Genomic DNA, 49,354 nt, shown 5'->3' with positions numbered 1-49,354 from the left:
AGAGCTACACTCTTTTTTTACACTATTATTGTATGAAATACTTTACCATAAAAACGAACAAAGTACACAGCCTAGGCAGAGCCTCCGCACCTGCATTACCAGGCACAGCCTGGTAACGAGCAATATCGGTAAAAAACCCGGTTTCTTTAATCTCATTAGTAGGGTGCGTCATCAGAGAAAACCAGAGCTTTTTGTACTAAACCCAAAAAATACGCACCCTACAATAACAACTAACAACTGACAACTAACAACTGACTACTGACTAATGACAACTAACAACTGACTACTGACTAATGACTAAAAACTATCGCCAATAAGGCCGGCCTTTCCAAAAAACTCCTACCGTAATTCCGATGAGTGCGGCTTCCGATAAACTTGCTAACAAAGGAGGTATGGGCAGAAATGACTTTAACACCAAACCGAAGAGCACGCACAAAACTAAAACCCACAAATTAATTTTATTGAGCAAATATTGCTGGTGCCAATGCTCTAAAAAGTACACTGCTAAGGCTCCCATTCCCACTGCGGCAACGAAAGGTATCAATATTCCGAGGGAGGAGCCGTAGAGAAGCGTCACGACGTTGCGGATTGCGCGCGATTGCGTGAAACCCCAGGCTAAAAATAGCTCAACTCCAATCACGATTGAGTTGACGAGGGCGGCAATTTGCAGCATTTCTCGCCAAGGTAACAGTTTTAAGCGGCGCAGAAAATTACTCACGATCGGCAGATTCGGTAGGTTGCTTTGATTTTATCAGAAATTTGGGGCTAAAACCCCACGATCAGCTTGACGACTTTTAAGGTGCTATGATTATAATAATTGTCAAGGTTGAACTCCTTCGCCATCGTGAAACGGTTGAGAGACACACTTTTAGGCGTCAAATTTTGGGCAAAGAGCGGCGAAAACTCTTAAAACAGCTAGGGATTAAAAAATAACATCCCACCATCAGAGAACTAATACTTTTGACAGGAAGTGTAGGGCGGGGCACGCCCAAACAGTAGGTTCGTATCCTACTACGCTTGGGGAGATAGACTCTCTGAGATTCACTAAGTTAGGCTCGTTAATTGGTGCTACTGCACGGTTAATTGGTTTAAGCATTGCCGCTGTGGATAGTGGGTTTTAAAGTCGTTCGTAGAGCCAAGAATCAGGAGTGCATTCACGCGCCCTGAGTGTCAAAACAGTTTTGCCCGGGCGATCGACATTAACGACTATTTGTAAAGTAAAATGAAGACAAAGGGCAGTCTCTTGACAAATTCACCAAGAGCATCTGCCTGCTTGTTGTTGGAACTGTGAAAGGAAAAAAGTTATGGTGGAGAACACTGTCGATTGTGCTGTAGCTTGCGTCAATGGCTGCGTTTTGGGCGACAAATGCCCGAAGCGAGAATACGCGGCGGCAACGTCAAACTTTATTGAAAATACCTCTCTTGACAAAATGCTGGAAATGGCAGAGGAAGCGATCAGAAGGAAACGGACGGAACCTCCCAAATGGGTAATTCCTGATTTTCCCGAATAGAGTTAGCGCTACTTAGAAAAAGCATCGCCCTTTCAAATGGGCGATGTTTTTTGTATTCCCAATGAAATATAACATTTCTCAGAAAGATAAGGTGCCATCGGGCCTGGGGCGGAGCGAAGTGGAGGGATGGGGCATAGGGCATGGGGCATAGGGCATAGGGCATATCTCACAACGCGATCGAACCGCTGTAGCAGATCCAAATCAAGATATTTCTTGGGATAGAAGCTAAAAAAAATAAAAGCAGTTATACTGACAATTAATTAAAGCATTTGGCAATTAATGAATATTTAGATAAAGCCAATAGCTAAATTCCGAACGATTGAATAAAATCCAAAGAAATTAGGAGAAAATATCGTGGTACAGCCAAAGAAACGAGCTGAAGAAATAACAGAAGAGCGCGAGAATTCCAGCGATTTGCCTCAAGAAATTACCGAATCTTACGGCACCGGCGTTATCGTTGAACCGGGATTGAACCAATATGAAATCACAACCTTGAACGACAGCGGTTCGGAATACGGTTCGAGCAGTTCCCAACTCAGCGGCGACGATGGCGAGGTTGCGGCGGCGGAACAAGAACGTGCTACTGGCGAGGAATTGGTGGGGGGAAGCGCTCCAACTCCCGACCAAGATATGGTTGACGAACTCGGAGCTGCGGCGGGCATTGAAATGGCCGACGGAGCTATTTTGCACACAACAGATATGCTCGATCACCGAGATGAAGATCGGTGGGAATTAGACCCGAGTTCTGCGGAAGATCATCAGGAACAGCCGGATTTATAGGTTTATTTGTTGTTACTCTAGGTGAGCAATTGCATAAATATTTGATTAATACGTAAAACGCAGATTGAAGGCCGATGCAATGCTCTTTTAATGCCGATATTGTCAAGGTTCGTAATGTGGATGACTGTCCGCACTACGAACGGCTTTTGTTATGGTAATTGACCGGATATGGTATGAATGCAAGATGTCTAATCTGCGATTGGTTAACGGCCTCCAATTTGGACACCGGAGGCCGCCATTTGTCGCGCTTTTTGTCGGATTGGAAGTTCGATCGCAAATTCGGTTTCTTGGCCTGGTATCGAACAACACTGCAAACTGCCGCCGTGCTTTTCTGTGACAATGTGCCAGCTAATTGACAAGCCGATTCCGGTACCTTTGCCGATCGGCTTTGTGGTAAAAAATGGGTCAAAAATACGATCGCACAACTCCTTGCTCATTCCCGGCCCGCTGTCATAAATTTTAATGATTGCCGTGTTGGAGTTGCTGACTTTCGTACAAATCCGAATCACGTAGGGATTTGCTTTAATTTCCTCGAATTTTTTTTCACTGCAGGATTCTTCTATCGCATCGATCGCATTAGCTAAAATATTCATAAATACCTGATTGATTTCCCCACCGCAGCACTCTACATTTTTTAAATTGGGGTCATACTCTTTAATAACTTCAATCGCGGGACGGTTCGCCTTAAATTTCAGCCGATTGTGCAAAATCATCAGCGTGCTGTCGATACCTTCATGAATATCAATCAACTCCATTTCTCGCCCTTCTTGCCGCGAAAAATACCGCAGAGACAGAATTATCTCGCGAATGCGATCGCCGCCTATCTGCATCGAGCTGAGTATTTTCATCAAATCTTGCTGGATGAATTCTAGCTCCACGGCTTCTGCTGTTGATGTTATTTCCGGTACCGGATCGGGATAGTGCTGTTGGTAAAGTTCGAGAACCTTGAGAAGATCTTCAGCATAATCGCGAACGTAATTGAGATTGCCGCAGATAAAATTCACCGGATTGTTAATTTCGTGAGCAATTCCTGCTACCATTTGCCCCAAAGCCGACATTTTTTCGCTTTGAATTAGTAGCGATTGAGCGTGCTTGAGATCGTGCAGGGACTTCTGCAAATTTTCCTGTATTTGTTGCCTGTGGTTAACCTCTGCTTGTAGCTGCAGGTTGGCTTGAGAAAGTTGCACAGTGCGATCGTCCACCCGTTGTTCCAACTCAGCAGCCAGTTGTTCCAGGTTAATTTGAGCTTGTTTGCGATCGACAATTTCCTGCTCCATCTGCACATTTTGCTGCTGAAGTTTTTGAGTCAGCTTGCAGACGCTCAAATGCGCTTTAGCGCGAGCTAAAACTTCTTCATTTTGAATCGGCTTGGTAACGTAATCAACGGCCCCTAAACTCAATCCTTTTACCTTATCTTCCGTCTCATTCAGCGCGGTCATAAAAATCACCGGAATCTCTTTTGTCAAATCGCCAGCTTTCAAACGCCGGCAAGTTTCAAAGCCATCAATTCCAGGCATTAGCACGTCCAACAAAATCAAATCCGGCAGCGAGTATTCAGCTTTTTTGATAGCGCTCTCTCCCGTCCGCGCCACCAACACTTTAAACCCCGATTTCGTCAAAAAATCAAACAGCACTGCCAAATTATTCGGGTTATCATCAACGATCAAAATTGCGCTTTCTTCCCAAGATAAAATACTCATATTTTCACTAATTCCTGTATTGCTCTACAAATTCTAAGATTTTTTCTTCTTCAAAACTTTTTACTAATTGATTGAGATGGTTGGCGAAAGAGACATATTTAATATCAAGTTGTGCCAATTTTTCTGCTTGTTTTTGAATACCTCCTAAGTCACCCATCATGGCTAATTCAAAGAGTAAATTGATTTGCTCTGCCGGAGGAGCAATGATTTCTTCACGCTGAATTTGAGATTGGTTGTGAAAAACTTCAGATTCTGCGTTCGGGTATTGCAGCTCCTCACAAATCCATTCTAAGCCCAAATGAACTTGCAAGCAATTTAAAAGTTCCTCAGCCCTGATCGGCTTGGGAATAAAAGCATTGCATCCTACTGCTAGACTTTCCTGCTTTTCCGCTTCCATAATACTAGCAGAAGTGCCGATTGCTACCACATTTTGCAGTTGGGGCAACTTGCGAATTTGCCGCATCGCTTCAAATCCGTCCATCACCGGCATCACCAAATCAATCAAAATACAATCCGGTTGAAATTCTAGAGCTTTATTCACACAATCTTGACCGTTGGTCGCCTCAATTATTTCAAAACCCAACGGTTCCAGTAGATGAATTAAAACCGAGCGATTTTCCCACCGATCGTCCGCCACTAAAATTTTCTTATGAGCACCCTTGAAACCCTTAATATTTTTGGGATAATACTTATTATTTTGAGCTGGGTTGTCAACTGCCAGCAACTCCAACTCAAAGGAGAAAATGCTACCTCTGCCTAAAGTGCTTTCTACTTTCAATTCACCGCTCATAATCTCCACTAATTGGCTGCTAATCGCCAATCCTAAGCCTGTTCCCTCAGTATGGCGCGGACTATTACCTACCTGTTCAAAAGGTGCAAATATTTTTAGCAATTCATCGGCAGGGATGCCAATTCCCGTGTCTTCTACTTGAAACCGAATCTTCACGTTCGCAGTCAGGACTTCAGTCTGGGTTCCATCCTTTACACAATCGACTGCGGAAACCTTAAAAGTAACTCCACCCCTTTCAGTAAATTTAACTGCATTGCCAATTAAATTAATTAAAATTTGCCGTAACTTCTTTTCATCAGCCAAGATTGTAGCGGGAAGAGATGAAAGATATTCGCAATTAAAAGCTATATTTTTTTGACCTGCTCGGATGCTAAAAATGGCAGTTATGCTTTGAATAAAATCGGGAAAATTAAATTCTGTTGGCACGAGTTCCATTCTTCTAGCTTCGATTTTAGAAAGGTCTAAAATATCCTCTATCAAAGCGAGCAAGTGTTCGCCACAGCGGTGAATAACGCCAATTCCCTCCTGTTGTTGGGCTGAGAAATGTTTGTCGCGCTTAAATATTTGAGCGTAACCTAAAATGCCGTTGAGGGGCGTTCGCAATTCGTGGCTCATGTTAGCTAAAAATTCGCTTTTGGCGCGGCTGGCATCTCGCGCGTTGGCTTCTGCTTTTTGGCGTTCTTGAATTTCTTCGCAAAGCAGGGCATTTTTTTCGTTTAATTCTTGGGTGCGTTCTTTGACTTTTGCTTCTAGGGTAAGGTTGTATTCTGCTAGTTGTTGGTTCGCCGTTGCTAAGTTTGTGTAAAGGCGGGCATTTTCCAGGGCGATCGCAGCTTGGGAAGAAAGCAGCTTTAATACTTCCAAGCGATCGGGAGTAAAAGCGCCGGCGATTAAATTATTTTCTAAATAAAGGATGGCTGTTAATTTGCCTTGATAGACGATCGCCACGCATAACACCGATTTCGGCTGGTGTTCGATAATGTAGGGGTCGCTGTTGAAAATTGCTTCGCTGCAGGCATCGTGGAGGACAATATCTTCGTGAGTGCGATCGACCAAATTGATTACCGATCGCGGATACGCACAATCCAAGCCCGCGCCTGAGAGCACCCGCACATCTGCGCCCGCTTCTCCCGCAGCCTCAATCACAAAATCACCGTTTTTCGGCGCGATCAGACACCCACTTTGGGCACCCGCATTTTCCAGCAAAATCTGCATCATTTTTGCCAGCAAAGCATCAAGGACAATTTCGCCGGAGATGGCAAGAGATGCTTTCATAACTGTCGCGAAATCTAAAGCTTTGTGACTGCCAATAACCGTTGCAGAAGTTGCAGTCACAGTCTGGTTACTCATGGTTAAACTTTCACTTTCCGGCATCCGTACAATTAACTGCGGATATCGTTCCTCCAAATCAGCAACCTTAGCATTCGCACCCCAGCGGATATAACCGTAGTAAGCATCCGTCATGTAAACCTTAGCAACTTTCTCCCTACCAAGAGAGAGATAATACTCGGCGGCTAATTCATTAGCCAAAGCTTCTTCCTGAATGTATCCCTGTTCGCCGGAATGTTTAATTGCGCGATCGTAATAATCTATCGCCCGGTCTTTTTCTCCCAACACCCGCGCTTTCTCTGCCTCGACTAACTCATATTTGTGCTGATAATTCATCGGTGCGTGGTGCGCCCATTTCTGCATTTTTTCCTGATTCGCTGCTACTTGTAGCAAGTGTTTTTCTTGTGCTGCACTGTCAGCAGTTGGATACACAGCCAGGAGTGCGAGGGAATAGTAAAAATTGTGCGTACCGATTATCATGAAGCCAATTGCTGCTGGTGCATATTTGGCTGCTAAAGATGCGTTAGCAACTGCTTGTTCTGGTTTTTTGAACAAGTAAAAAAGCAGCAATTTCGCCAAATAAATATGAAAAAGTGACATATGATTGTTAGCTTGTCGCAGCCTAGGCAACATTTCCGCTTCATTAAATTTATCACCGATTAATTCATATTTATTCGCAGAAATTCCTAACAAATTTAAAACAATTTGCCCCCAGACTCCCTGCAATATTAGCGAATGTTTTTGTTTGATATTTTGTGTGATAGTGAAGTATTTTAGTTGTTTTTTTTCTACAGTTTCTAGCGGTTCTCCAATCACAAACAGTGCAAAAGAAATGCCCACAGCAGCATAACTTGTATAGGCTAAATCTCCCGTTTTTAAACCCATTTGAACACTCTCTATTAAGGGTGAAATTATCTCCCGGACGTGTTCTTTCCAGTGTCGGACAAAATTGTTAAACGCCTCGTAAACTTTACATTTAAGTTCTTGAGCATTGAATTCCTCTAATAACTTCAAAGCTAGCTGTCCAGAATGATATCCAGCCTCTATCTCTCCTAATGCACCAGCCAGCAACAAGCCATACCAACTATATGCGATCGCCCCAAGTGCTGAATGACCGCGTTCCATAGACAAATTGACCATTGTGAAGATAATCTGCGGCAAGAGTTCTGGTTTTGCTACAAAAACAGGAGAAAGAAGAACCGAGAGTATCCGCATTGCGGCCAACTGATAGCTATCAGTCATTACCGGAATATTTTCTAGTCCTTCAAGTGGAGGCAACTTAATTCCAACCAGACCTTCTGGGGTAATTTTTGACAGAGTAAATCCCAATATTTCCAAAGCTTTTAAACCAGTATCGATGGCTTTTAGCATCTGGTTTTGAGACATATAAGACTGGATTTGCAGTTCGTAAACCTTAATTTTGTCGAGCAGGTTTGTCGCTTGGTGCAGAACCAGATCGGCTAATTCTTGCGATCGCCCAAAGTTAGTATTGAGATATTCAGCCTCCGCTGCTTCTACGTGCAGGTTAAGCGTCAACTCATAATCCGTCTGCCAACTCGATCCTATACTTACGGGGGAATGAGGGGAATTAATCAGTGCCAAACCGACATTGAGATATCTGACAGCAGCTTCGTAAGCATTGGATGCTTTAGCTTTTTTACCAGCAATCAGATTCAGTTTTGCCAGTTCATCTTTTTCGGATTTTTCTGTGAGTAATTCAACACCAAAATTAAGTTGATTGACAATATCAAAGACATTTTCTTCAATCTCGGAGACGGGAGTATTCTCCAGCAGCAGTTGACCGATTTTTAGGTGCGTTGCTTGCTTGGCCTCATCGGGAATCAAAGAATAAGCTGCTTGCTGCACTCTGTCGTGCAAAAACTTGTAGCCAACCTTAACATCTTGCAGCCCGGACAGCCCGGTTTCCGAACCTTCAAAAACCAGCGGAATTTTGTAATCGTTGCTCAGCGGCAAAATTAGCCCTGCCTGAAGAGCATCCCAGAGACTTAATGCTGTTTCTTTTTGAGATTTTTGGCTGACAATTGCCAGGACTTCTAAATTAAATCGATTGCCAATACAGGCCGCTAATTTTAAGGCTGACTGCGCTGCAGCCGACAACTTCCGAATATTTCGAGCGATTAACTCTACGACATTGCAGTCAGTAATCCCGATTGCTTGGATGTGGCCGATATCCCACTGCCACGTACTGGATTGAAGATCGTAAACTAACAGTGTTTCTTGATAAAGAGTTCTGATTAACTGATTTAAAAAGAAGGGATTTCCTTGGGTTTTGTTAAAAAGTAGCTCTGCTAAAATTTTAATATCTTCGGAAATTTGGCTTTCTAAAGTTTCGGACATCAATTGCTGTACATGATTAAAATCTAAGGGATTAAGAACAATATTGCTGACTATTTCGGGCATTTCCGCCCTAGTCTTTTGGATGTTTTCGATGGTTTGAGTCAGCGGATGGGTGGCGCTGACTTCGTTATCTCGATAGGCTCCAATTAGCAGCAAATATTTGCTTTCTGAATCGGTCACTAGCAGTTCAATGAATTTCAGCGATGCGGAATCTGCCCACTGCAAATCGTCGAGAAAAACAACTAGCGGGTGTTGTTTGGCAGTAAAAACGCTAATGAATTGTTTAAACACCAGATTAAATCGGTTTTGCGATTCTGTCGGCCCCAATTGCGGGACTTCCGGCTGTTTCCCGATAATTAGTTCGACTTCGGGAATCACGTCTGTGACAACTTTGCCGTTGGTTCCCAAAGAGGCTAGCAATTTTTGTTTCCAAGTCTGGATAGATGCTGCACTTTCTGTTAGCAACTGCCGAATCAATGACTGGAATGCTTGAATCAGAGAAGCGTAGGGAATATTGCGCTTGAATTGGTCAAATTTACCAGAAATGAAATAGCCGCGCTGCCGAACAATGGGTTTTTGAACTTCATTTACTAAGCAAGATTTGCCGATACCGGAATAACCGGAAACGAGGATTATTTCTACGCCAGCATGGGAATTTATATTGTTTTCTACACCGCTAACTCGGTTAAAGGCGGCTAGTAAAGCGGCGACTTCAGCTTCTCTACCGTAGAGTTTTTGGGGGATGAGGAGTTGACCGGCGCGATCGGCATTTCCGGCAGTAAAATCAGATATATTGCCAGTAGCTTGTAGTTGCGCCAGACAAGTTTCGAGGTCAAATCTCAGCCCGTCAGCGCTTTGATACCTATCTTCCGCCATCTTCGCCAACAGCTTCATCACGATGGCAGAGATTGCTTCGGGAATTTCCGGCTTCAAACTGCGGGGAGTGGGGGGGATTTTAGCGATGTGACAGTGAACTAATTCTAAAGGATCGATCGCGCTAAACGGTAATTCACCAGTCAGCATCTCGTAAAAAGTAACACCCAACGAATAGAAATCGCTGCGGTAATCAATTGCCCGATTCATTCTACCAGTTTGTTCCGGCGAAATATAAGCTAACGTACCTTCGAGCAAATTGGGATAGCTAGCCGTTGCGTTTTCTCGAACCAAGCCCGATGAGATGCTGAAGTCAGTAATTTTGACCTGATAGGTTTCGGGATGGATAATAATATTGTGCGGTTTAATATCTTTGTGAATTATTTGGTTTTGATGAATTTTACCTAAACTTTTGGCTAGTCGAACGGCAATTTCCAGAAATTGTTTTAAGTCAAGTTTGGTCGTAATTAAAAAATTAGATAAAGCCAATCCTCCAAAATCTTCTAAGGTCAGCGCTACACCATTCTGATTAGTTTCTAGACGGTAGCAATTGACAATTTCTTCGATATTTTTCAGATGAGTTCGGATTTTATATTCATGTCTCAAGCGAGTAATTTCTTCCAGAGTCGGATATTCGCTGTTCAAGGTTTTAACGATGACTGGCAAATCCAGTTCTTGCCAGATTCCCCGATAAATCACAGTATTGACACCAGAGTAAATCTTTTCGGTGATTTTATAGCCTGTGAGTAAAATCATAGTTTAATAAATTTGAAGTTAAAGGGTTTGCAGCCAATTTGCACGAGTTGTACTATTGACGAAAGTTAATTAGTTGTGTGAGAGGGGTGGTCGGCGCGGGCGATCGCAAAACTTCCGAGATATACTTAAGCTTAGTACAAGTCTCAGAGCTTTGTCATTAGTTATTTAACTTAATCTTTAAGCAGGCTTGGGACTTGCCTATGATTGGGAACAAGTAATGGGCTAAATTTTACTTAAATGAGATTTGGCGGTTGAAACCGCGTCAACACAAATACTCACGCGCCGACGCGGTTGAATGACGGGCGCTTAAAACCGCCGTCTCATCTTCTTCCTAATGACAAATTACCAATGACTAATGACAAATGACCAATGACTAATGACAAATGACTAATGACTAATGACTCCTCAATCATTGCGAGTCAAACCCTGAAGGCTAACTTGCAAAACCGACAAACCTAAAATCAGCAAAAATAACACTAGGGCGATGGTACAAGCATAACCAATTTCCAAATCCTTAAAAGCCCGTTCGTAAAGATAATAAACAACAGTCTTAGAACTATTGCGAGGGCCGCCCTGAGTCATAATATAAACTTCTTCAAAAACCTTAGTAGCAGAAATCGCCGAAATCACCGCCACCAAAACTAAATAAGGCTTCATCAGCGGCACAGTAATATCCCAGTGTTTCCGCAAACCTTCCGAACCATCAATCGCAGCAGCTTCGTAAAGTTCTGCCGGAATAGATTGCAGCCCCGCCAAATAAATCACCATGTAATAACCCAAGCCTTTCCAGATAGTAACTGCCATCACGCTAAAGAGTACCACCTTGGGGTTTGCCAGCCAAGAAACTGGAGGTAAACCCAACATTTCCCCGAACTGATTCAGCAATCCAGTTTCAGCAAACAGCCACTTCCAAGCAATCCCGGCGACAACCATCGAAATCACCGCAGGCGTGTAGTATGCTGCCCGGAACCAGTTCATCCCCCGCAGCTTTTGATTGCACAAAATGGCCATTCCCAGCGGTAGAACAACCAAGACAGGCACTACACAGATCAGATACAGCAGCGTATTGGTCAAAGTTTGCCAAAAAGTGCGATCGCGCCACAACCGATCGAAATTCTTCAAACCCACCCACTGAGGCATTTGAGTTAAATCGTATTCGTAATTAGTAAAACTCAAATAAAAAGCTTGCACCGCCGGCCACAAAACCGTTAAAGTCAAAATAAATAAAGCCGGAAACAAAAACAAATAAGGCGTCAGATTTCGTCGGAAAAAATTCAAATGCATAAATTAGTTGTTATTGGTTATTAGTTATTAGTTATTATTTTACTCATCATACCAAATCTAGTTTCATCGGAATGATTAAACCGCGAAGACGCGAAAAGCGCGAAGGAAGAACTGCATCTTCTTCTTCCTCTTCCTTCGTGTTCTTTGCGTCTTCGCGGTTCGTTTAATCTTATTCCATGATTGTTATTTCACTCCAGAAAACAAACCCTCCCAATCTCCCGGAGAACGAGAATTTTCCCCCTCTTTCACCTCAAAAGTAACCTTACAAGCCTGCGGTTCTGACAAAGCTTGCACGCACAATTCTGCAATATCTTCCCGACTAACTTTACCTCGAATATTGTCTCCTTGCTCGAATATCAAAGCTTTGCCGCCCGCTTCTTCAGTCAAAGCACAAGGTCTGACAACAGTATAAGGTATGCCGCTCGATCGCACGCAATCCTCACCTTTCAACTTCCAAGTCAAAATTCCCCCCAACATATCATTCATCCTGACAGCCGGCGGTTCCTCTTCCAAATTAAGTCCAGGGCGGCCCGGGCGCGTCACTCCAGCCGAACTCACCATCACAAATCGCGGCAAATTCTGCCCGCCATCAGCTTTAATAGATTCTAATTCCAGTTGAAAAACGCCCGGTGTAAATTTGGGATTCAGCCCGCCGTCGTATTCAAATTTGCTCAGCATTAACTGAAAAGAATAAATATTGCTCGGATCTAATTTCGAGCCATCTTTCACAGTTTTCGCCCGGAATACTGGAATTAACTGATCGAAGGCAACGGTGACAGTAATCCAAGTATTGTAAACAGTATCAAACGAATAGCTATAGCCAATACCATCCCATTTAGCCTCGCTGCGGACAATCAACTTGTAGCGCTTACCATCCCCTTTTACCCGCAGTTGGAGGCCGCTAAATCCTGTGAGATTAAGGGGAGAATCGAAGTTTCGCGTGCGGACGGAAGCAAAGCCGCCGGAGTTTGCGGTGGAAACATTGCCGGTGAAGATAGCTGTACAGTCTGTAAGGACGATCGAACTTTCGCTAGTGCCGCCCATCACAACATCGTCGAGAGCGCCCCAAGTTTCTTTTAAATCTTGGGTAGGTTTTGTGAAGTCAAAAATTATTTTTTCGCCTGCTTTAACGAGCTGGCTGCGAACAGCTTGCACTAAATTCTTGATGCCTTTGTATTCAACTATTTCGGGAACATCCACAACTTCCGGCATATAAAACTTGATGCCTTGATAGTATTTTTCCCTGGTTGGGGTGTCTCCTTCTACCGGTTGAACTTTGGTGCCGGTGCAGCAGATAACTGCATCTACGCCCTCGGTTACTAAGGGCGTTAGCGTCTCGGCGAGAGTGATATCTGCTTCGACTAATTCGACATTTTTGCCGAGAATTTCTGTTGCTCTTTTGGTATCTCTGACGAGACAGCGGACTTTATATCCCCGCTGTTGCAGCCGCTTGACAACTCGCTTTCCCACCCCGCCAGTCGCACCGGCTACGAGTACGAGTTTGGGTTCGTCTTTTTTCTGGTTGCTGCTGCTTCCGAACAGTTGTTGCAGCCAGCTAATGCTGCCAATGAAGGGAATAACGCCGAAATAAGCCAAGGTTTTGACAAATCTGCCGGCATCCCATTGGGCGGTATTTTTTTCTGTCACAGTCGCTTCCTCAAATTTGGCTCAAATCTACTTAGCTGCTTTTGTATTTTAGTCGAATTTTCGATTTGTGGATTTGGGAGGCGATCGCACTTTTTTTCATTTGACAATCGGTTTCGGATGAATTTGTCTCAGTGGAATCTCAATAATCAACTCGGTTCCCTCTCCGGGGGCAGAAATGCAGCTCAATTTGCCGCCGTGTTGTTTCACCACAATTTCCCAGGAAATTGCCAAACCTATTCCTGCACCTTTACCCACTGGTTTGGTGGAAAAAAACGGCTCAAATATTTTCTGGCGGACTGTTTCTTCCATACCCCAACCGTTGTCCTCGATCCGAACTTTTACGGCTTTTTCTTCCAGACAAACTTCTGTCACGATCCGAATTTGTCCGCTCTTGGCTGGCTCTTCTTTGCCGCTGCGCTGCGACGATAAGTGCTTGTTGACAAAGGCATCTTCTAGGGCATCAATTGCATTTGTCAGCACATTCATAAACACTTGGTTAATCTCAACTGCGTAACACTCAACCAAAGGCAGAGAGCCATATTCTTTGATGAGATGAATTGCAGGGCGATTCCCTACGGGATAGCTTTGCTTCACGGGCTTCGGCTTAAGTCGGTTGCTCAAAATCAACAAAGCGCTGTCCAATCCATCGTGAATGTCAACTGGTTTAATCTCTGCTTCGTCAATTCTAGAGAAATTTCGCAGCGACTGAACTATCTCGCGGATGCGGTTAGCTCCTACTTTCATTGAACCCAGCAACTTCGGTAAGTCTTCAACTATAAACTCTACTTCTGCTGCTTCTATTTCTACTTTAATTTCTGGCGAAGGTGAGGGATAGTGCTGTTCGTAAAGTTGCAATAAATTGATGAGTTTTTCGCTGTATTCGTTGGCATAGGTAAGATTTCCGTAAATGAAATTAATCGGGTTAGTGACTTCATAGGCTACCGCCGCCACCAACTGTCCCAAACTTGACATTCTTTCGCTTTGCACCAATTGAGTTTGAGCGCGCTTAAGCTCGGACATCGCTGTTTTTAAATGAGCGGTTTTTTCGCGTTCTCTGGCGACTGATGCTTCTAATGCTGTATTTAATTTGTTGAGTTTGTCGGCTTGGCGCAGCACTATATTAATCATTGCTTTTTTTAATTCCAATGCTGCCTCTATTTCGCATTGTTTCCAAGGCAATGATTGGCAACTCACATTTTCTTTCCACAGCTCGAAGGATTTGCGAGGAGACAGTCTGGGGCTGCCATCTTCATCTATTTCAAGTTTTTTGTTGGGGTTCCCCGCCCAATTGACTGTCTGAATTACTTCTGGGCGAAACCACAAAACGTATATTTTTTGAATTGGCGATATTGCTACGGCTAAACACCCGCTGACTGTATCTTTAAAAGCCTCAGCTTCTGGATATAATTTAGTCAACGAGTCTGTATAAAATATTTCTTTTTTGAGGTTTTTTTGCACCCACTTAGTTAAGTATTTAAGAGATTCTCCTTGAGGTGTTTCTCCGATTCGATAGCAATTGTCTCCAAATATTATTGCTGCTCCCTGGGCGTTGACTGCTTCCAGCAAATTGTGCTGGCATTTACCGAACACTTCTGACAAGTTTTCGGCGGTTGATATGTCTTCAAAAATCTTGCTTTGAATGGATCTTAAATAAAGTTTGTAGTCGTAGTCTTCGTTTCCTTCTTTTGATTGCAGTTCTAAGGACATTACTTGTCCGATAAATTCGCAGGCTGCGCGCACTTCATAGTTGAGATATTTTGGTGTATAGTTGTGGCAAGCAATCAATCCCCACAGTTTTTGATCTTTGATTAATGAAATTGACATCGAAGCTGTCACACCCATATTTTGCAGGTATTCTATGTGAATGGGAGAAACGCTTCTCAATACGCAAAAACTGAGGTCTGCAGGTTCGTTGGGAATAGAATTGTTGCCGGAGATGAGGGGAACTGGTTGATAATTAATATCGGGAATCAACCTCAACCAATTTAACGAATACAGTTTTCTGGCTTGTTTGGGAATATCTGTATTGGGGTAGTTTAATCCTAAGAAAGGAGTCAGATTTTCTGCTTTGTCTTCGGCGATGACAGCGCCGTTCCCGTCGGGGTCAAATTGATAGACCATTACTCTATCAAATTTGGAAATTCTTCTGATTTCTTTTACAGTTTGCTGACATAAATTTTGGAGATTTGTGGCGTTTTGAATTTGGGTGACAGTGGATCTCACTGAATGATAAAAGCTAAAGACCGAAAGACTTTCTGTGGTAGTGGCTAATTCTAATTCGACCATCAAAACTCCTTCTATTCGGTGGAGTATGCAGTCAAAATCTAATGATTTGCCTGCTTTTTCGACGGAAACTTTAATGGGATTGACAGTTTTTAAGTTTTCCTTTTCCAAACAGGCGTTTAATTTTTCTAGCTGAGCGCGATCGAATAATAAGCTCAAATTTTGACCGATCGCACTTTTGGCATCGAATCCCAACAACTCTTGTGCATTTTCGCTAACTTGCAGTATTTCTAGTTCAGGTTCTCGCACAACAATTAGCACGCCGTGTGGCTGAATGTGTCCCGATAGGTGAATGGGCTCTTTGTCGCAGTTTGTCAAGTCAACTTCTTCGAGTGCTGGGATTGTGATTTTTCGATTCATTTTCTCTATTTGGTTCTGTAAAATTTTGAGAGGGTTCTATAGATTTGAGATTTGAGTCGTGGGGGCGGGTTGATATCTCTAAACTGGTAGATTGATTTGTTGGTGAGGGGAGCCCCTACTACAATTTGTCCGGCGTTACCTTGGTAGTTGCTATCAAATAGGTTTTGCAATCATCTCCAGAAGTGTTCGATCGCATAACGGCTCGATTCCTTGACTGACCCTAGCAATGAATCATCCGAGCGTCCGCTAGTCGAAAACGATCTAGTCAAAAATCAACCAGCAGTTGTGTTGCTGCTCTACCGGCCCCGGCATTCTAGATATTCTTGCAGACTTGGCTCTTCAATTGCGATCGATCCCCCATATTAATTATGCCAGCACTTCTTGCTATTCTTCAAGAACTTTTAATAATTTTCCACAAAGTTAATTTTGTGGTAAAATATGGCGCGCTGGAAGGGGGAGAGAGATGTGTCTTCCGACCGGCCCGGGGAGGAAAATATTAAGTTAAGCTAATGATGACAGGATCTTAAAGTCAAGTTACGTTAAGCTCTTTAAGTATATCCAACAGGCCCGACAATTAGACTAATGCTCGACTTCAATACAGTTACTGAGTTTTCCCATACCTACTGCATAGGTATCTGTGCTTTTTTAGTTCCGGCAAACTTGCTGACTACTTTGCAAACAGGGATTTTGATCGGACTAAACCGACCTAGAATGCAGGTTTTGGCGTCTGCATCTGTGGCCGGAGTTTGGGCTGCAGCAATGTTATTTCACGTTTTTACCTGGTTCGCGATCGGGGTTGTAATGCCTCCGACATACATCTTGCTAGCTATGGCGATCGCTTGTCTGGCTATCAATATCTGGGCAGTGGCGCATCCTTCCAGCATGATGCAATTAATTAAAGTTGCAATATCAGCTTTGAGGGGGATTTTAGAAGAAGGAAGAAGAAAGAACTTGGCATTGGATAGCGTTAACAAGGAAGAAAGCAGAATTTGATAGCGAGCTATGTCAAAAGTTTGATGGAGAATATTGGTTTTTTCTCAAATATTCCTTGGTGGCTAATCCTGGTTCGCAATCTGATGTTTATAACCCTTATTCTGGTTCGCGATCGCGACAATCTTCATCTTCCGGGCCGCGGGGATGGATCGTGCAGTTGAGAACATGGCCGCCGTCGCTTCTGCCGTAATAGTAGCGACATCCGTTGCAAATTGCGGGAGGCTCGATCGCACTTTGGTAAAGCGGATAATCCGTCACCAGTAACGAAAAGTCTCGCTGAGTCTGAAAAGTCCCGATAATAGCGCCCGAGAGTTCCACAGCTTGGCGGATGTTTTCGATCCTGGTGTAAGGAGGCAGGTAAATATCAATATAAAGGCGAATACCATCGCCTTCTTGCTCGTGGCGAGTAATAGTACCTCGGAGCAAACCGACGCGCGACGCAATGGCGGAGGAAAATTCATCCAATGACGTGCAGTAACCGGAGAAAATGTGAATGTGTTCGTCGGTAGTAACTCTCACAGTCAGGCGAGTGGGAATTAGCACTCTCAAATAAACGTCGAGTTCGTCAAAAACCGGTTCAGCGAGGGAGAGCATTTGGTTTGCATCTTCGTGGTTGAGGCCAAAAACTTTAGAAACCTTGTGCACGAGGGCTGCTAAAATATCAGATACTTCAGTTAACAGCGATTGCAGTCTGTCATCAACGGCGATCGGACATTCTCTAAGCACTTTTAAATAATTCTCCAAGCGATGGGCAATTCGCTGAATGCTGCTAAATCCGAGCATAGCAGCTCCCCCTTTGAGCGAGTGCGAGGCTCGGATGAGCTGGTGTATTCTTTGGGGAGCTTGCACAGTGTTTTGCAGGTCAAGCAAGCCTTGTTCGATGATTTGGATGTGTTCTGTGGCTTCTTCGAGAAAGTAGCCGATGACGCGCTGTAATTGTTCTGGCAGCATAATTTTATTCTCCGAAATGCACCGAAATATTATTAGTCATTAATTATTAGTCATTAGTCATTAGTCATTAGTCATTTTAGCTGCTCGCGAAGTCGAAGGCTAGTCATTCGTCATTGGTCATATCATGTTCGGTCTACGATCGTAACAAAAAAGGTTCCTAGTGCGGACTAAATTCCGCTCCCGGATTGCGGATTTTAGTCCGCACTACCAACCAATTCTGCCAGGGAATTTATTCCCTGAGAGCAGGCGTGTAAGTCGGTTAAAACCAACCCATTTTATGGGTTTTTTAGTTTTTTTTAACCCAATGCGAGCTAGTCGGTAAACGAAAAATCCAAAATGTGATTAATCACAAGCCCTTGTAGGAGGGAAAGGAAAAATTAATTGCCCTCGCTGGCAATCTCCTGGCGCGTAAGTCCGAGGTAACTATCAACCTGTATGCTGTAAACTGTGGAAACTCATTGATATGCTCCCCACTTATTTGTATTTTGTAGCTCTAATCTTTTTTATTCTGACTCGCGCCAACTGTAGTGGCAAGGCTGAGAATTCTTAACTGTTGACTGTGCTTTTTTTTGCTCCGACTGTAGCGGTTGCTACGCCAAATAGCAGTATCGCAGCACCTGCGAGTACCGCCGGCGCGGGCACTTCCCGAAACACCAAATAACCCAAAAAACTCGCCGCCACCGGTTCAAACAATACGGCAAGAGTTACTATAGTTGGGGAAATTTGCACTACGGCCCAGTTTAAAATGGTGTGACCGATTAATTGAGGCAAGACAGCCGTCAACAAAATATAAAAATATACAATGTGCGAATAATCGGTATAACGGGTGCCGAAGGCGAGGGGGAGAGGCAGCAGGACGATCGCAGCAACAGTATAGGCGATCGCAATATAACCGCCAATTCCCAGTCCCCGCCGCTGAGCTTCCCGCCCCAACAGCAGGTACAAGCTGACAAGCCAGGAACCAGCCAGAGCCAGGAAATCGCCTAGGAGTTTGCTGCTACCGGCACTTTCTGCGCCCGCACTCCCCAGAGCGATCGCCATTCCCCCTGCAAGGGCTATAGTAATGCCAGCGATCGACATTTTGGTGAGTTTTTCGCCAAACCAGAAGCGCGACAACAGCGCTATCCAAACCGGAGTTGTGGTGACGAGGGCTGTCGAAGCCGCAATCGAAGTATAAGAAAGTGAGGTAATCCAGAGAGCAAAGTGCAGGGCGAGACACAAACCAGCCGCCGCAGCATAGCGCCGAGCTCCCGGTTGCAAAGAGTTCCACTGAATTTTCTGCCAAGCCGGAAGCAGAATTAAGGAAGACAAACTCAAGCGAGAAGCGGCGAGTATCAGACTGAAACCGAGGCCGCCCGCGCCTGCTTCCATGTTCGCCAGCCGAATTAAAATCGAAGAAGTTGAGACTGCCAAAACGCCGATAATTAACAATAGGGCGATCGACCAATTCTGCGGTTGTTTCGGAAAATTCATTTTTTTTAGATTAGTTATTAGTTATTAGTTACAGCACTTTGCTTGACGATTAGGTACAATGGTAGAGGTGGTAAAAAAGAAAAAAATCAAACCCTACTTCCTGGATATGCGTCAAAAGATCGTTGACACTTACGAAGCAGGTAACACCTCTATTCGGAAAGTAGCAGAAAGATTTCAAGTCAGCAAAAGTACCGTACAAGCAATACTAAAGCAAAAAAAAGAGACAGGAAAATTACTCCCTAGTCAGGCAAAGGGTGGTAAACCGAGCCTACTGTTTGGTCACGAACAACAGATTGAAGAGATGGTAGCTCAGTATCCAGATTACACACGCTTCAGAATACTGTGAGTATTGCCACGAAAAAACAGGAGTATGGTTGAGCGAGAGTGCCATGTGCCGACTCCTCAAAAAGCAGGAACGCACTTTGAAAAAAAACACTACGGAGCAGTCAAGCCCATAAAGAAATTAATCAAAAGAAGCGCATAGAATAGTGGAAAAAAATCCGAGATGTCGAACCATAAAATCTGATATTTTTGGACGAAATGGGCGTATTGCTTGGGATAATGAGGCCCAGAGCTAGAAGTAAAAAGGGAGAAAGAAGCTATGATATTAAGCCATTTTATAGAGAAAGTAGGGTGACAGTAGTTGGTGCAATAAGCAATAAGAAGGTAATCGCCCTGAAGACAATGGAAAAATCTCTGAATGGAGAGAAGTTCAAGAAATTTGTGCAATAACAACTTCCAAATTATGGAAAGGAGCGGTATTAGTCATGGATAATTTGAAGGTACATAAGGTAGAGGGGGTAGAAGAAATGATCGAAGCAGTAGGAGCAAGTGTGGTGTATTTATCACGCCAACTCACCGGAATTTAACCCAATCGAACATTTATGGTGGGAATTAAAGGCATGGCTCAGGAGATTTGTACCTCGAAGTGTACAGATTGTGGAAAAACTCTTGGAATTGGGAGTGAAATTATGTTCCCGTCGAGCAAATCGAAAATTATTTTGCTCACTGCTGTTACTGTACCTCTTAGTCACGCAAAGTGCTGTATCAAGTTAAAGCCAACCAGAAGAAGTACCCTTCAGAATGCGATCGATGCTATGTTTCAGTTTCAAGGTGGTATTTCTGAGGTTGAACAAGAAAGAATTATCGTGGAACTTCAACGGTTACAATACATACGCATTGATGAAAATAATAAAGTGACGTATTTACAGAAAAGTCCGTGACTGTTTGAGGATCGAAAACTTAATAACTTAACCACTTCCTACACTCCTCTCTCCTGTAAGTGGCGAGATAGAAGGAGGCATAGCCTCTGGCTCTGCATTACCAGGCAGAGTCTGGTAATATAAATTCCGGTTGCACTCCTCATGATGTTAACTGTTAACAGTCAACAGTCAACCGTGAATTTACTATTCCAATGCTGACGGATTTGATATAACGAGCAATCAAGATTCGTGACAGCCAGAAAAACTCGTGAAAAACCCGGTTTCTTGGGTTTTTGCCTCGCGCGGCGCAGTCAGAAACCGGTTTTTTTGTTAGCATCGGGAGGAACGATCGCCCCGACACAGGAAAACACTATTAATCTACTTTAAAAGCGGATAGTACAGTTCTCCTGTTGAGTTGATATAACCCGCGCGATCGCCCGCCAAATTTCCGGTTCCCATAAATACATCAACTCTCCCCGCGCCTTTAATTGCACCGCCCGTATCCTGATCCAAAACATACCGATTCACGGCATTTTGTTCGAGTTTTCCCGCCGCATTGGGATAAGGCAATTTGGTGCTAATTAATGCTAGCGCGCCGGGGGGCATTAAAGCTTTATCTGTGGCGATCGACCTTTCGGCAGTTACCGGCACTCCGATGCTGCCCGTCGGCAGTGATCCGTTAGTGTCCCGGAAGAACACAAAGCTTTGATTTTTCGGCAAATACTTGTCCATCTCTGCCGGAAAACTGGTGAAATATTCGGTTAGTTTCGGCAATGTTAACTCCTCTAAAGTAAACTTGCCGTCCTTAACTAATTCTCGCCCTACTCCTGTATAATTGCGACTGGTTTTACCTGCGAAACCGACTGTCATCTCGCCGCCTTCTGCTAGCTGCAATCTTGCTGAACCTTGGACTTGCACGAGAAATGCTTGGAATCGATCGCGCAACCAAACTAATTCTAATCCCCGCAGCAATCCTTTGCTTCCCTGCAAAGCATCTGCACCTTCCAATTCCAATCTAGTCGGGTGAGGTTTCGACCAAGAACCGAGGTTTGGCGGCACTCGGTACAGGGGATAACGGTATTCGGAATTAGGCGTGCGAGATGCTGCATAAGTCGGCTCGAAATAACCTGTAAATGCCACTGTTCCTTTGCCGTCTTTGCCGATCGATTTGTAAAAAACAAATTCTCGTTTGACAGATTCTTGGAGTTGTGCAGGTGTAGTGGAACTGACTACTAATTGGCGGAACCGATCGAGGGAACGGCGGACTCGATCGCGCGTAATTCCTGCGACTGGATAGCGGCTGTAAGCACTTGCAGCGGCTGATGTATTGAGATAGCGGAGGCTGTTGTCGATCGACTTTAACAGCAATTGGCGATCGCCCGGTTGGCCATTTTCGCCCCAGATTTGAGCGTCAAGCCCGATCGACTCCAACTCGGTCGCCTGCAATTGATTTATACTAACTGGTTGCAGCGACGGAACTGCAACGGCGGGCACCGAAAAAGCGATCGCCAAAATACAACACGCGATCGTCAATAATTGATAGCGAACAATCTTGATCAATTTCCAATTTTCCCCAATCATTTAATAATTTTGCTTATTCCTCGTATCGTTCGATACTAGAACTAAATAGCGGTTCTACCCGAATTCCGAGAATGCTACTAGGCCGAATTACCATGTATTCGCCTTGAACATTTTTGATCGGGACATTGACAAATTCTGACGAATCTTGTTTGGGAACCAGAGTTTTATACCACTGTTGAAAATCTTGCAGGGTTGCAAAACGGATTTCTTCGCGGTGGCCGCCCTCAAGCAGCAGGTGCACTGAATATTCGCTAGGAGTTCTAGGCATATCTGTGTTTGAGATTTTGGATTTCAAGCTTTGGGAACGATTTTATATTTTACCTCTTACTCGGCGCATTCCCCGATCTAAGCAGATTCGATGGAGCCAGAGGAGAGGGCTGGCGGTGGCTTCCTTGCTTCGGTTGCGCGGTACAAGTCGCGGGCGAGGGTAGAGAGATGGCAAACTGGTAGGGTGCGCCCGCATACCGATTGACTGTGTACCCGGAGAGTGATAGCGGTGCGCCCGCACACCCTACTAGCATCGGTGAAATTTGTAGGCTGCGCCGATTAAGGTGTCAGCAAAATTTAATAATTCAGGACGCATTGCACACCGAAACCTGGTTTCTGACTAGCCCTGCTGGCGCAACTCCCGCGATCAATCTCGCACCAGAAACCGATTGTGTATTTTAGAACACGATTCGACCGCAACACTTAAAATAGTCTGGATTTAGCGATCGACTGTACCATTTTCCCATCAATATTTCTCGTTAGCTGGCAGTATCTGCCAACCACAGTCGCGAGGTTCCGCTTCCAAAATGCTGATAATGGTGCACAATTTCAAATTAACAACAAAACTTGCGCTGTTTTGAGTAAGCTTTTGGTGGAACAGCTCAAAAAGCCTGTTTCTAAGAGCGATGCAAAATATCAAATGTATCCTCAATCTCGTCCAATTACCAATTACGAACCTATGCCCCGTCGCCAAGACTTAAAAAAGATTCTTCTCATTGGTTCCGGCCCAATTGTCATTGGCCAAGCGTGCGAATTTGACTATTCGGGGACGCAAGCTTGCAAAGCTTTGCGAGAAGAAGGTTATGAAGTAGTGTTGGTGAATTCCAACCCTGCCACAATTATGACCGATCCCGAAACGGCCGATCGCATTTACATCGAACCTCTAACCCCAGCCATCCTCGAACAAATCATCGCCCAAGAAAGACCCCAAGCAATTTTACCGACAATGGGCGGTCAAACGGCACTAAATTTAGCCGTTGCTGTCGCTAAAAATGGCGTTTTGGAAAAATACAACGTCGAGTTAATTGGTGCTAAATTGCCAGCCATTGAAATGGCAGAAGACAGGCTGTTATTTAAGGAAGCGATGGCGCGAATCGGTGTCGCAGTTTGTCCTTCGGGAATTGCCAACAATCTCGACGAAGCCAAAGCAATCGGCCACCAAATCGGCAGTTATCCGTTAATTATCCGTCCGGCTTTTACAATGGGCGGCACGGGAGGCGGCATTTCTTACAATCAAGAAGAGTTTGAAGAAATGGCCCAAGGTGGTATTGATGCGAGTCCGGTGTCGCAAATTTTGATCGAACAATCTTTGATCGGTTGGAAAGAGTACGAACTGGAAGTGATGCGGGATTTGGCAGATAATGTAGTGATTATTTGCTCGATCGAAAATCTCGACCCGATGGGCGTGCACACTGGCGATTCAATCACCGTCGCACCGGCTCAAACTCTCACCGACAAAGAATATCAGCGCCTGCGGGATGCTTCGATTAAAATTATCCGCGAAATCGGAGTTGAAACTGGCGGTTCTAACATTCAATTTGCCGTTAATCCAGTCAACGGAGATTTCATCGTCATTGAAATGAACCCTCGGGTTTCCCGTTCCTCCGCCTTGGCCTCAAAAGCCACCGGTTTCCCGATCGCCAAAATGGCGGCAAAATTAGCCGTAGGTTACACCCTAGACGAAATTTCCAACGATATCACCAAGAAAACTCCCGCGTCTTTTGAGCCGACAATTGACTACGTAGTGACGAAAATTCCCCGATTTGCTTTTGAAAAATTTCCCGGTTCGGAACCGACTCTGACAACGCAAATGAAGTCAGTGGGAGAGGTAATGGCGATCGGGCGCAGCTTCAACGAATCTTTCCAAAAAGCGCTGCGGGGACTAGAAACCGGCCGCGCAGGCTTCGGGTGCGACAAACCGGAAAAATTGCCGAGTTTGGAACAAATTCGCGCCGGATTGCGGACACCAAATCCCGATCGCATTTTTACAGTTCGCCATGCGATGATGATGGGAATGTCGGTGGAAGATATCTTTGAACTCACAGCAATCGATCCCTGGTTTTTGGATAAAATGCAGGAATTGTTGGAAGCAGAGAAGTTCTTGAAACGAACAACGCTCAAGCAGTTGACAAAAGAGACAATGTTTGAAGTAAAGCAGTTGGGATTTAGCGATCGCCAAATTGCTTACGCCACCAAAACATCGGAAGATCAAGTCCGCGCCTACCGCAAAGAATTGGGCGTAGTGCCGATTTACAAAACAGTCGATACCTGCGCCGCTGAATTTGAAGCATTCACACCTTATTACTATTCCACCTACGAAGCAGGAGCGGCAATTTGGGAACAGGGCGATGAAGAAAAGAAAATTTCGCCTGTCGGTCACAGTCTCGCACCGGAGTCGGAAGTTTTGCCTTCTACTAAGCGAAAAGTGATGATTCTAGGCGGCGGGCCGAACCGCATCGGACAGGGGATTGAGTTTGATTACTGTTGCTGTCACGCTGCTTATTCCCTAGGCGAAGACGGGTTTGAGACAATTATGGTCAACTCGAACCCTGAGACAGTTTCGACAGATTACGATACGAGCGATCGCCTGTATTTTGAACCGCTAACTAAAGAGGATGTTCTTAATATTATTGAGGCGGAAAATCCCGAAGGAGTAATCATTCAATTTGGCGGACAAACGCCGTTAAAATTGGCGATTCCTTTACAAAAAGCTCTCGAAAATCATCCCGACGTACAAACAAAAATCTGGGGAACTTCGCCGGATTCCATCGATACTGCTGAAGATAGGGAGCGATTTGAAAAAATTCTGCGACAGTTGGATATTCAGCAAGCCGCTAACGGTTTGGCGCGCAGTTTTGAGGATGCTTTAATCGTCGCTCAACGCATCGGTTATCCGGTGGTGGTGCGGCCTAGTTACGTGTTGGGCGGGCGAGCAATGGAAATTGTTTATTCCGATACGGAATTGGAACGTTACATGACCTACGCGGTGCTGGTAGAACCGGAGCATCCGATTTTAATTGACAAGTTCTTGGAAAATGCGATCGAGGTCGATGTAGATGCGATCGCCGATATGACCGGCAATGTGACGATCGGCGGTATTATGGAACACATCGAAGAAGCGGGAATTCACTCCGGCGACTCGGCTTGTTCCATCCCTTACCAAACCCTTTCTGAGAAAGCGGTAGAAACAATTCGCCGCCAGACAGTGGAACTAGCAAAAGCCCTGAAAGTGATCGGGTTGATGAACATTCAATTTGCTGTCCAAGGCGAAGAAGTTTTCATTTTAGAAGCTAATCCACGGGCTTCTCGCACAGTACCTTTTGTGTCAAAAGCGATCGGAGTTCCCCTAGCAAAAATCGCATCGCGAGTCATGTCGGGTCAAACTCTAGAAGCTTTAGGTTTTACTAAAGAGATTATACCAATTCAGGTTTCCGTGAAAGAAGCCGTGCTACCGTTTGCTAAGTTTCCGGGAACAGATACTTTGTTAGGGCCAGAAATGCGATCGACTGGCGAAGTCATGGGAATTGACACAGATTTTGGCAAAGCATATGCCAAAGCTCAACTCGGCGCGGGACAAGTGATGCCGTTGTTCGGAGTCGTGCTAGTTTCCATGCGCGATCGCGATAAACTAGCAGTTGTACCGGTTGTGAAGGAATTCTTAGAATTAGGTTTCAAAGTAGTAGCAACTCACGGAACGCGCAAAGTTTTGCGAGAGCAAGGTTTAGATGTATATTTGGAATTGAAACTGCACGAAGGGCGGCCAAATTTGTTGGATTCGATCAAAAATGAAAAAATCCAACTAATTATCACCACACCTTCTGGCGAAGAATCCCGCGCCGACGGAACCTTTATCCGCCGCACAGCTTTGAGTTACAAAATCCCGATTATTACCACAATCGCCGGTGCCAAAGCCACAGCAGCGGGAATTCGATCGCTCAAATCCAACCCGATGAAAGTGAAAGCAATTCAAGACTATTACCCGCAAGCGTAGAGTTATTGTAGGGCGCGAAACACTGTTCGATCGTTAGGCCATCGATCCCCCCTAGCCCCCCTTAACAAGGGGGGGACAAGAGCGTCAAAGCCCCTTTTGTTAAGGGCGAAACCGTCCACTTTTCAAAGTCCCCCTTTTTAAGGGGGATTTAGGGGGATCGAGACTTTGCTATAAACCTAGGATACTTATGGCGCACCCACAAACAGCGCACCACCAAAACCTAATCTGAATGAGAATCTAAAGCACCGCTAGACACCATCAACTTCGGCCAAACCAACAAGAAAAACCCCATCCAAGCCAATAAAGGAATCGCGACTAAAACAGTTATCCAAACAGTTTTTAACACAAACCAACTACCGCCAATCAGACTCGTGCCAGTCAAAAGAATTGACCAAGGCTGACACCACCAAGGTTTGTAGTCCCAAGCACTAATAGCTTTTTTTTCAGAAACAGATTTCATATTTTCAGTAATTTTGTATAGATTGGCGATCGGGCTATCTAGAGGAAACCAATTTAAACGTTCATCACCTCTTCGGCTGTCAGCGTTAATTCAGGAAAAGTCCGCGATACAATTCGTTCGCTGCCTTTGAACGCGCTTCTTTGATAGTTTCCCTCTGCATCCAAAAGGTGAACAAATATAGTTGGAACTTTGGGATTTCCCAGAAATTCCCTGCTACCAATTGCTAAGTAATCGACAATCCAATACTCAGGAATTCCGAGGCGCTGGTACTCGTCCAGTTTGTCGATATAATCGTCATCCCAATTTGTTGATGTTACCTCCACCGCCAATTGAATTGGTTCTCGCAACGCAGCATAAGCAGAACGGTTCGATCGCCATAAATCGCGATCGATTACGCTGACATCCGGTCTCCGCCCTAGTTCAACGCCGGCTTTATTTACAGTTTTGATAACTGGCGTGAGCCTGACAACATAATTTAAGTTTAGCCGTTTAATTTCATCTTTAAATGAGTCAGATGTAAAATCAGCAACATCATCATGATTTCTGGTGGAATTCATTTCTACAATTTCTCCATTTACCAGTTCATAGCGTCCATCTTCTGGACATTCTACAAGGAATTGGTCAAAGGTTAATTTTTTCGTGGCTGTTGCAATCATAAGATTTTCCCTTATTTTGCAGTAATACTATTAGTCTACATTACCACAGGCAGGAATGAATTTGTTTTTTTGACCGCAGATATCTAATTTTACAATCAAAAATATACAATCAAAAATCTCAAATCGATTCAGGTAAATGGTAAAATACGATCGCCAGCCGGCAGATTGAGTTAAATATGTCACCTACTGGCTAGGGTAGAAAGTAACAAACCTAGAAATCAAGCCACTCCAAGGTCAACCCCGAACCATGAGACTAGACGAAGCTGTTGAATTTGCCGAAAACCCAGAGCCGCGCTGTCCCTGCGTTTTGCTGCTGGACACCTCCGGCTCCATGCAAGGCGCAGCCATAGATGCCTTGAATGAGGGGCTGGAAGTTTTTAGGAATGACCTAATTAAAGACGAACTAGCTAAAAAGCGAGTTGAAGTCGCGATTATTTCCTTTGACAATAATATCAAAGTCGTGCAAGACTTCGTGACCGCCGACCAGTTCGAGACACCGCTGCTGACAGCCCAAGGACAAACCCACATGGGCGCGGGCATTCAGCTCGCACTAGATACCATTGCCGCCCGCAAATCCGAATACCGCAACAACGGCATCACTTACTACCGCCCGTGGGTATTTATGATTACCGACGGCGAACCTCAAGGCGAATCAGATGATGTTGTGGAAATAGCAGCACAGCGAATTAAAGAGGAAGAAACGAACAAGCGCGTGGCATTTTTTGCTGTCGGAGTTGAAGGTGCTAATATCTCCCGTCTCGCAGAAATTGTCGATCGCACTCCTGTAAAATTGAAAGGATTAGACTTTCGAGAGATGTTCATTTGGCTGTCGGCTAGTATGCAGAGAGTTTCTCACTCAAAAATTGACGAACAAGTAGCACTGCCGCCGCCCGGATGGGGAACTGTTTAGTTAGTTGTCAGTTGTTAGTTGTCAGTTGTTAGTTGTTAGTTGCTAGTTGTTGGTTGGTAGGGGCGGTGCCCCCGTGCCCGCCCTCAGTTGTTGGTTGTTAGTTGTTAGTTGTTATGGCTCATTAGTTAATAACAGTAATAGATTCTTAAGGGATCTCTCTACAAAATGAACACAAACTAATAATTGATGAGACAGATTGTAAAGCAGAGACCCGAACCCAGGATTTTTTTTGATTCTTTTATGGAATAGTTCAATCTAAATTGCTGCTTGATTCTAATAACCAATAACCAATAGCCAATAACCAATAACCAATAACCAATAACCAATAACCAATAACCACCAACCACCAACCACCAACCACCAACCAACAACTAATAACCAATAACCAATAACTAATAACCAATAACTAATAACTAATAACTAATGACTAACGAATCTGAACTATTGAGTAATTGGCAAGTTGTAGCGGCATCCGTGACGGGTACTAGCCACGAAAAACGATCGCAGCCCTGTCAAGATGCCCACTGCTGGCGCGTCTTGGCCAACGGTGTTTTGGTAGCAGCAGTTGCTGACGGCGCGGGCTCCGCTGCACTGGCAGAAGTTGGGGCAAAAATTGCTGTAGAAGCGGTTGTCGAAATGATGTGTCAACAGGATTTGCAGCCTGAGAATGACGGCGAATGGCAGGTATTTTTGACAGCTTCTCTGCAAGTCGCGCGGGCCCAGGTGGAAGCAGAAGCGGCTGTGCGGGAAGTGCCGGCGAGGGATTTGGCTTGCACTTTAATTGCAGTTGTGGCGACGCCGGAATTAATCGCAGTTGCTCAAATTGGTGACGGTGCGGCGGTTGCGGGTGACATTGAGGGAAATGCGATCGCCCTTACTGTACCTCCCTGCGGCGAATATATCAACGAAACCATCTTTTTGGTTTCGCCAAATGCGATCGAAACAGCGCAATTTCAGGTAATGCGGCAACCGCTGCGGCACTTAGCTGTGTTTTCCGACGGCTTGCAAATGCTAGCTCTCAAAATCCCCGAAGGTACGCCCCACAAGCCGTTTTTTACGCCGTTGTTTCGGTTTTCGGGCGAACCGAAGGAAGAGTCGGATGCAAAAGAGCAGTTAGAGTCATTTTTGCGATCGCCCAGAGTTTCCCAACGCACCGACGATGATTTAACATTATTGTTAGCAACTTTTTCGAGCAATGTCTAATCTGTTCAAATCCACTTACACAAGCCGGATAAAAAATTATGACAACTCAAGGAATTAGTGCCAGAAACTTGTTACGAGAAACATTTGCCGCTATGGGAACTCTATACGCTCCCCTATTGATCATCTATTCTCCCAGTTTGATATTTTTTGTCGCCTTCAATAGTTTGGGTGGCCTACAAAAATCAACAGGTGTTGCTTTATATACTATCTACTCGTTTGTGGTCATTCCTTTCTTGTCGGGAGCCATGATTTTCTACACTTACCGAAGTTTGGCTCGAAATCAAGTAACTGTTGGTCAAGCTTTCAATCAAGCAAGCAGAAGATTTCTGCACCTGATTTTGGTTAATATTCTGTTTGCGCTGCTGGTGTCAGCAGGCTTTATTGCACTAATAATTCCTGGGATTTATGTATCATGTCGCTTAATATTTTCACCTTTTGCTACCGTCATTGATAACTCTTCGGCGCTGGACAGTATTAGTAGCAGTTGGAATTTAACTAAAGGGCATTGGTGGTTGGTATGTCGAGCGATTTCTCTGATAACTTTTGTCGTTTTTGTGCCAACCATATTGATTTCTGGATTAATCGGTTCAATATTGGGGAATTTGCTAGCATCTCAGCTTCTGGGTCAGGTACTCGGATTGATAGCCGCAGTGTTGATAAATGTTTATTTGGTTTTATTGTACAAGGCTTTGCGGAAATCGGCAGGAACTATTTAATAGACATCTCCTCAAAGAAAGTTAAAGGATGCAGGATACCTGCGCCACCAACGATTGTTGGAGATGTTTAACGATCGGCGAAAATTGGGTGCGGTTCTATAATAAAATCGAGGTGTAAACAATTCTGGTTTAATCTGTACAGTAGGTCGTCACTTGCAAGCACAAGATATTAAGGATAAGCTCAACACCCTAATTAGCGCAGCAGATCGAATAGATCCGAGTTTGGCGAGAAGATTGGAGGAAATCAATCGCTGGGTGAAAGATCTTAAACCCGGTTCGCTAACTGCTAAGAAATTTGTGATGGCTTTTTTGCTGCAGCTTATCCAAGATTCTCAGGTTTGGCTGGCGGTTCAATCTCTACCTTCGGAAATAGAAAAACAAGCGGCGCTTGAGTTAATGACTCCGGGAGAAAGGTATTGGTACGGCTATTTATTTCCTAAATGGCTGAACGAAAACGATCGCAAATTTTACATCTGGAAACAAAAACTCAAGGCTGGTGAATTCGATCCGGCTGACGATATAGTGATTCGGGCGATCGCATCCCGGATTGTCGAACGCCAAGGCAGTTTTTTGTATCGCTATGTTGCCGATCTTTCTATGGCAACTGATTCGATCGTTAGCAACCGCCAACAGCAGCCCCTCTGCATTCAAGTCACTACTCTTTCTGATGAGTTTTCGGAACAAAAATATCAAAAATGGCAACAAACTCTTCAAGATTGGGGGATTGACAGAGGATTATTTTTAAGTTATGATAGAAACGATGCAAATTTCCTGAACCAGTTAGTTAACATTGCATTATATAATAGTGATAATTTGCCCCCAGGTCGTTACCTGAAGTTCCCGTAAATCTACCAAATCTGCTGCTGAGAATAGTTCGACTCCTAAAAACTCGGTGAAGAAGAAATTTTGAATTGCCTCATATATTCCACAACTCTAGACGGTCAAAATCTAAGCCTCAGTTCGCTTCTCTTGTCCGGGAAGACTGCGCCAAGATTTTTCCTCCCATTTTCTGTTTCCGGGAGGGGTATTCTGCCAGACTGCGGCCACAGGCATAGCTGTCAATTTAATGTCAAACTTAGTATGGGTTTGCTGTTTGATTATTAGGCCTTGGATCGCCCTGGCCCCTCCAATCTATCGGGGGGACAAGAGTTTTTTATTGCGTCCCCCACTTAAGGGGGATTGAAGGGGATCGAGATTCGGGTATAAACGAAAAATACAAAGGTTTTTAAGCGATTGTTGACATCATGAAGGGCAACAGGCGATCGATACGAATGCTCAGCAACGGGAAGATTTACCGCAGCAATCAATAGCGGTAAGGTTCCTAATTTGCACCCTAAGAAAGATAGAGATTTGATTGTATCGCAGTGAAATTGTTGGAAATAAAATCAAATTACATCAAAATCAATACTATGACAGTACAAGGTACAAGCACCGTTGAAAGCAACTTGCAAAAAGTCTTGGAAGAACTGGAAGCAGCCAGGAAAATGCAGGATGATTGGATGGATCGCGGGGTAGATTTTGTTGATTTGTACGTGGAAGATGCAGGCGGTGATTGGTTGGAAAAATGGGATGAATGTGAAAAAGAATTAAAACAGATAAAAATTCAAAAGGTAGATGTTGAAGCAGTCAAAGCAGCGATCGACCTGCAGGACTTCGGGCAAACCGAACTGCTGGAAATTGCCTTGACTAGCCGCTGGCAGCTAGGCAACAAGTGCGATCGCCAAACAGGGAAAGAGGTGAAGCAGCAACGGCTGTCACTCCTAGGCGGAGCGATTTTTGATGCTGTTGTTACCGACTACCTGTACCGCACCTATCCCGATCTGAACTGCGATTATATAGCAACGCTAAAAAGTCGTTTAGCAGACCAAAAAAAAATTGCCGAATCAGCACAAAATTTAAAATTGAGCGAATTTGATCGGCCTGTCGGTAACTGTAAAGAAACAGACAATGGCGAGTACAATATTTTTTTGTCTCAGACTTTTGAGGCATTGTTTGGGGCGATTTACTTAGAGTTCGATCGCAATTTTTCCCGTGCGGGTAAATGGCTGATTGAGCGATCGGTCGAAACAACTCTCAGCCAGCATATCGACCTAACTCAGCGCCCCGAAAGCGCGCCAGAGAACGAACTAAAGCGGCGGGAAATCCTGGGTGCGGCGATTCTAGAGGCGATCGCGATCGACTATCTGTACAACCGCTTTCCCGAACGTAACAGCAGCCAGCTAACTCACTGGAAAAATCTGTTAGCAGCCAAAGAGATTTTCCCCAAAGACTTTAAGGCAAAATTAGGCAGTCATTACTTGGAATTGAACAGCAATTTCTCGCGTACCCGCGACTGGTTGGTGGATAACTTTATCAAAACCGCAGTTGACGAACTAATAGAGGAAACCGACACTCAACCAGAATATCTGATTGACAGTGCCAACCCGGAATCGCTGCCAGAATTTGTCAGCCGGATTGCAGACAAAAAGTGGAGAAATGAATTTTTGAGAGTCGCAGAAATTTTGCAACCTGCTGACGAACTTGTGCTGCTAATGCAAGAAAAAATTGACAGTATGGCAGCTAAAGATCAAACCTTGCAACAGTTGCTAATCTGGGCTAATCAGAAGTCGGTGTCAGTGGAAAATAATTTCAAGAAGGGGGAAATTCGGGCCTTTTATGTGGCCTTGGTTTGTGTCTTAGATTTGACTTTAACTCGCGTCCTCGAACCAAGTCTCGATTTTGATAAATCGAAAGTTTGCAAGTTGCGAGATTGTTTGGCAAAAGCGGTACAAAATGTGGAATTTGCGGAGGATATCGGGATGCGAAAACTGGAATTTGACGAGGATTTGACTGGTGTATTGGTGGGGATATTGGGGCTGAATATTGAACCGGAACTCAAACAACTGCTGCAACAATTTCAGCATCAGATGCCAGATTTGCAAAATTGGAAAAAGTGGCGGAAAGAGTGCGGCAAAAGTTGGCTGGCAAAATTTAAGAGCGCGATCGGCTACAATTTAGATTTTCGCCCCCAACAAAAAACCTTGCTGAAACAGTATTACTACGCCTACAACTTGCTGGTGGAATGCCTCAACACCGATAATTGTCAGGTGACACCCGCCGTTAAACAAAAAATTGAGGATAAGATGTTATTGTCCGTGGATTTGAAGCTGATTCACGTCTAATTTGCATGGGAGGGGCGAGACACCCTTCCCACGAACAACCACAATAAAATTGGTTCGATCGTTCGGACTTCGGTCCGGATCCAAGGACGCTTCTGTACCACTACCGCAAATCTAAAATCTAAAATCTAAAATCTAAAATCTACTAATCCTCTATCCCCTAACGGAATTCTATGCAGTTGCAGCGCCAATTTAGCGGACAACTGATTGCGATCGACAGCAACAGCGCGATCGCCAGCGGCGGTGAAGGTCGCATCTACCCGATCGCCCAAGATCCATCCCTAGTAGCAAAAATCTACCACAAACCGACAGACGAAGACGGCGACAAACTCACAGTCATGTTCAGTATGCCGCCGGATGCGCCGATCGCCGAACCGGGACACGCCTCAATAGCTTGGCCAGTCGATTTGCTGCATACTGTCGGCGGGCGCGAAAAAATCGTCGGTTTTGTGATGCCGCGCGTCAAGAAAGTGATGCCAATACACACTTTCTACACTCCCAAAACCAGGCGCGAACAAAAACCGCTATTTAGCTATCTTTACCTCCACCGCACCGCCCGAAATCTCGCCTCGGCTGTCAACGCCCTCCACGTCAGGGGTTACGTCATCGGCGACGTGAACGAGTCGAACATTTTGGTGACGGATACGGCTTTGGTAACGCTGGTAGACACCGATTCGTTTCAAGTGCGCGATCCTTATACGGGTTACGTTTATCGGTGTCCCGTGGGGAAGCCGGAGTTTACGCCACCGGAATTGCAGGGCCAGACTTTCCGCGATATCGATCGAGCCCCAGAGCACGATTTGTTCGGTTTAGCGGTGCTCATTTTTCAATTGCTGATGGAAGGTACGCACCCGTTTTCGGGGGTTTATCTCGGTAGCGATGAACCGCCGTCTATGGAGGCGAGAATTCGATCGGGCCATTTCCCCAACGGTACCAAACGGATACCCTACCGCCCGATGCCCGCAGCGCCGCCCTTCGATATGCTGCCGCCGAGGCTGCGGCAGATGTTTATCCGCTGTTTTGAGGAAGGACACCTCAATCCGGCGGCGCGCCCGGATGCAAAAACTTGGGTGAATGCGATTCGGGAAGCGGAAGATTCTCTAATTACTTGCAGCAAAAATACTCAGCATAAATACGGAAATCATTTGAGTCGGTGTCCTTGGTGCGATCGGGCAAAACTCCTCAAAGGCCGCGATCCGTTTCCTTCGCGACAAGCAGTCAACAATGGATTGCACTTGCAGCCAGCCAAAACCAAGCGTAAAAAGCCCCAACCCACAGCGCCTGTGAGGGACACCGCACCGCGCCGTCAATTCTCCTCAACGGGGCTGCCGCGCCAACTAGGCCAGTACGCAGTGCCGCTGTTACCGATGCCGATGTCTTCTCGGAGTCGGACTCCTGCGGCGAGGGCTCCGGTGGGCAAGTTGGAGCGCATTGTTCGGGATGCTGGTTGGGGCGGTGTTTGGGGTACTTTGTGTTTGGCGGCGGCGGCGGGGGTTTTTTCGGCTGTGGCTGAGGGCGGCGGCGCGATTTTGGGGGCGATTTTTGTCGGTTCGATTTGGGGAAGTTTTTTTGGGATGATTTGGGGGATTTTTACTTTGCCGCCGAACCAGATTTGGCGGAAGTGGGGAGGGGTTTTGGTGGGGACTCTGTGGGGGGCTTTCTTTTTGGCGGCGATCGGCGGTGCGGTGTTTGGGGTGATGAGTGAAAATCCGGCGATCGGGCAGGGGATTTTGTCCGGCGCGGGGGTTGGTATGGTGTGGGGCTTTGTTTGGGCTGTTTGCAAGCCTCCTCTGGCGATGCCTGTGGGGAGGACGTGGGGCCGGCGGGGAGCGTATTTGGGAGCGGTTTGGGGAGCGTTTGCGGGTACTGTGGCTGGTATTTTGTTGGGGGCTGGCCTGGTGGTTTGGCAGCAATATAGCGGGCAGATGCGGCCGGTGAACGAGTTTGCGAGTTTGTTGCTTGCTGTGGCGATCGTGGCGGCGGGTGTGGGTGCTGTTGGGGGTGTGGTTTCGGGTAGTTTGTTGGGTGTTTGCGGGTTTTCGCCGAAGCTGCCGGTGTCGTTTCAGCCTTCGGGTTTGAGGGGCGGAACTTTGGGGGCGATTTGGGGAAGTTTTTTGGGGACTTTTGCGGGTGCTGTGTTGGGCGCGGGGGTGTCTGCGATGTTTCCGGCTTTGGGCGCTGGGGTGCCGATGCAGTTTGCACCTGTCGCGGGTGCGATCGTGGGGGCTGGTTTGGGGGCGATTTGGGGTGTGGTTTCGGGTGCTGTTTGGGGGGCGTTGGGGAAGTGGTGATTTGATTTAAGGCTTCAATTGGTTTTTTTGCGATCGTAGTTGTCATCATCCCTACAAGTAATGTACTATGTCAATAGGTAATGCACTTAAATGACAAAGAGAGTCTTGAGAGGGAGAATAATGAACAATACCCATTAGAACAGACCCTACCGACGTGCCAACCCAAAAGCCAAGAACCACCATATATCTAGAGCCAGAACTCTTTGAGGCTTTACAGGAGAGAGCGAAAGAGGAAAAGAGAACGGTCAGCAATTTGTCCAACCTCTTGATTGAGCAAGCCATGAAAGCATGGCTGGCTGAGAACAAATCCCCATCAGCGTCAAAAGAGTAATTAAGTTAGTGGAACAAGAAAAGTCAGAACAAGAAAACGTACACAGTGCTACCGATCCAGAGAAATGCCGGGAAATGGAGAACCGATACGGTTGGAAACTGAAGAGAATTAGAACAAACAAAGATTTGCCACTCGAAGTCGATTGCATCTTTCACGGCGAACAGACTTCTTTTCAAGATCTTTGGCACGACAACCAAGAGTGAGGTAATTATGTCTAAGAAGGAAACCTGGATTGTTTACAAAGTAGAATCAATGAGCGCTGAAGGCTGGAGAGAACGCAAGTTAATGCCGTCCGGCGGCTTGACCGAAATGCTGACAGAAGAATGGGACTTTTCCGGCAAATTGCCCCAAATTGGCGATCGCGTGCGGGAATACGCCAATCTGCAAGACCCAGATAATGGCATCACTCACGGTAAAGATGGCGACTGGATTGTGACTCGGATCAACCATTTCTCGTCTCAGGAAACTAACCAGGAAATCGCAGTATGTTATTGTGCTTATCAACCCATTGAATCTAACTGGGTAGAACTGAAACGAGGGAGGCCGGTTAATGAGATTTTGCAACCCGCCGAGATTGGGTAAGTAGTCAGAAACCGGGTTTTTTATGAAAATATTTCATCACAGCCTGCAGATTAGGTAAAAACCCGGTTTCTTTGGCATAAATGCGTCCGGGAATGTCTAATCTAAATCCCATCTTTACTTGAGATGACAGTGGCAATTCGGCTTTTCAATCAAAGACTCAACCAAAGCATTCAAAGCCACCGCCGCCAATAAACCACCGCCAAAAGTTCCCACCGTCGTAATATAAGGAACGCCCGATCGCACTAACCGCCGTTTCGCCACCGGAGAATGACTAAACCCGATCGGCATTCCAATCACCAAAGCCGGTTGCAGTTGCCCGTTCTCGATCGCCTCGCACACCGCCATCAGCACAGACGGCGCATATCCTATCACCAATATACAGTTTTTTTCCAACTTCAACAATTTTTCAAACCACTCGCGCTCAGCCCAAAATTCCTGTTCCGCTTCCGCCGCAGCATTGATGTGCGGATCGTCAATTAAAGTTGCAATACTTGTTCCCAAATGTGCCAATCTTGTGTTATCCAAAGCCGCAAACACAGGAGGCACGTCAGCCACAATTTGACATTGATTTTTCAAAGCTTCCCGCGCCGATTTAATCGCCGTTTCGCTCAACTTCACAAACGGCAACAGCGAACAATCACCGCTGGCTAATACCAGTTTAGAAAGCAAGTCTACCTCAATTTCCGAGCGATCGCTCAAATCCGGCAACAAATGCTGCAACGACTCTCCAAACGCCTCCGGGTGAGTGTGCGCCCCCGCATCCCAACCATTCCAAAGTTGTTCCAACTGTCCCAACTCCCCGTCAGTTTGCGCCTGCAACAGCCTCAATTGCGCCAGTGCGCCCGCTTGCACCGCTTGACAGGAAAGATCCCGCCCCAGCAATCCTTCGAGGGCACAAGCCGTTTCTCGGAGGCGAACAATCTGCTGAATTACCGACAGATATTGCTGTTGCAAAGCCGTCACCAGCGCGTCAGGAGAAGCATCCGCATCAGTTTCTAGCAATTTGCGGATGTGAGACAGTTGAAAGCCTTGTTGCTTGAGTGCGACTATTCTTTGAAGTCTTTGCACGTCGCTGCGGGTGTAAAGTCTGTAGTTAGAGGTCGATCGCACGGCCGGAGATAGCAGCCCCAAAGCGTGATAATGCCGCACCATCCGAGGCGTAATTGTGCCTTTTACCGCTTCAGTAAGTTGTTTGATTGTCAGGTATTCTTGTTGCACAACACCAATTCTGCAAACTAGGACTAAATCTTCTAAATTATATCCGATATCTGTAGGTAAACGGCAATGCCGTGTCCGGCGCGGGACTATGCAATTTTTATAATTAATGTTCTTATTGAATAGCGTTTAATTTTTAAAATACTCAATTTTTAGAAGTGTTATTGCGATAAAAAAGTAATTTATATTTTGTGATATCTTTCTATTTTACCCTAATTTAAAATTGAAAATATCGCTTTAAAACATGATAAAATTAACTGATGCAGTGAATCCAAAATCTTAAATATAAAATCGAATGACTCGATTAATTCACGATCGCTTTGCCAAAGAATACCTAGAAGAAATGCTGTCTCCATTAGGAACAGTCAATATCGGTCACGATGTCACTTCCGAAGTGCAAGAAATCGATGTTTACTTTACTCATGAAGCCACAGTCCCAGAACATATCGAAAACTTAGGATTGTTGGGGCAACTAGCAACTGCGACGGCCATTTTTGAACCGTTCCGCAACCCGGCAACTATCAGGGAAGTTGTAGGTTGCATCAGCAAATTGTTTGATATTCAGAGCGAATTAGAGCGAGAAGCCAGAAGAGACTATATTCGACTTAACGAAAATGATTTTCCGAAATTGTGGATTCTCACTCCCACAGCGTCAGAATCGCTGTTAAACGGGTTTCGCGCACAACCAGACGAACCCAATTGGATGCCCGGTATCTATTTTTTGGGGGAATATTTGCGATCGGCAATTGTGGTAATCCATCAGTTGCCAAAAACTCCCGAAACCTTGTGGCTGAGGATTTTGGGCAGAGGAAAGGTGCAGGAAAAAGCAGTGGCCGAGTTGATCGCCTTGGCTACAGACAACCCCCTGCGAACTAATGCGTTAGAATTGCTGTATCGACTGCAATCAAACTTAGTAGCAAATTTAGAACAGCCCATAGAAACAGAAGACCGGGAGTTAATTATGACTATCGCACCTCTTTTTCAAGAACAGTTACAAGCAGCACAGGAACAAGGATTAGAGCAAGGATTAGAACAAGGATTAGAACAAGGATTAGAACAAGGAAGACAAGAACAACAGCGCTTAATTTTAGAGAATTTTCTGCGAGTGAGATTTGGAGAACTAGACTCGTTGATGATAGCGTTTCTCTCTCCCGTGTCCAGGATACCTGCTGCCGAGTTTACGGTAATTTTGCTGGCGATATCTATGCTAGCGGTGGATGCAGCAGGCAGGCAAGAAGCGGTGAGATTGTTAGCAGAAAATGTCTTGGCACTGCGCTTAAATGAATTTGGCGATAGTTTACCTACACTGGTTGCTAATTTGTTGGCTTTACCTGTCGCAGAGTTGACATTGTTGTTGGAACAATTGCCTCAGTTATCGGCTGATGAATTGATTTCCAGATTGGGATAGATATAGTCTTGGACGCACGGGTGGTCAGAAACCTGGTTTTTACGAAAATACTTGATTGTAGCCGACAGATTCGGTAAAAAACCGGGTTTATTTGGCTTGATGTGTCCAGGACTATGTTTGTTTGTGCAGGACATGGCAATGCTGTTTTCTTACCAGATTTACCGACAGTTTATCGCGGTTTGCGATCGCCCGAAATACAGGAAACGGCAGTGTCGTTTCCCTACCAGCAGGGAATTTAAACAAAAAGCTTGACATTGACATTAATGTCAAGGTTTACGATGCAGGAGTCATTCTACCAAGTCAAATTTTCCCATGACTCCCAATTCCCTCCCCACCTCGCGCCTGTCGCGCCTCGCCGCAGAGCACCCCGATGCTGTGACTGCCGCCCTGTGCGGAATTCTGGTAATTTTGGGTTCGATCGCCCTACAAGTCGGTTGGCTGGGCTTAGCGGTGTTAATTTTGCCCGCTGCTTACGTGATCGGCGGCTATTCCAGCACCCGCGAAGGCTTGACTACGCTTTTTCAAGAACATGAATTAGATGTAGATTTGTTGATGATTGTTGCTGCTTTAGGTGCGGCTGGTTTGGGGCTGTGGCGGCAAGAATATCATTTAATTGTTGACGGTGCGGTGCTAATTTTAATTTTTGCTATTAGCGGCGCGCTGGAAGGTTATGCGATGCAGCGGACTGAACGCAGTATTCGCAGTTTGATGAGTTTGACGGCGGATACTGCTAGGGTGATAATGTACGATGGGGAACGGTTGGTGGCGATCGACAAATTGGCAATTGGCGATCGGCTTTTAGTCAAGCCCGGAGAAATTATTCCTACAGATGCGATAATTATCGAAGGCTACAGCAATCTCAATCAAGCCTCGATTACCGGCGAATCGATGCCCGTGGAAAAAGTTGCGGGCGATGAAGTTTATGCTGGCACAATTAACGGTGCCGGCGCGCTACAATTGGAAGTTCACAAAACTCCCGAAAGCAGTTTGATTCAGCGAGTGATTCGGCTGGTACAACAAGCACAAACAGAAGCGCCTCCTTCTCAGCAATTTGTGGAAAAGTTCGAGCGCGGTTATGCTAAATTAATTGTCGGTTTAGGCTTGTTGTTGGCAATTTTGCCGCCTTTTGTTTTAAACTGGAATTGGGAAGATACCATCTATCGAGCGCTGATTTTCCTAGTAGTCGCATCCCCCTGCGCGCTGATGGCTTCGATTATGCCGGCGCTGCTTTCGGGTATGGCTAACGGGGCGAAACAGGGAATTTTGTTTAAAAGCGGCGCGCAATTGGAGATAATTGGTAAAGTCCGGGCGATCGCCTTTGACAAAACCGGAACTCTCACCACGGGAAAACCTGAAGTTGTCAAAATTGTACCAGCAGCCGGATATACTGAAACAGAAGTTCTGCAATTGGCTGCAGCCCTCGAAACTCATTCCGAACACGCGATCGCCCAAGCAATTGTCCAAGCCGCCCAGCAGCAACAGTTATCGTTGTCAAGTGCGATCGACGTACAAGCAAAAATAGGCCGCGGCATTGTCGGCAAAGTTAACAATCAAACGATTACCATTGGTAAAGCCGATTTTGTGCGAGCAACTTCGGAGTTGACTCACATCAGCCAACAATTGCAAGCAGAGGGAAAAACAGTTGTTTGGGTAGCAAAGGGCGATGAACTTTTGGGCATCATTGCAGTCGCAGATACAGTCCGCCCGGAAGCAGCAGCCACAGTAAAACGCTTGCAAAATTTAGGTGTAGAACATATCATAATGCTGACAGGCGACAACGAACAAACCGCTCAATACATCGCCCAACAACTAGGCATTAACGAAGTGTACGCCGAACTTTTGCCGGAAGACAAAGTGCACCTAATTAAAAAGCTGCAAACCCAGTATCAAACCGTCGCAATGGTAGGAGACGGCATCAACGACGCACCAGCCCTCGCCCAAGCTTCCGTGGGAATTGCGATGGGAATTTCCGGTAGCGATGTCGCTTTAGAAACTGCTGATATCGTATTAATGGCAGATAAACTAGAACAACTAGGTAAAGCAATTAGTTTGGGCCGCCGCGCTCAAAATGTAGTCAAACAAAACATTGTTTTTGCGCTAAGCTGCATTATACTATTGTTGGCTGCTAATTTTTTAGGAAATATCACAATGCCGATCGGCGTGATCGGTCATGAAGGATCTACAGTTTTGGTAACATTGAGTGGTTTGCGGTTGCTGAGACATTAATTAAATTACTGGTTAAGTTGTCGGTGCTAAAAATAGCATTCACCTCGAACCTTTGATGGCCTATCAGCTATACAGCATGGGACTTGTCAAACTAGAAGGAAATAACTGTAGCTTGTCTTGCGAATTGTATCGCCTGTATTTTCAAGAGCAAAATTTGTGCGAGGACAGTTTTTCGGCTGTTGTTTTTGAGGAATTGCAGCAAGAAAATCAAAGGCTGCAAGGTTTGGTGAATGTGGACGAACTTACTCAAATTGGCAACAGACGGCATTTTGACAGTTGCTTGCGAGCAGGATGGAAACACATGGCTCGCGAGGGGTTGCCGATATCTTTAATTTTGTGCGATATCGATTATTTTAAAATATATAATGATACCTACGGACATCAAGCAGGAGATCATTGTTTGCGATCGGTAGCTCAGGCAATTCGCGGAGCGCTGCAGCGTCCTACTGATGTAGCGGCTCGCTACGGCGGCGAAGAGTTTGCAGTTATTTTACCTCAAACTGACGCGGCGGAGGCTCTGCTTGTTGCCGAACAGATTAGGCTAAAAGTTAAAGCTTTGAATATTGTTTTTCGCCCGGAGACGGTTGACTGTCTGCCCAATTCTATGGTGACAATTAGTTTGGGAATTGCCAGCGTTGTGCCCGGGCAGAAAAATGATTCAGCAACGCTGGTACTGGCTGCTGATGAGGCTCTCTACGACTCGAAAAGACAGGGGCGCGATCGGCTGACTATGAGCACGCTTTTGAATTTTCGATTTACTACTGTTAATTAGGATTCGGATTGTGTCCGCCCCAACGCAATCATAAAATAGGTTCGTAGTTGGAGCGGGCGTCAGATTAATAGCGTGGCACGGTGCGATCGACTACCATTGAGTAAGCATCGATGCCGCCAACGATATTTTTAACGTTCGTAAATCCTCGCTCGGTCAACCAGTGGCACATTTGAGCCGATCGCACTCCGTGGTGACACAGCACGAGGGTTTCTGTGTCGCGATCTAGTCTAGCGTCAATTTCACCAGACCATTCGGCAAACTCGCTCAGCGGAAAAACTACAAAACCCGGCAGGGCCGCGAGTTCAATTTCGTGAGGTTCCCGAACGTCCACAAGCTGAAATTTCTCAGCCTCGGTCGTTTTTTCTGCTAAGTAGCGACCTAATTCTTCGACGGTAATTTGAGCAAAATTTTGTGACATTTGATTATTTAAAAGAGTTATTGGTTATTAGTTATTGGTTATTGGTTATTAGTTATTAGTTATTAGCTATTAGTTATTTAACAGCTAACAACTAACAGCTAACAGCTAACAGTTAACAGTTAACTGTTAACTGTTCGGACATTTTCATGGCTCACATACAAAAGCTATAAACCGAGTTTATGAGGTTGCAGGTGCGCCCGCAGATTGTGATGAGGACGATCGCACTCACTACAATTAGCAATTAGCAATTACCAATTACCATTTCCCAATAAATAATTAATTGAGCCGCGAAGGCGGTGGCATTAGCTCGACGGGAGGAGTAGGTGCAGGACGCTCGTCCAACTGGCTCACTTTTTCCCTTGGATCGAGACAAGTTGCCAGCAACCTGTCAGTGGGAAAGTCGAGCCTGCCGCTCAACCCGACGACGCATTCAGCAAACTGTTCTGGTAATAAACTGCGGCGGCACCCATCAAGCACTAACAGGGGAGCTGCAGGTTGAGTTTTTGTTTTGGTGTGAATATTCACTACGCAAGTAGTCAATTCGTCTGGCCGCCTCACTTGCCGACAGGTAGAGAGGGCTTCGAGACCAGAAATATTTGTTTTGCGGTTGATTTGGAGGGCGCATCTAGATATGTCGCGGGGGTGGAGCGCGTCGGCACAAGCTGCTGCTGCTGCCTCGGCCCCTACTCCGGCTTCGATTAATTCTTTAGCGCAGACGCGATAGGAATTTTGAGTTCGGGGAAATCTCAGAGTGATGGCTGATGCTGGGGAGATTGGCAGTGCTACTGCCAACAAACTCAGGGCGACTAGGGGAGTGCCGAGAGCTAACATCCAGCGCGGTGCTGGCTTTGGGGCAGAAGTTAGGGGAAAATTGCGCTTTTGCATGGCTGATCGAGTTGTGAGTTTTTGGGCTGATTGGGGCGATCGAGCGATCGGCTTTTCTTTCAGAATTTACCGCACATTACGGTTCGCTGCGGTCGATCAATTTTTTTATTGATATTTGTGAGAATTTTGAGCGTTATAAACATATAATATAGAGTCTGCATAAAATTGCATACAGAGATTAGAGAGGAAAATAAATGTCTCGATATCGAGGCCCCCGATTAAGAATCGTTCGTCGCCTGAAAGAGTTGCCCGGTTTAACCCGCAAAACGCCCAGACGCGATTACCCGCCTGGGCAGCACGGTCAAAACCGCAAAAAACTCTCTGAGTATGCGGTTCGTTTGCAAGAAAAGCAAAAACTCCGTTTCAATTACGGTGTGACGGAACGCCAATTGCTCCGTTACGTCCGCAAAGCCCGCCGTGCCACGGGCTCCACAGGTCAAGTGTTACTGCAATTTTTGGAAATGCGCTTGGACAATACTGTGTTTCGGATGGGAATGGCTCCAACCATTCCGTCCGCTAGACAATTGGTAAATCACGGTCACATCACTGTTAACGATCGTGAAGTCAATATCGCCAGCTATCAGTGCAAGCCTGGTGAAGTGATTGCAGTGAAAAATAGAGAGCGATCGCGCACGATGGTGGAAACCAATCTCAAAGATCCAGGCTTGGCTCACTTGCCCAGTCACTTGGAATTTGATAAGCAAAAACTGATCGGCAAAGTCAACGGCGTTGTCGAACGCGAGTGGATTGCTCTTCAGATTAATGAACTGCTAGTTGTGGAATACTACTCGCGGCAAGCTTAAGTTATTAATCATCAGTCGTTGGTCATTAGTCATGAGTTGGTTGCTAGCAGAATAATTAATAATTGGGTAGGAACCCAGTTATTGATTAATTGCTACTCAATAATGAGGACTGAGGACTGAGAACTAAGAATTAATAATTTTCAATAATCCCACCCCCTAAAAAGGGATGGGATTTTTTGAAGGTTTCGCTGGTTAATATCGTTTCCGGTTGGATGGGAATGATAAAGTCAAGGTCAATAATCTTATAGATTGCACCATTTTCAATAAGCTTTTTATGGACGGGCTCTCCGGCCCATCCCACAATCAAATTCACTCTTTGACAGAACAGGCCGGACAGCCTGTTATTGAAAATTCTGCAAGATATGAGTATGAGTAATTCCACATTCCCCCACTCCCCACTCCCCATCATAAGGAGTGTAACCAGAATTGATATAACTTCTGGGAATTACTATTTGCTCGGACGATACCTGGTTGATGGCATTAAATGATGTCCCCGCCTCAAATTTTTCCCTTAAAATGTTTCTTCTCCTGTGGGTTCTTGGTGGACGAGACCTCGCTTTTGAAGGCGATAATTCGCTACAACGGGGTAAACCACACCGCGTATCCGATTGATCGCACCTACTGGACGGTGGACTGCTAAGCCGTTCCAAGGAGAATATCTCAGGTTTTCGTTGAAATCAGATTGTTTTTCATAATCAATAATCTGATGCTTGACAGTGAGACGACCTACTTTCAAGAAGGGTGATTCCTTTTCCTTCCAGACATTGATGCCATCGTCGATCGGCATTTTTAGGCTGGTTTGGAACTGAATGCCAAAATCCCACCAGTATTGGGCATCAGGTTTCGCCAAGGCTTGAATTAGATCCTCCCGGTAATAATTGTCTGGTTTATTGGGATCTAAACCCAAGGCTTTAGCGCGATCGACAAAGGGAAATTTAGGAATTCCCGATCGAGATTGTTCTGGAATTATCTCGTGCGGTGGTTTAGATGAAACCGGAGTAAACCCATACTTAATTACAGCCGGATATTCGACAGGAACTAGACCAGGCTGGGAGGGATCGAAATCGGGATTGAGCCCCAAAGCAGAGGGTGAACCGCTCCAATATTTTGCTGTTAGCAAACTCTTCGGAGTCCGACTACCCGTAAGCGCTGAGACAGCTAAAAAGTGTCTGGGATGTCGTATTAGCCACTTTTTCAATGTCTCTGGTGATTCAACCAGAGCAGAAAAAAAGCCGTAGTAATCTTTGATGGTTTGGCTCACAAATATCTCTGAATTGTGAACAATGATGTCCTGGGTTTTTGACTCGTGGCTTTGCGCGAGTCGTTCCCCTTCCACCCCCATCACTTTCACTGAAATTGAGCGTGAATCTTTTTGGTAATCAGGGTATACTTTGGTAGCCCCGTTAGCAAATCGCAACCAAACAGGATATTCTTTGGGTTTTGCTAGCAAACCTTGCTTAAGAGAAATTGCATTGAGTTGCGAAGAAGTTAACGAAGCGCGTTTGCCCAATTCCCGTTTAATCGCTTCCTCATCAAAGTCAAAAATTTCCAGAGTTCCTTTAACGCAAGCGTGAGTTTTGGCGTGAGTATCTCGCAGCGCCCGCTCCTTATCCCCGTAAAGATTATCCATCCGAAGCTTGGCCTGCTCAACCAAAAGATCGTAATATTTGAGTTCGTCCTGTTCGGGATATTCGGTAAATAACTTCTTGTTCATAACATAACCTTCGATTAATCGCTAAAAAAGGATCTACACACACCGTTGCATCTGTTAAACAGTATAACTGCTGGTGCAATTGCTCCCGAATTGCCGTAGCCGATCGCTTGCGAAAAGATCGCCTTTTTCTTCCTCATTTTTGAGGGCGCAGGTGTCTTTGCGCCCCCAACTACTTTGAGTCTTAGTTGTCAGCTACAACTTAAAGATCGAAGGAGACTTTGTACTTGCGATCGCTTGGAGGAACATTACGATTCACTAAATCAGAGACTGTTTTGGTATTTTGGATAATTTCCCAACCAACCTCAGAAAAAGTTTCCTTATTGAAGACTTTAGGCGATAACAAAGGATTAGTTAAAGCTTGGGAGAAAGCATCAATGCCAATTATCCGTGCTACTAAAGGCGGAATTGCTGAATTTTTCCGGACATCTTCAGCGTACAATCCGACAAAAAATTCAATCTTATCAACATGACCGTACAACTCTTTTAATTTCTGTTGAGCGTATTCGTCACCCGTAATTTGATTGAAATCAGTCACCCTGGGATAACCACACATTTCGCGGTAATCGTTATAACTGGCTAACTGCGCCTGCCGTCCGAGTTTAACAGATGCTAGTTCGGTAGCATCAATAAATGTATAGGGTGTTCCTGCGATCTTAAAATCAGGTGTGTTAAACAAACCAATTCTAGTGCCTGGTTGGGAACAACTTTCTTCCATCAATGCACCCAACCCTTTATCGATTAACATCTGATTATTCCAGAGGGAATCGTACATGGATTTTTCTTTCCCGTCATAGATAAAGGTTTCCGGAACCGCACTATGCCAGCGATAGACAAAACTAAACTCAATCGCCATCCAATTTTCTCGATACCAACTTTCCTTTGTAAAAGCTTCTGGATCGGCAAAGAACCTAAAATTATAGGGCGTAATGTGGAAAATGTACTCTTCCATAATGATATTGAGAACAATCACCATGAGAATATTTCTCGCGGTTTGGAAGAGCCTCTCATCGTCCCATTCCGGATAGCTTTTGGACAAAACATCACAAATGCGATTATGCTCCCTGATACATAAAGTGTTGAGCATGACATAGCCAATTTGGACGTTGGCCCGTTCAACTCCCATTGCAAATAGCTTGCCTTTCTTTTCGGGGGGTTGTCTTTTCTCATCATTAAGGGGTTCATGAAGACCTTCAAATTGAGGATCGATAATACCCTGCTCAGGATCGGCATAATAAAAGAGTGGATACTCTTCTTTTACGCCATCTTGGCGATTGAGTTTTTGGGTTTTAAATTTACCGTCTTTGAAAGCTCTGAGCATATTTGTTTGTTTGCGGGTCAACCCGTAAACATTACACATATCAATCTGATGGTTGGAGGTATTTTTGAAGCGGTTTTGCTGATCGATCCGCAGAAAACTATCTGTAAACCACTGCACCCAATAGGGAAAGAGCAGAGTCGATTTTTCCGAATAAATGGTTTTTCCGTCTCTTTTTTGGAATAAGGTCTTTACTTTGTCCAGCGGTGGTAAATTCCCTTCTTTGTTAAATTCCGGGTCGGGAGGTAAATGTCGCCCAGTATAAGTTTTGTCTGTAAGTGAATCCCAAGAGATATAGGTATCAGTTTTCTTGGGAATATCTGTCCCTGGAATTTTGGGATCTAAGCCCATTAAGCTATAGGGAAGCGGGCGAGTCGGAAGTTTGTAAATGATACTATTGAGAAAAAATTTGTTTAGCTTACGTTTCAGAGGCTCGTAACTTTGAACTAAATTCCAAATTGGTTTGAAATGAGTCAACGTATATGCTAAAGCTTTGTTGCTCAACCCATCTCTCGATGTATCTCTTGTCATGATTGCTTTTCCTTTCGATTGTTGTAGATTAGATCGTCTTCTTATGTTCGGTTCTGAGAGCTTGATAAAGTTTTATCACTTTTCTAGATTTTCAATTACTTTGGAGAGAACTTTTTGCAGATTCTTAGGCCGATAGTCTTGGCGTTTTTTCAATCGCTCGATCGTGCTTTCATGAAGCTCCTCAATGGCATCGCCAACCTCGCGGAACTTGATTCCTGCCAATTTGAAGAACCCTGGATCGTTTTTAAAATCAATCTCATAATTAGGATTGATACCTGTGGGAATGACACTTGGATCGAATTCAAGCCCCAATCCAAGCTTAGCGGTTGAATCCAACATCCACTGCAAGGCAGCATCTGATAAACCGCTGTATTCTTTGGTTCCACCGCCGATGCAGATATGGGAGCCGGGAAACCAAACTTGAATAACCCGCTGGTTCTCAACATCAGGATTTTTCTTCATAGGGGTAACATCAAAGATTTCGCGAATTTCGTCGATCGCCACGGCGTGCAACGCATTTTGAATCGACTGATTTAAAGTGGTATCGTGGAATCTGTACCTCTTATTGAGCTGTTCGCGATATTTCCTGAAGGCGGGTAGAATAGGAATACCAAGCGCTCCAACGGTGTCGAAACAACCAAGCAAGGTAATCGGGACGCGCTCGCCGTAATCTTCGCGGTAATTGGCTGCTAGCCGATCCTTTGGTTTAATGTCTCGGGTACGGTAAAGCTCGTAAGCTTCTGAGGCCCTGGTAATATGAGGGCGGTCTAGGAGACCGGAGCAATAAATCATCCCCGTTAGACTCCTGACTGTGTAAGCACCGCGACTGAACCCGAATAGATAGATTTCGTCACCAGGCTCGTAGTTGAGACAAAGAAAACGATAGGCATCTTGTATATTTTTATCGATTCCCAGTCCAGTGGCTCCGCCCAAAATCTTGTTAGTATCGGACCCAACTCCCTCGTCATAAAACACGATCTGCGGAACCCCGTCACTGCCACTCGATTTCACTGCCTGGGCCAGCTTAATCACATTACTTGGGTAACTACTATTTAGTTGTTGCCAAGTTCCATCACAGCAAACAATCAGACGTTTCATTTTTAGATTCTCTCCTTGAATCTGAAATTTGAGAGCGAGCTGTCTTTGGTAATCGGTTACAAGAGAATTGCCAATTCCGGTGTTTCTATCGCCTGACAGCGATCGCTCCTAATTTATTGCTTTAAATTTTGTTATTTGGCTGGGCAATCTTTAGCTATTTCCATTCTCAGGATATTAGTCCCAAAACACCATCTAGTCTAGTTTGTTGTATTAAAATGTCAATTTTATTTATATTTCTTAAATAAAAAATCAGAGCGTGAAATAGTAGGTTGGGTTCTGGGAAAGTCCTCGATTCTCCTAAAACGTAAAAAAATCAGAGCGTGAAATAGTAGGATGGGTTCTGGGAAAATCCTCGATTCTCTTAACAGAAGTAGCGATCCGACGCCGTAGTTAAGAAACCTTTAAACACATTTACGCTATGCCAGGTTAGTTTTTAGCTTGCAAGGTAGACTGGCACTTCCGGGTAATTCCGATCAATATATATGGCAAACACTCCCTAGAGTATCAACCTCTTGGGAGATATTAACTTGCCG

Annotated in this window: 37 protein-coding genes and 1 pseudogene; 20 read left to right on the top strand and 18 right to left on the bottom strand. The window is 45.1% G+C overall.

Annotated features, from left to right (window positions below; genetic code table 11):
• Nucleotides 1–304: 304 nt before the first annotated feature.
• Nucleotides 305–718, bottom strand: coding sequence for a peptide chain release factor 1 (locus QUB13_RS16170; RefSeq protein ID WP_333382439.1), 414 nt, complete (start codon nt 716–718; stop codon nt 305–307).
• A 586-nt stretch (nt 719–1,304) separates the two neighbouring features.
• Here QUB13_RS16170 and QUB13_RS16165 point away from each other — a divergent pair.
• Entirely contained in the window at nt 1,305–1,511 is a 207-nt protein-coding gene (locus tag QUB13_RS16165) for a hypothetical protein (RefSeq protein ID WP_194009348.1), read from the top strand.
• Nucleotides 1,512–1,865: 354 nt separating this feature from the next.
• A complete protein-coding gene (locus tag QUB13_RS16160) occupies nt 1,866–2,291 on the top strand; it encodes a DUF6335 family protein (protein ID WP_333382436.1) in 426 nt (141 codons plus the stop codon).
• Between the two features lie 203 nt (nt 2,292–2,494).
• On the opposite strand, the gene QUB13_RS16155 is transcribed toward QUB13_RS16160, so the two are convergent.
• The 5 genes from QUB13_RS16155 to QUB13_RS16135 form a co-directional block, all read right to left on the bottom strand.
• Nucleotides 2,495–3,991 carry a hybrid sensor histidine kinase/response regulator gene (locus QUB13_RS16155; RefSeq protein WP_333382434.1) on the bottom strand — a complete coding sequence of 499 codons (1,497 nt, stop codon included), beginning with the start codon at nt 3,989–3,991 and terminating at the stop codon, nt 2,495–2,497.
• Between the two features lie 7 nt (nt 3,992–3,998).
• Nucleotides 3,999–10,097 carry a hybrid sensor histidine kinase/response regulator gene (locus QUB13_RS16150; RefSeq protein WP_333382432.1) on the bottom strand — a complete coding sequence of 2,033 codons (6,099 nt, stop codon included), beginning with the start codon at nt 10,095–10,097 and terminating at the stop codon, nt 3,999–4,001.
• 405 nt (nt 10,098–10,502) lie between these two features.
• Nucleotides 10,503–11,381: a carbohydrate ABC transporter permease gene (locus QUB13_RS16145; protein WP_333087298.1), complete on the bottom strand. Its 879-nt coding sequence runs from the start codon at nt 11,379–11,381 to the stop codon at nt 10,503–10,505.
• Nucleotides 11,382–11,564: 183 nt separating this feature from the next.
• A complete protein-coding gene (locus tag QUB13_RS16140) occupies nt 11,565–13,028 on the bottom strand; it encodes a CIA30 family protein (protein WP_333382429.1) in 1,464 nt (487 codons plus the stop codon).
• A 96-nt stretch (nt 13,029–13,124) separates the two neighbouring features.
• A complete protein-coding gene (locus QUB13_RS16135) occupies nt 13,125–15,671 on the bottom strand; it encodes an ATP-binding protein (RefSeq protein WP_333382427.1) in 2,547 nt (848 codons plus the stop codon).
• Between the two features lie 582 nt (nt 15,672–16,253).
• On the opposite strand from QUB13_RS16135, the gene QUB13_RS16130 reads away from it, so the two are divergent.
• A complete protein-coding gene (locus QUB13_RS16130) occupies nt 16,254–16,664 on the top strand; it encodes a hypothetical protein (protein ID WP_333382425.1) in 411 nt (136 codons plus the stop codon).
• 96 nt (nt 16,665–16,760) lie between these two features.
• Here QUB13_RS16130 and QUB13_RS16125 read toward each other — a convergent pair whose 3' ends face one another.
• Nucleotides 16,761–17,615, bottom strand: coding sequence for an Hpt domain-containing protein (locus QUB13_RS16125; RefSeq protein WP_333382422.1), 855 nt, complete (start codon nt 17,613–17,615; stop codon nt 16,761–16,763).
• A gap of 546 nt (nt 17,616–18,161) precedes the next feature.
• Entirely contained in the window at nt 18,162–19,088 is a 927-nt protein-coding gene (locus tag QUB13_RS16120; protein WP_333382420.1) for a DMT family transporter, read from the bottom strand.
• Nucleotides 19,089–19,146: 58 nt separating this feature from the next.
• Between QUB13_RS16120 and QUB13_RS16115 the strand changes: the two genes are divergently transcribed.
• Nucleotides 19,147–19,434 (top strand): helix-turn-helix domain-containing protein, encoded by a 288-nt coding sequence (locus tag QUB13_RS16115; RefSeq protein WP_333382418.1) that lies wholly within the window; start codon nt 19,147–19,149, stop codon nt 19,432–19,434.
• Nucleotides 19,435–19,628: 194 nt separating this feature from the next.
• Nucleotides 19,629–19,820, top strand: coding sequence for a transposase (locus QUB13_RS30485; RefSeq protein WP_442922173.1), 192 nt, complete (start codon nt 19,629–19,631; stop codon nt 19,818–19,820).
• Between the two features lie 848 nt (nt 19,821–20,668).
• On the opposite strand, the gene mltA is transcribed toward QUB13_RS30485, so the two are convergent.
• Nucleotides 20,669–21,871 carry a murein transglycosylase A gene (gene mltA, locus QUB13_RS16110; RefSeq protein WP_333382416.1) on the bottom strand — a complete coding sequence of 401 codons (1,203 nt, stop codon included), beginning with the start codon at nt 21,869–21,871 and terminating at the stop codon, nt 20,669–20,671.
• 13 nt (nt 21,872–21,884) lie between these two features.
• Nucleotides 21,885–22,139: a hypothetical protein gene (locus QUB13_RS16105; RefSeq protein WP_333382414.1), complete on the bottom strand. Its 255-nt coding sequence runs from the start codon at nt 22,137–22,139 to the stop codon at nt 21,885–21,887.
• 678 nt (nt 22,140–22,817) lie between these two features.
• On the opposite strand from QUB13_RS16105, the gene carB reads away from it, so the two are divergent.
• Nucleotides 22,818–26,129 carry a carbamoyl-phosphate synthase large subunit gene (gene carB, locus QUB13_RS16100; RefSeq protein WP_333382448.1) on the top strand — a complete coding sequence of 1,104 codons (3,312 nt, stop codon included), beginning with the start codon at nt 22,818–22,820 and terminating at the stop codon, nt 26,127–26,129.
• A 220-nt stretch (nt 26,130–26,349) separates the two neighbouring features.
• Here carB and QUB13_RS16095 read toward each other — a convergent pair whose 3' ends face one another.
• Together QUB13_RS16095 and QUB13_RS16090 are read right to left on the bottom strand one after the other, a co-directional pair.
• Entirely contained in the window at nt 26,350–26,589 is a 240-nt protein-coding gene (locus QUB13_RS16095) for a DUF6737 family protein (RefSeq protein ID WP_194009231.1), read from the bottom strand.
• Between the two features lie 53 nt (nt 26,590–26,642).
• Nucleotides 26,643–27,245 (bottom strand): Uma2 family endonuclease, encoded by a 603-nt coding sequence (locus QUB13_RS16090; protein ID WP_333382412.1) that lies wholly within the window; start codon nt 27,243–27,245, stop codon nt 26,643–26,645.
• 247 nt (nt 27,246–27,492) lie between these two features.
• On the opposite strand from QUB13_RS16090, the gene QUB13_RS16085 reads away from it, so the two are divergent.
• The 8 genes from QUB13_RS16085 to QUB13_RS16055 all read left to right on the top strand — a co-directional run bounded on the left by QUB13_RS16085 (nt 27,493) and on the right by QUB13_RS16055 (nt 36,436).
• The gene (locus QUB13_RS16085; protein ID WP_194009233.1) at nt 27,493–28,155 is read left to right on the top strand and encodes a vWA domain-containing protein; all 663 of its coding nucleotides are present in this window, start codon (nt 27,493–27,495) and stop codon (nt 28,153–28,155) included.
• Between the two features lie 423 nt (nt 28,156–28,578).
• Complete coding sequence (locus QUB13_RS16080) at nt 28,579–29,358, top strand: PP2C family serine/threonine-protein phosphatase (RefSeq protein WP_333382409.1); 780 nt, start codon at nt 28,579–28,581, stop codon at nt 29,356–29,358.
• A gap of 38 nt (nt 29,359–29,396) precedes the next feature.
• Nucleotides 29,397–30,074, top strand: a complete 678-nt coding sequence (locus QUB13_RS16075; protein ID WP_333382407.1) for a hypothetical protein — start codon at nt 29,397–29,399, stop codon at nt 30,072–30,074.
• A gap of 153 nt (nt 30,075–30,227) precedes the next feature.
• Nucleotides 30,228–30,920, top strand: a complete 693-nt coding sequence (locus QUB13_RS16070; RefSeq protein ID WP_333382405.1) for a hypothetical protein — start codon at nt 30,228–30,230, stop codon at nt 30,918–30,920.
• Nucleotides 30,921–31,483: 563 nt separating this feature from the next.
• Complete coding sequence (locus tag QUB13_RS16065) at nt 31,484–33,235, top strand: NACHT C-terminal helical domain 2-containing protein (RefSeq protein ID WP_333382403.1); 1,752 nt, start codon at nt 31,484–31,486, stop codon at nt 33,233–33,235.
• 170 nt (nt 33,236–33,405) lie between these two features.
• Nucleotides 33,406–35,523 (top strand): DNA-binding protein, encoded by a 2,118-nt coding sequence (locus tag QUB13_RS16060; RefSeq protein ID WP_333382401.1) that lies wholly within the window; start codon nt 33,406–33,408, stop codon nt 35,521–35,523.
• Between the two features lie 154 nt (nt 35,524–35,677).
• Entirely contained in the window at nt 35,678–35,854 is a 177-nt protein-coding gene (locus QUB13_RS30480; RefSeq protein ID WP_442922172.1) for a ribbon-helix-helix domain-containing protein, read from the top strand.
• A 210-nt stretch (nt 35,855–36,064) separates the two neighbouring features.
• Nucleotides 36,065–36,436 (top strand): hypothetical protein, encoded by a 372-nt coding sequence (locus QUB13_RS16055; protein WP_333382399.1) that lies wholly within the window; start codon nt 36,065–36,067, stop codon nt 36,434–36,436.
• Between the two features lie 114 nt (nt 36,437–36,550).
• Here QUB13_RS16055 and QUB13_RS16050 read toward each other — a convergent pair whose 3' ends face one another.
• Nucleotides 36,551–37,654, bottom strand: a complete 1,104-nt coding sequence (locus tag QUB13_RS16050) for a precorrin-8X methylmutase (protein WP_333382396.1) — start codon at nt 37,652–37,654, stop codon at nt 36,551–36,553.
• A gap of 292 nt (nt 37,655–37,946) precedes the next feature.
• On the opposite strand from QUB13_RS16050, the gene QUB13_RS16045 reads away from it, so the two are divergent.
• The 5 genes and pseudogenes from QUB13_RS16045 to QUB13_RS16025 all read left to right on the top strand — a co-directional run bounded on the left by QUB13_RS16045 (nt 37,947) and on the right by QUB13_RS16025 (nt 42,057).
• The gene (locus QUB13_RS16045; protein ID WP_333382394.1) at nt 37,947–39,059 is read left to right on the top strand and encodes a flagellar assembly protein H; all 1,113 of its coding nucleotides are present in this window, start codon (nt 37,947–37,949) and stop codon (nt 39,057–39,059) included.
• Between the two features lie 113 nt (nt 39,060–39,172).
• Entirely contained in the window at nt 39,173–39,298 is a 126-nt protein-coding gene (locus QUB13_RS16040; protein ID WP_333382391.1) for a hypothetical protein, read from the top strand.
• Between the two features lie 73 nt (nt 39,299–39,371).
• Complete coding sequence (locus QUB13_RS16035) at nt 39,372–41,285, top strand: heavy metal translocating P-type ATPase (RefSeq protein ID WP_333382389.1); 1,914 nt, start codon at nt 39,372–39,374, stop codon at nt 41,283–41,285.
• Nucleotides 41,286–41,313: 28 nt separating this feature from the next.
• Nucleotides 41,314–41,421 (top strand): annotated as a pseudogene (locus QUB13_RS16030) (AAA-like domain-containing protein); the annotation flags it as partial.
• Nucleotides 41,422–41,511: 90 nt separating this feature from the next.
• Complete coding sequence (locus QUB13_RS16025; RefSeq protein ID WP_333382445.1) at nt 41,512–42,057, top strand: diguanylate cyclase; 546 nt, start codon at nt 41,512–41,514, stop codon at nt 42,055–42,057.
• Nucleotides 42,058–42,121: 64 nt separating this feature from the next.
• Here the strand turns inward: QUB13_RS16025 and QUB13_RS16020 are convergent, their stop codons facing one another.
• Together QUB13_RS16020 and QUB13_RS16015 are read right to left on the bottom strand one after the other, a co-directional pair.
• Nucleotides 42,122–42,475: a rhodanese-like domain-containing protein gene (locus QUB13_RS16020; RefSeq protein WP_333382388.1), complete on the bottom strand. Its 354-nt coding sequence runs from the start codon at nt 42,473–42,475 to the stop codon at nt 42,122–42,124.
• 276 nt (nt 42,476–42,751) lie between these two features.
• Complete coding sequence (locus QUB13_RS16015) at nt 42,752–43,360, bottom strand: hypothetical protein (protein ID WP_194009591.1); 609 nt, start codon at nt 43,358–43,360, stop codon at nt 42,752–42,754.
• Between the two features lie 194 nt (nt 43,361–43,554).
• On the opposite strand from QUB13_RS16015, the gene rpsD reads away from it, so the two are divergent.
• Nucleotides 43,555–44,163, top strand: coding sequence for a 30S ribosomal protein S4 (gene rpsD / locus QUB13_RS16010; protein ID WP_194009592.1), 609 nt, complete (start codon nt 43,555–43,557; stop codon nt 44,161–44,163).
• A 511-nt stretch (nt 44,164–44,674) separates the two neighbouring features.
• Here rpsD and QUB13_RS16005 read toward each other — a convergent pair.
• From QUB13_RS16005 to QUB13_RS15995, 3 genes are all read right to left on the bottom strand, one after another.
• Complete coding sequence (locus QUB13_RS16005) at nt 44,675–45,877, bottom strand: catalase (RefSeq protein WP_333382386.1); 1,203 nt, start codon at nt 45,875–45,877, stop codon at nt 44,675–44,677.
• Between the two features lie 199 nt (nt 45,878–46,076).
• Nucleotides 46,077–47,723 carry a peroxidase family protein gene (locus tag QUB13_RS16000; protein ID WP_333382384.1) on the bottom strand — a complete coding sequence of 549 codons (1,647 nt, stop codon included), beginning with the start codon at nt 47,721–47,723 and terminating at the stop codon, nt 46,077–46,079.
• Between the two features lie 75 nt (nt 47,724–47,798).
• Complete coding sequence (locus QUB13_RS15995; RefSeq protein WP_333382381.1) at nt 47,799–48,821, bottom strand: DUF2235 domain-containing protein; 1,023 nt, start codon at nt 48,819–48,821, stop codon at nt 47,799–47,801.
• Nucleotides 48,822–49,354 lie beyond the last annotated feature (533 nt).

Origin of the sequence: Microcoleus sp. B4-D4, from assembly GCF_036705185.1 — a bacterium.
In the GTDB taxonomy this organism is placed as follows: Bacteria; Cyanobacteriota; Cyanobacteriia; order Cyanobacteriales; family Microcoleaceae; genus Microcoleus.
Note: the sequence above shows the minus strand (reverse complement) of the source record. Positions and strands in the feature narration are given on the sequence as shown.

Excerpts from the sequence above, each read along its gene's own strand:
- QUB13_RS16000 (WP_333382384.1), bottom strand. The coding sequence starts at position 47,723 with ATGACAAGAGATACATCGAGAGATGGGTTGAGCAACAAAGCTTTAGCA.
- QUB13_RS16085 (WP_194009233.1), top strand. The coding sequence starts at position 27,493 with ATGAGACTAGACGAAGCTGTTGAATTTGCCGAAAACCCAGAGCCGCGC.
- QUB13_RS16135 (WP_333382427.1), bottom strand. The coding sequence starts at position 15,671 with ATGAATCGAAAAATCACAATCCCAGCACTCGAAGAAGTTGACTTGACA.
- QUB13_RS16095 (WP_194009231.1), bottom strand. The coding sequence starts at position 26,589 with ATGAAATCTGTTTCTGAAAAAAAAGCTATTAGTGCTTGGGACTACAAA.
- QUB13_RS16075 (WP_333382407.1), top strand. The coding sequence starts at position 29,397 with ATGACAACTCAAGGAATTAGTGCCAGAAACTTGTTACGAGAAACATTT.
- QUB13_RS15995 (WP_333382381.1), bottom strand. The coding sequence starts at position 48,821 with ATGAAACGTCTGATTGTTTGCTGTGATGGAACTTGGCAACAACTAAAT.
- QUB13_RS16045 (WP_333382394.1), top strand. The coding sequence starts at position 37,947 with ATGACTCGATTAATTCACGATCGCTTTGCCAAAGAATACCTAGAAGAA.
- QUB13_RS16055 (WP_333382399.1), top strand. The coding sequence starts at position 36,065 with ATGTCTAAGAAGGAAACCTGGATTGTTTACAAAGTAGAATCAATGAGC.
- QUB13_RS30485 (WP_442922173.1), top strand. The coding sequence starts at position 19,629 with ATGGGCGTATTGCTTGGGATAATGAGGCCCAGAGCTAGAAGTAAAAAG.
- QUB13_RS16165 (WP_194009348.1), top strand. The coding sequence starts at position 1,305 with ATGGTGGAGAACACTGTCGATTGTGCTGTAGCTTGCGTCAATGGCTGC.
- QUB13_RS16065 (WP_333382403.1), top strand. The coding sequence starts at position 31,484 with ATGACAGTACAAGGTACAAGCACCGTTGAAAGCAACTTGCAAAAAGTC.
- QUB13_RS16155 (WP_333382434.1), bottom strand. The coding sequence starts at position 3,991 with ATGAGTATTTTATCTTGGGAAGAAAGCGCAATTTTGATCGTTGATGAT.
- QUB13_RS16060 (WP_333382401.1), top strand. The coding sequence starts at position 33,406 with ATGCAGTTGCAGCGCCAATTTAGCGGACAACTGATTGCGATCGACAGC.
- mltA (WP_333382416.1), bottom strand. The coding sequence starts at position 21,871 with ATGATTGGGGAAAATTGGAAATTGATCAAGATTGTTCGCTATCAATTA.
- QUB13_RS16105 (WP_333382414.1), bottom strand. The coding sequence starts at position 22,139 with ATGCCTAGAACTCCTAGCGAATATTCAGTGCACCTGCTGCTTGAGGGC.
- rpsD (WP_194009592.1), top strand. The coding sequence starts at position 43,555 with ATGTCTCGATATCGAGGCCCCCGATTAAGAATCGTTCGTCGCCTGAAA.
- QUB13_RS16130 (WP_333382425.1), top strand. The coding sequence starts at position 16,254 with ATGCTCGACTTCAATACAGTTACTGAGTTTTCCCATACCTACTGCATA.
- QUB13_RS16150 (WP_333382432.1), bottom strand. The coding sequence starts at position 10,097 with ATGATTTTACTCACAGGCTATAAAATCACCGAAAAGATTTACTCTGGT.
- QUB13_RS16005 (WP_333382386.1), bottom strand. The coding sequence starts at position 45,877 with ATGAACAAGAAGTTATTTACCGAATATCCCGAACAGGACGAACTCAAA.
- QUB13_RS16020 (WP_333382388.1), bottom strand. The coding sequence starts at position 42,475 with ATGTCACAAAATTTTGCTCAAATTACCGTCGAAGAATTAGGTCGCTAC.
- QUB13_RS16090 (WP_333382412.1), bottom strand. The coding sequence starts at position 27,245 with ATGATTGCAACAGCCACGAAAAAATTAACCTTTGACCAATTCCTTGTA.
- carB (WP_333382448.1), top strand. The coding sequence starts at position 22,818 with ATGCCCCGTCGCCAAGACTTAAAAAAGATTCTTCTCATTGGTTCCGGC.
- QUB13_RS16145 (WP_333087298.1), bottom strand. The coding sequence starts at position 11,381 with ATGCATTTGAATTTTTTCCGACGAAATCTGACGCCTTATTTGTTTTTG.
- QUB13_RS16040 (WP_333382391.1), top strand. The coding sequence starts at position 39,173 with ATGTTTGTTTGTGCAGGACATGGCAATGCTGTTTTCTTACCAGATTTA.
- QUB13_RS16035 (WP_333382389.1), top strand. The coding sequence starts at position 39,372 with ATGACTCCCAATTCCCTCCCCACCTCGCGCCTGTCGCGCCTCGCCGCA.
- QUB13_RS16080 (WP_333382409.1), top strand. The coding sequence starts at position 28,579 with ATGACTAACGAATCTGAACTATTGAGTAATTGGCAAGTTGTAGCGGCA.
- QUB13_RS16115 (WP_333382418.1), top strand. The coding sequence starts at position 19,147 with ATGGTAGAGGTGGTAAAAAAGAAAAAAATCAAACCCTACTTCCTGGAT.
- QUB13_RS16125 (WP_333382422.1), bottom strand. The coding sequence starts at position 17,615 with ATGCTGCCAGAACAATTACAGCGCGTCATCGGCTACTTTCTCGAAGAA.
- QUB13_RS16120 (WP_333382420.1), bottom strand. The coding sequence starts at position 19,088 with ATGAATTTTCCGAAACAACCGCAGAATTGGTCGATCGCCCTATTGTTA.
- QUB13_RS16015 (WP_194009591.1), bottom strand. The coding sequence starts at position 43,360 with ATGCAAAAGCGCAATTTTCCCCTAACTTCTGCCCCAAAGCCAGCACCG.